The following is a 56397-nucleotide window of genomic DNA, read 5'->3' as shown; positions in this document are numbered from 1 at the left end:
GCGATCGCGTGACCGTTGACGGCCGCGACCACCGGACCGGGGAAGCCGAACACCGACAGGAACGCGTCCGACAGCGCCGGCAGGAAGTCCTCGATGTAGCCCGCGCCGCCGTCGTGCACGCGGCGCAGATCGACACCCGCCGAGAAGATGCCGCCGGCGCCGGTCAGCACGACACCGCGATAACCGCCGAGCTGGACGTCTTCGAGTCTGACGATCAGTTCCTGGCAGAACTCCGTGTCGAGGGTGTTCGCCTTGCCGTGCTGGAGGGTGACGACGGCGATCCCGCCTTCGTCGTCCACGCGGATCGAGGAGGTGGCCATGCGCCCGACCGTACCCGAGCCGGTGAAGATCTACAGTGGACGATTCAGTCCGGGAGGCGCACGGTGATCGTCGGGCTGTAGGACCGCTTGCGGTTCCAGCCGGACTCGGCGCCGATGCTCAGCTGGATGGCCTTGTCGGCGGGCGCCCAGTAGCCGGTGCGGACGAAGTACGCGTCCATCGCGCACAGCCTGCTGCACGACTTGCGGGTGCAGATGGTCTCCCAGCCCCACTGCCTGCCGCTCTCCTCGACGCCGTTGCGGCGGACGAACACGTGCGGGTTGCCGATGTCGCGGCAGTAGGCGCTGCCCTCGGAGATGTAGAGGACCCCGTCGATCTTGTAGAAGCGCTTGTTGTCGAGAAGCGTCACCTGACCCGAGGCGGCGAATCCCACCCTGCCGCCCTTGTCCGCGGTCATCGTCCAAGCAAGGGAGAACTCCTGGACCGGGATCTCCAGTGACTGGGTCATGGTCACGTCCCCGCTTTCTGCTCGTCTCGGCACCTTTCCCCTGAAGATAAGGATTTCTCAGGGAGTGCCGAAGACGAATGCGAACTTTTCACCCAATGAGTCGATGATCGGTAAAATCAATGGTCTCATGCGCATGAAACACCGATTACCGTCGCTAATGGGTGAAGGTCGCCACGGCCAGTGAAAACCGGGGCCCACCAGGGAAGAATATTTCGTCTTCCCGGTGGACCCCGGTGATTTTCCGGCGCGGAAACGCTCTCAGCTGGTGATGTCCTTCCGCGCGAACCGGCGGCCCGCCAAGAGGAAGAACACCGTGCCGTACAACGCGGCCGACAGCATCCCGTTGGCCATGTTCGTCCAGTCGATGTCGGTCGAGATGAGATCCATCCACGAGAACGCGAAATGCGTCGGGAGATAGTCCCGGAGCCCTTCCAGCGCGGTGATCTGGTCGAGGATCTGCGAAACGATCGCGACGATGACCGCCCCGCCGACGGCGCCCAGCGGGGCGTCGGTGGCGACCGAGAGCAGCATCGCCAGCCCGGCCACCCACGCCAGCTGCAGGATGATGTAGATCGTCGCCAGCCCCATGGCGACGAGGCTGTCGCTGAACGACACCGCGTCCCCGGTCGGGCTGATGGCGTCGCCCGCGCCGTACCAGATGACGCCCACCACCAGTGACACCAGCGGTAACAGGATCAGCGCGGCCGCGGACAGGATCCCGGAGACGATCGCCTTCTGCCGCAGCACCCGGTGCCGGGGGACCGGCATCGCGAGCAGGTACTTCAGGCTCGACCACGACGCCTCGCTCGCGATCGTGTCGCCGTAGAACAGCGCCACGATCATCGGGAGCAGGAAGGTCCCGGAGACGAACAGCGCGAGCACCACGAAGTTCGGCGCGCTCGCGGTGGCGAGGTCGACGAATCCGCCGCTGCGGCGGTTCGGGTTGGCCTGCCCGATCTCGAAAGCGATCACCAGGACGAACGGCAGCAGCGCGACGAACCCCAGCATGAGCTGGGTCCGCCGTCGTTTGAGCTGCCGCTTCAGCTCGACGCCGAGCCGCAGCGTCCGGTCGGCGCGGTAGCCCGCCACCGCCCCGTCCGGGCCGACCTCGGTCCGCTCGTGCGACGCGACCTCGGTCAGCTCCAGCAGCGCCGCCGGATCGGTGTGCACGCCGTGATCAGCCCGGGTGTCCGGGCCGGAGCCATTGGTCTTACTCACCCTTCGAGTCCTCTCCGACCAGCTGCAGGAACGCGTCTTCCAGACGGCGCCGCGGCCCGGCCTGCTCGACCGCGACCCCGGCCCGCACGAGGGCGGCGACCGCCTCGGCGCGCGCGAGACCGTCGAGATCCGCGTGGACCAGCTCCCCGTCGACATCGACGCCGGAGACGCCGCCGACCTTCCGTAGCGCTTCGGCCGCTTCGGCGGGCTTGTCGACCCGGAACGTCGCCTCGCCGCTGGAGGCGGCCAGTTCGCCGACCTCGCCCGAGGCGACCAGCATGCCGCGGTGCATCACGACCACGTGCGTACAGGTCTGCTCGACCTCGGCCAGCAGGTGGCTCGACACCACCACGGTGCGTCCGGTCGCCGCGTAGCGCTGGAGCACCTCGCGCATCTGGTGGATCTGTGGCGGGTCGAGTCCGTTGGTCGGTTCGTCGAGCACCATCAGCTCCGGCAGGCCGAGCATCGCCTGCGCGATCGCGAGCCGCTGCCGCATACCCTGGCTGTAGGTGCGGACCCGCCGGTTCACCGCGTCGCCGAGCCCGGCGATCTCCAGCGCCTCGGCGAAATGCGCCTTGTCCGTGGGGCGGCCCGTGCTCGCCCAGTACAGTTCCAGGTTTTCCTTGCCGGACAGGTGCGGCAGGAAACCCGAACCCTCCACAAAGGACCCGATGCGGGACAGCACCGGCGCGCCGGGCGCGATCAGGTGGCCGAACACACGGATGGTGCCCGCCGTCGGCGTGATGAGCCCCATCAGCATGCGCAGGGTCGTCGTCTTGCCGGCGCCGTTCGGCCCGAGCAGGCCGAGCACCTGACCGGGTTCGACCCGGAACGACAGGTCCTTCACCGCGACGAACCCGCCCGCGTAGGCCTTGCGCAGTCCTTCGATCACCAACGGCGTCTTCGCCAGGTTCTCGTCGACGTCGTGCGCGCGGCGACGGCGGAACGCGGCGATCACCGTGATCGCGATACCCGCGAGGAGCGCCCCGCCGATCCCGAGCAGCTGCGCGACGGGCGCGCCCGCGCCGACCGAGGTGCCGTGGACGACCGGGACGCCGAGCTGTCCGCCGTCCGCCAGTTCGATGCGGAACACAGCGGGTTCGACCGGCGTCGCGAACGCCTGGTCCGTCGTGCCGACGACCAGCCGGAGCGTGTGCCCGGCGTCCAGCGGCCGCACGATGCCCGGCAGGGTCACCGTCACCTCGACCGGGCTGCCGTCGGCGGGCAGCCCGGAGACACGGAAGGGCGCGACGGCGTTGGACGGCAGCGTGCGGACACCTTCGGAGTTGACGTCGTAGAGCTTCGCGAACAGGACGGCTTCCTTCTGCGGAGCGGCGGCGGCCGGATCCGCGGAGATCCGCAGGCGGACCGTGGACGAACCGGTCACGACCGTCTGCGCGTCGAGCGGTCGCGTCGCGAACTGCGCGGCCTGGCCGGGCGGGTCCACACTGAACAGTCCGGACAGCCGGGACGAGCCCGCCACCGCCCCGTTCAGACCGGGGATCCCGCTCACCGCGGCGGGGTTGCCGCCCGCGGGCCGGACGACCGGCTGGGCCGGACCCTCCAGCGTGAACTGCTTCCGTTCGGTGGCGTCCCCGGTGGCTCCCGGGTACGCCGGCGCCGTGACGGTCCGGACCGACGGGGCGCCGTTGGCCCGCAAGGTGCCCTGGATGTCGTAGCTGAAGCCGGTGCCGGGATCGGTGCCCTGGCCGGTGAGGGAGAACTTGAGGAAGTCGGCGATCTGCGCCCGTAGCTTCTGCCCGGGTTTCCCGCCGTCGTGGCCGCCGGTGTACCAGACCGTGCGGACCTTGCCGCCCGCCGCGGCGATCTGCCGGGCGGTCGCGTCGGACTGGTCCAGCCCGAACAGGGTGTCGCTTTCCCCCTGCACCAGCATGGTCGGCACGGTGATCTTGTCCGTCACGGACGCGGGCGAGACGCGGCGGAGCAGGTCGACGGTCTTCTGGCTCGCCTTTCCGGTGGTGGCGAGTTCGGTGTAGGCCTGGCAGACGTCGGCGGTGAACCGTCCACAAGGGTCGGCCGGACCGGACGGCGGCCGCTGCCCGTTGGGACCGCCGGTGGGCAGGGACTGCGCTGCCGCGCCCGCCGCGCCCGCGCCCTGCGACGCACCGGATTCACTCGTCTGGTCACCGGCTTCGGGCGCGTCGTTCGCGGGTGAGCCGCCTTGCGCCGCGCCGGAACCGGCGGAGAAGAAGATGCCCGCCCACGACCTCTTGAAGACACCGTCCGCGGTGTACGCGCCGGCGGCGGGCGTGGTCGCCGTCGAGGGCGCGGCCGAAGCGGCGTTCGGGACGAGGCCCTGCGCGAGGTCGTTGTAGGTGATGACCGGCGCGATCGCGTCGACCCGTTTGTCGGTCCCGGCGAGCAGCAGGGAAAGCGCGCCGCCGTACGAAGCGCCGGACACGGCGACCTTCGGGTCACCGTTCTCGCTGAGGACTTCGGGCCGTGCGGCCAGGTTGTCGATCAGCTTGCGGGCGTCGGCGACTTCGCGGTCGGGGTCGTTCAGCGCGATCTTCCCGGTGCTGCGGCCGAAGCCGCGTGCGGACCAGGCGAGCACGACGAAGCCCTTCTCGGCGAGCTCGCGGGCCTCGGTGGCGACGCTGTTCTTGTCGCCGCCGAAACCGTGGGCGAGCAGCACGGCGGGAGCGGGGGTCCGCTCGGGGAGGTACGTGGTCGTGTCGATCTTGACGACCTGGGACGAGCCCGGGGATTCGGGCAGGTCGAGGGTCGCTTCCTGGGTTTTGACCGCGGACGGGGCGGGTTCGCTGTTCGTCCACACGACGGCCGCGGCGGCCAGGACCACCACGACCGCGGCGAGCGCGGTGAGCTTCGCGCCTCGCGTGCGAGGGAGCGGGATTCGGGGCACGGAATGACCGTATTTCACCGAACCTGAGAGTCGCTCGTCCAGCTCACGTGGACCACACAAGGGTGGGTTGCCACGCCATCAGAACGGGTACTCAGGGAGGGAAAAGAGGTCAGTGTGACGGGAGTTACGCGACCATCTTGGTGACAAGGGCAACCTTAACTGGCGTCATGCGTACAGACAGGTCAAACTGGACCAGCTGTGAGGGGAGTATTCCTTCGCGGCGGTGTCGTCAGCACGGTGGCCTTCACGGGCCCCCGGCACCGTCGGCCGGTTCACACCGGCGGAAGAGACCTCCGGTTAGTTGCTGCTGCGCACTATCCGGAGGTTTGGTTACATGTCTGTTCCCCTGTGGCTATGGATCGCCACGGTCGGTGGTCTGCTCGCGCTGATCGCTCTCGACCTGGTCATCGTCGATCGCAAGCCGCACGAGGTCACCACCGGTGAAGCCGCCCGGTGGGTCGTCTTCTACGTCGCCGTGGCCATCGCGTTCGGCATCGGCGTCTGGGTCTTCGGGGGACACGATCCCGGCGTCGAGTTCTTCACCGGGTACATCACCGAGTACTCGCTGAGCGTCGACAACCTGTTCATCTTCATGATCATCATGACGTCGTTCAAGGTGCCCGCGATCCACCAGCACCGCGTGCTGCTGATCGGCATCCTGCTCGCGCTCGCCATGCGCAGCGTGTTCATCGCCGTGGGCGCCGCGCTGATCGCGCAGTTCGTCTGGGTCTTCTTCCTCTTCGGCGCCGTCCTCATCTGGACCGCGATCAGCATGATCCGCAACAAGGACGAAGAAGAGGAGTACGAGGAGAACGCGCTCACCCGCTGGGTGCGCAAACTCTTCCCGGTCACCAACGAGTGGCACGGGCACAAGTCCTTCGTGAAGAAGGACGGCAAGCGCTGGATCACCCCGATGTTCCTGGTGATCGTCGCGATCGGCAGCGCGGACCTGCTGTTCGCCGTCGACTCGATCCCGGCGATCTTCGGTATCACCCAGGAGGCCTTCCTGGTCTTCACCGCCAACGCGTTCGCGCTGATGGGCCTGCGTCAGCTGTACTTCCTGCTCGGTGGCCTGGTCACCAAGCTGGTGTACCTGTCCTACGGCCTCGCGGTGATCCTCGCCTTCATCGGCGCCAAGCTGTTCCTGCACGCGCTGCACGAGTACCACGTCGTGCCGGACTGGCTGGACATCAACAACTGGGTCTCCCTGGGTGTCATCGTCGTGGTCCTGACCGTGACGACGCTGGCCAGCCTCGCGAAGGCGAAGAAGGACGAGGCCGCTGAGCAGGAGTCTTCGATCAGTAGTTAGAACTGCTAAGGATCGGGTACCGTCGGGGCCGTGCGTCCCGTTGACATCGAAACCCTGACGGTCCCCGGCATCCTCGCGTTGCGCGGCGACCTGCTGCTCACGGCGGTGAGCAGGCCCGATCTGAAGACGAACAGCTACCGCGGCGGCCTGCGCCGGGTCGACCTCGGCGGTGGCGGGGAAGGGCCGTGGACCCACGGGACCAAGGACTCCGCCCCCGTCATCTCCCCGGACGGCCGGTGGGTGGCCTTCCTCCGGGCGGGCGAGGGTGCCGGGCGCCAGGCCAAGCCGCAGGTGCACGTGATCGCCGCGGCCGGGGGTGACGCGAAGCGGATCACCGACCTGCCGCTCGGCGCGGGGGTCCCGGTCTGGGCGCCGGACTCCCGCCGGATCGCCTTCGTCGCGCGCGTGCCCGAGCCGGGCCGCTACGGCACGGAGAACGCGGACGGCGAAACCCCGGAACCGGACGAAGAAGCCCCGCGGCACATCACGAACTTCTTCTACCGTGTCGACGACACGGGCTTCCTCAACGACCGTCCACAACGTCTGTTCGTAGTGGACGCCGTCGCCGCGCTGGACGAGGCGGCGCCCGCCGAGCTCGGGCCCCTGACCGATGACCGGGTCGACGTCGAGCACCCGTCGTGGACGGCCGACGGCGAGTCCGTCCTGATCGTCGCGCCCCGCGACTGGGCCGTCGAGGACACCGTCCGCTCGGACGTCTACGCCGTGCCCGCCGTCGGCGGCGAGCCCCGGCTGCTGGTCCGGACCGAGGGCACCGCGGCCAAACCGGTCACCGCCCCGGACGGCTCGATCCTGTTCTACGGCACCGAATTCCCCGACCTGGAGGAGATCGCCCGCAACACCGGGCTCTGGCACGCGCCGTGGCCGTCCGGTGACGAGCCCTCGGCCGCTCGCCGGCTGACCGACGTCGAAACGGTCGACTGCGACAACGCGGCCGGACCGCCGGTCGTCCTCGGCGACGAGGCGCTCGTCGTGGTCCGCACCCGCGGCGCCGCCGAGTTGCGCGCCGTGCCGCTCGACGGCGACCTGTCCGAGCTGAAGGCGTTGCGGTACCTGGCCGGCGAGCTCGCCGTGGTGAAGTCGTTCGCCGTCGACGGCGCGCGGATCGCCGCGGTGATCGGGACGCCCGAGAGTTCGGGCGACGTCGTCCTGCTCTCGGACGAGGAGCCCCGCGTGCTCACCGATTACTCGAAGGCGTTGCGGGACATCGGGATCCGCCCGCCGGAGGAACTGGACGCGACCGCGCCCGACGGTTACCCGGCGCACGGCTGGATCGTGCGGCCCGAGGGCGAGGGGCCGCATCCCGTGGTCCTGATGATCCACGGCGGACCGTTCGCGTCGTACGAATGGAAAGTCTTCGACGAGGCGCAGGTGCTCGCCGACGCGGGCTACGCCGTGATCCTGGGGAATCCGCGCGGTTCCGCCGGCTACGGCGAGAGCCACGGCCGCAGCATCGTCCACGGCTTCGGCACCGTCGACGCGGACGATCTGCTGGCGCTGCTGGACGAAGCGCTGAAACAGTCCGATTTGGACAGTGACCGTGTCGGCGTGATGGGCGGTTCGTACGGCGGCTTCATGACCAGCTGGCTCGCCGCGCACCACGGCGGCCGGTTCCGCGCGGCGTGGAGCGAGCGCGCGGTCAACGCCTGGGACTCGTTCACCGGCAGTTCCGACATCGGCTGGTTCTTCGCCGGGGGTTACGTCGGCGAGGACTTCGACGAGCAGCGCAAGCGCAGCCCGCTGACCTACGCGGAGAAGATCGACATCCCGTTCATGGTCGCGCATTCCGAGCAGGACTGGCGATGCCCGCTGGAGCAGGGCCAGCGGATGTACGTCGCGCTGAAGCAGAACGGTGTCGCGGCGGAGTTCCTGGTGTTCCCCGGCGAGGGGCACGAACTCACGCGTTCGGGGCAGCCGCGGCACCGGGTGCAGCGGTTCGACGCCGTGCTGGAGTGGTGGGGCCGGCACTTCTGACCCCTCGTGAGTGGTGAGGCTGGTTTAGGTCGGACCGGTGGCAGAGGACGTGACGGAGGAGGATTCCGGACGTTCAACGGCCGGAATCCTCCCCGCACGCCCCAGTGGGTAGGCAAATACGAGTCGCGTCAGAACCGTCTTCACCGCTCACGACCACCCGGACCGAGTCGGTACCGGCGTTCGGCCGCCTTCATGTACTTGGGTGGTGACTGCTGGTGTTCCTGGGGCGATCACGAAGGTAGTGAAGGACTCCTTCACGGACCGAACCCCCGGCCCCCTGGTGAGTGGTGAGGACGGTTTCAACGAGGGGGAAGGCGAAGGCGGCGTCGTGTCTGAACCTGCGGTGCGTGAAGGCGTGACTCGCGTGATCAGGAACGGAACTCGCGTGATCGCCCATCTCGCCCGAACACGGCACCTTGTGACCCGCTCCCTCAAGAGAGCCGGCCTCACCACTCACGACAGAAGTGTGTAGTTCAGTTCCTCGCACACCCGGCCCAGCGGGACGTCGAGCCCCGGGTGGTCCAGGGGGAGAAGGACGTCCGGCGCGACCGGCAGCGAGTTCCCGGCGGGCGGATCCCACAACGCGAGCGCGGGGCCGCCGGAGTCCATGGAAGATCGGTACCAGACGCCGTCGAGGTCACCGAAGGCGGCGCGGATGGCGCGAGCCCAGGCCTGGGTGATCTTCTTCGGGCCGCTGGAGATTTCCTGTGAGGCGCCGACGCGGGTCGGCCACAGGCCGGCGAGGTCGAGCAGCCGCAGCGTGCGGGTCGGCCGGACGACGACCAGGCGCGGGCCGCGGGATTTGCGGTCGACCGTCGACGTGGTCTGGAAGACCTCCGCGATGCTGGTGCGCACGGTGAGGCCGAAGTACAGGACGCCGTTCCCGGGGTCGGTGACCGGACGTCCGCCGCGACCCGGTGTCTGCGGGTCGAAACGGCCGTGCGGGAGCGGGCCGCTGTAGCGGAACGTATTCCACTGCTGGGGGTGGTTGCCGTGCGCGGTGAAGATCCTGACCAGCCTGGTGCCGGGGTGCACCGTCACCACGTCGTTGGTGCGGTGCAGCTCCTTGACCAGGACAGAGCGCGCGGGCGGCAGGGGGAGCCGGGCCATACCTCGGGAGTCGTCCGTCCTTGTCGGGTGATCTTGCTCGATGGGGTCAGCCTACGGCCTACCCCCGACTGAAATTTTCCGTCGTCGGGCAGAACACCTTAGAACGGGAGGCCGAGCGTGGCCACCAGTCTTGCAACATGTTCGGGGTCGCCGCCGGAGAGCAGCCATTGGCGGGGCGTGGCGGGGTGGTCGTTGATCACCAGATCGGACTGCGGGGTGCTCATGAACGCGGCGACGACCAGCGCGGGCTGGTCTTCGGGGACGGCCCGCAGCACGATCTCCAGGCCGGGCAGCACTCCGGAGCCGGTGAACTGCCAGGCGGGCAGCCGCCAGCCCTGGTCCTTCCAGCCGGTGAGCCTGCCTTCTTTCAGGCGATGGCGGATGCGGCTGTCGTCCACGCCGAGGGTCTTCGCCGCTTCCAGCACGCTCAGCGCCGAATCGGCGAGTACGGCGTGCGCGGCGACCGTGCGGGCACGGAAGTCCGGTTCGTCCTCGCTGCGGGGGGAGAGATCCAGGCCGACGTCGGTGAGGGCGGCCCGCTGGTCCGCCGAGAAGTAGTGCGACGGATCGGGGTTCGGCGGGGAAAGCCTCCGCGCCGCGTCCTCGACGAGAGTCAGGAACTCGTCGGCGTCGACCTTCAGGCCCGCCTTGGCGAGGACGTTCTCGAGCGCAATCGACATAGCGCCTAGGGTAACTCGTCTGTGCGGGTTCGTGCGGTCTCATCTCGATTTCGTGGGGGAATTCACCAAAGGTGAACACAGAGTGCACGGAATCAAACACGCGCAGTAGGCAATGTCGCAATAGTGTGCCCGGATCGGGCGAGCTTGTCCAGAGCCTCGGCTTGACAGGTCATAGGCGGGAACTTACCGTCCGAAAGGTAATCGATTTCTTCCCACCGCTTCGGAGAACCCGGCTGGTGTGGGGCCGGCTTGGGGGAACAAGGGGGTGGGGCGTTCCTGGGCGGCCGGTGCGAACCGGTCGCCCAGGCACGTCGTGCGCCTGGGATCTCCGGGGTCAGTCGCGCCGCGAGCTGCGGCGCACGATCAGCTTCGCCTGCAACGTGGTCGTGGTGGCCTTGCGGGTGCTGTCGCCGATCCGGGCCAGCAGGAGTTCGGCGGCGACCCGGCCCACCTCGTGCGCGGGCTGGGCGACCACCGTCAGCGGCGGATCGATCAGCGTCGTCCACGGCGCGTCGTCGAACGACACGATCCCCACGTCCTGTCCCGAGCGCAGGCCGCGCGAGGCCAGCGCCTCCAGGACACCGATCGCCATCGTGCTGTTGCCGACCAGCAGCGCGTCCGGCGGCTCGGGCTCGTCGAGCAGGCTGAGCGCGGCGAGCCTGCCGCCCTCGGCGCGGAACTCGGCGCGCCGCGTGAGCGCGTTCCCGGCGCCGACGGCGTCGGTGTAGCCGGCCAGCCGGTCTTCGGCCGTACGCACCCCGGGCGGTCCGCTGACGCAGGCGACCCGCCGGTATCCGCCGTCGAGCAGGTGCCGTGTCGCCTCGTGGGCGGCGAGCCGGGTGTCGACAAGCACCTGGTCGCCGGTGTTCTCCAGCAACGGCCGGTCGACGGCGACCACGGGCGTGCCGCGTTCGGTCAGCCGGTCGACGTTGGTGGCCCGGCCGGTGGGGGAGAGCACCACGCCGGCGACCCGTTCCTGGAGGGCGACGTCGATGTAGCGCCGCTCCTTCTCTTCGTTGTCGTCGGCGTTGCACAGCACCACCGAATAGCCCGCCGTCTGCGCGATGTCTTCCACGCCGCGGGCGATCGCGGTGAAGAACGGATTCTCCACGTCGGAGATGACGAGCGCGAGAACCGCGGTTTCCTGACGGCGCAGATTTCGCGCCAGCCCGTTCGGGTGGTATCCCAATTCCGCGGCGGCGGCCTGTACCCGCGCCGCGAGCACCGGGTCCACTGTGGACTTGCCGTTGAGCGTCCTCGACACGGTCGCCGTCGAAACCCCGGCCTTCGCCGCCACGTCGTTGATGGTGGCCACCGTGACCTCCCCTTCTGCAGGTGTCTTGACACCTTCGCACGGGAAGAATAGCTTGACCGACAATCGTTACCATCCGCTGATCGCGCTACTCGTATGGGAAAGTTCGGGGGTGTCGTGGGCGAACCGGGCCTGGTGCTCGGCATCGACATCGGCACCTCGAGTTCCAAAGGCGTCCTCGTCGATTCCCGGGGCGCCGTGGTGGCGCGAGCATCCCGGCGACACGATACCTCACGGCCCCGTCCGGGCTGGTTCGAGCACGACGCCGAAACCGTTTGGTGGCAGGACTTCCTCGTACTGGCAAAGGAACTCTCGGCGGGCACCGGGGATCATCCCATCATCGGAGTGTCGGTCAGCGGTATCGGCCCGGTTCTCCTGCCCGCGGACTCTTCCGGGAAACCCTTGCGCCCGGCGATCCTTTACGGCGTCGACACCCGCGCGTATGACGAAATCCGGGAACTCGACCGGGAATTCGGCGAAGAATCCATTGTGGAGCGTGGCGGGAGCGCGCTCGGCTCGCAGGCCGTCGGGCCGAAATGGCGATGGCTGGCCAAGAACGAGCCGGACGTGTTCGAGCGCGCGAAGCTGTTCTTGATGGCGAGTTCGTTCCTGGTACTGAGGCTGACCGGCGAATACGTTCTCGACCATCATTCCGCGAGTCAATGCGATCCGATGTACGACCTGCGCGAGGCCCGGTGGGCGCCGGACCGGGTCGCCGCGATCGCCCCGGGCATCGAGCTGCCGAGGCTCGCGTGGCCGACCGAGGTGGTCGGCTCGATCACCGCCGCCGCGGCCGCGGAAACCGGCCTGCCGCAAGGGATCCCGGTGACGGCGGGCACGGTGGACGCCTGGGCGGAGGCGACGAGCGCCGGGGTCGCCGCGCCCGGGGACACGATGCTCATGTACGGCACCACGATGTTCCTGATCCAGGTGCTCTCGGACCCTCGCCCCGCGCCGGGATTGTGGACGACCCGCGGCGTGTTCCCCGGTACCTATTCACTCGCGGCGGGGATGGCCACCTCCGGCGCGATCACCGACTGGCTGCGGGAACTCGTCGGCGGCGAGTTCGGGGAACTGGCCGCGGCGGCGGGCGAGGTCCCGGCGGGCAGCCGCGGCTTGCTGATGCTGCCGTACTTCGCCGGGGAACGGACACCGGTACCGGATCCGGACGCGCGCGGCGTCATCGCCGGGCTGACCACGTCCCACGGCAGCGCCGAGCTGTACCGTGCGGCGCTGGAAGGCACCGCGTACGGGGTGCGGCACAACCTCGAAGCGATGCGCGAAGCCGGCGGTGGCACGCGCCGGTTCGTCGCGGTCGGAGGCGGGACGCGGGGCGGCGTGTGGACGCGGATCGTCAGCGACGTCGCGCGGATCGAGCAGGAGATCCCCGCGGAAACCGTCGGCGCGGCGTTCGGTGACGCCGTCCTCGCGGCCCACGCCCTCGGCTGGGAACCGGATGCCGAAGCCTGGAATCCGGTCGCCGAGGTCGTCCGTCCCGGCGCGGACGCCGCCGTCTACGACGAGTTCTATCCGCACTACCGTGCGTTGTACCGGTCCACAATGGACATAGCTCACTTCTTGGCGCGGAAGAACTCCCTCGCCTGAATCCCGGCGAACTCCCGGCAATCCCGGCTCAGGTGGGCTTGATCGGCGTAGCCCGCCGAGAACGCCAGCGAGGCGAGATCCGGCGCTGTCGGCGCGAGGCCGATGGCGCGCTGGAACCGGGTGACCCGCAGGTAGGTCGCCGGGCCGTAGCCGACCGCGAGGGTGAACCGCCGCCGCAGCTGTCGTTCCCCGGTCGTGAACCGGTCCAGCGCCGCGGAGACCCGGGGGACGCCGCCGTCGAGCCTGGCGATCAGCTCGGAGACCTCCTGGTCGGCGCCGTCCGCTCGGCGTCGCGCGACGACGTCGGCGAGCGAAGCGTTGCCGGAGAGCACCCGCTCGGCCAGCCGTTCGCCTTCTGCGCCCCAGAGGTCGCCGAGGGGGACGCGCTGGTCGCGCAGTTCATCGGCGCCCAGCCCCAGGACGTCGCGCGCCCTGCCGGGGGCGAACCGCACGCCGTGGGCCGCGACACCGGGCGGCGTCTCCCAGGTCCACGCCGCGGTGTCCGGTCCGGCGACGAAGACCTCGTCGCCGCATCGCACCAGGTCGACGCAGCCGTCGGGCACGATCCGCTTCGGCGCCTGGCCCGCGTCCTCCCACAGGCAGCGCACCACGTCCCGCAGTCCGCCGGGCGCCGTCGTCTCCCGATACACGGTTGCCATGATGCCCCCGCCCTACGACAGAATCGGATCGTGCCCGACGCCGAGATCGATTCACTGGCCTGGATCCACGTCCGCGACCGCCGTCTGCTGTCGGTGCGGACCGAGGGGAAGGCCAAGTTCTACCTGCCCGGAGGCAAACGCGAGCCGGGGGAGGGCGACGTCGGAGGGCTGTGCCGGGAGATCAGGGAGGAACTCGGCGTCGAGCTCGACCCGCGGAGCTTCCGGTTCTTCGCGGTGCTGAACGAGCAGGCCGACGGTTACGCGGACGGCCGCCGCGTCCGCATGACCTGTTACACCGCCGACCACCGAGGGGAGCCCGCGCCCGGCCGTGAGATCGCCGAGTCCGCCTGGCTGTCTTCGGCGGACGCCCACCTCTGCCCGCCGGCGGGGCGGCGGATGCTCGGGCTGCTCGCCGACGCGGGGCTCGTCGACTGAGACCTTGTCACTCAAAGTGAGCTATTCGGCTCACTGTGTTTACGCCAATCGCCCGATGACCTGGTAGTCCTCGGTCATCGGGACACCCAAAAGGGTGAATATCGGGTTTCTTCCCGATAACGGCTAACGCGGAGTCACCTTCCGGCGAGAAGTAGTCGACGCACTCGACGGAAGTGCGCTCGGACGAGAGAAGACCTCTCCATGGGTGTTCCCACCGCGACCCCTCCGGCATCGGCGCCGGGACAGGGAGCCCCGGGCAGGCTGAAGCCGCTCGGGACCATCGTGGTCGTGCTGGGTGTGATGGCCGTCGCCGTCACCCTGACCAGCTACGTGCTGCCGAAGGCCTCGCGGCCGGTGCAAAGCCCGCCCGCGCCGCCGGTGGAACAGGTCGAGCAGGCCGCGGCCGCCGTGCACGCGGTGACGCACCTGGTCGTCTACGAACTTTCCGGCGCGAAGGGCGCTCAGAACGTCACGTATGTCGCGCAGGGTTCGGAACTCATGCAGAAGACCGACGTGGCGGCACCGTGGAGCACCACGTTCGAGCGTGCGAGCCAGGAAGGCCGCGACGAGTTCTACAGTCTTTCCGCGCAGGGTTCGGGCAGCGGCGCGCTGAGGTGCCGGATCCTCGTGGACGGCGAGGTCGTCAGCGACCGCACCGCCCCCGCCGCGGGCGCACCGGTGACCTGCACCTCCTGACTCCTGCGGCAGGATCATCCGGGTGACGGATGGTGCGATCGAGTTCGGCCCGGTACTCGCCGTGGTCCTGGCCGTGCTGGCGATCTTCGGCGCGGCCGTGGTGCAGTTCGGACGACTGGGGCAGGGCAAGGCGGTGCTGTTCGCGGCCGCGCGCGCCGTCGTACAGCTCGCCGCCGTATCGCTGGTGATCGTCGGGATCCTGAAATCGGGCTGGCTGACCGGCGGATTCGTGCTGCTGATGTTCGCGATCGCGGCCATCACCTCCGCACGCCGGATCGGTGTCACGAAAGACCTCGTGTGGGTCGCGCTCGCCATCGCGTCCGGCGTGGTGCCGGTGCTGACGCTCGTGCTCGCGACCGGGGTGGTCCCGTGGCGGCCCATCGCGATCGTGCCGATCGCCGGGATCGTCATCGGCGGCGCGATGTCCGCGACCTCCCAGGCCGCGAGGCGCGCCCTGGACGAACTCGTGTCCCGGCACGGCGAGTACGAAGCCGCGCTCGCGCTGGGATTCCTCCGCCGCCCGGCCGCGCTGGAGATCTGCCGCCCCTCGGCGGGGCAAGCGCTGATCCCCGCGCTCGACCAGACACGCACGGTCGGCCTGGTGACCCTGCCCGGCGCCTACGTCGGTGTCCTCCTCGGTGGCGCCGGGCCCTTGCAGGCCGGCGTGACCCAGGTACTCGTGCTCATCGGACTGCTGGCCGCGGAAGCCGTCGCGGTCCTGGTCGTCGTGCACCTGGTCGCGGCCGGCCGGATCAGCCGAAAGGCGACTGAAGATGCGACGTGTCGTTGAACCGCCGCACCATCCAGTCGTCGCCCGACACCACCAGATGCGAGATCGAGCCGTTGTCCGCCCCGAGGAACGCGAACCGGTTCCCGGCGGCGCTGGCCTGGGCGAAGACCTCGCCGATGACACCGCCGTGGGTGAACACGGCGATCCGGCGGTCCGGGTTGGCCGCCGCGAGCCTGCCGAGGGCCGTCTTGATCCGGCCGCCGAACGACTCCATCGACTCCGCGCCCGGGATGACGTCCCAGCGCTGTTCCCGCCACAGTTGTTCGACGATCGGGTGGCCTTCGTGGGTGTAGCGCCGGAAGAGCCCGTTCTCCCAGTCGCCGAGGTGGATCTCCCGGAGGTCGGCTTCGACCTCCGGAGTGAGCCCGAGCTTCGCCGCCAGCGGTGCCGCTGTCTGGGACGTCCGGCGCAACGTCGTCACGTACAGCGCGGCGATCCGCTCGTCCGCCAGCCGGCGCCCGACCCGTTCGGCGTGGTCGCGGCCGTCCGGCGCGAGGTCCGGATCGGCCTGGCCGTCGACGAGGTCGAAGGGATCGCTGCCCTTCGCCGGGGCCGATTCACCATGGCGGACAAGGAAGATCTCGGTCGCGCCGGACGGGGGAGAGAACCGGTGCTGGCGGTATTCGACTTCCTGCTCAGGCGTGCTCATGCCTCGGACGATACCGAGTCAGCCGAGTTGTTTGTCCACGAAACACCAGCGCCAGGTCTCGCCCGGTTCGTGGCTGCGCATCACCGGGTGCAGGGTCTCGTGGAAGTGCTCGGTCGCGTGCTTGCCCGGTGAGGAGTCGCAGCAGGCGACGTTCCCGCATTTGACGCATTCGCGCAGGTGCACCCAGGTCATCCCGTTTTCGACGCAGACAGAACACACGTCAGGCGAACCGATCTCGACGGCGGGCCAGTCCTTGGTCAGATGCTTGCAGGATCCCGCCGTCGCGGCGGGGGTGCGCAGTTCCCGATCGGAGTCCGGCACGGTCTCCTCCTCTCTGTCCAGCATGGATTCCTCGATGTCGAGGCGTTCGAGGATCCGGCGCAGGACATCATCATCGGCCATCCCGGAGTCCCGCGCCTCCAGGAACTTCTCGCGTTCGACTTCGAGCAGCCTCATCCGCAGCCGCCGGTAGGCGTCGCTCGGCGTTTCGGTCAGGGTGCTCTGCCTGCCGAGCTCCTCCCAGGCCGAGTCCGACCGGTGCTGGAGCCGGCTGCGCAGGCGTTCGACGATGTCGTCCGGGTCGTCGACGGTCCGGATCTTCTCCAGTTCGTCGAGCGCGGCCCTGGTCATGGTGTTGATGACGGCCGCCTCCTGCAGCGCGTCCTCGGCCGGGTCGGGCGGCGGCAGCTTCAGGCGGCGGACCAGCACCGGCAGCGTGGTTCCGTGCAGCACCAGCGTTCCCGCCACCACGACGAACGCGACCAGCACCAGCACGGCCCGCTGCGGGGTGTCGGCGGGCAGCACGAACGCGGCCGCGAGCGTGACGACGCCGCGCATCCCCGCCCAGGCGATCACCGCCGAGTACCGCCACGGCCAGGCGTGCCGTCGGAACGTCCGCCGCGCCAGGCCGATGCCGATCATCCAGAGGATCCGGGCGACGATGGTCGCGGCGAGGGTGGCGGCGCAGATCAGGATCAGGTCCAGCACGCTCAGCCCGCTGTCGCCGACCTCGGTCATGATCCGGCGGACCTGCAGGCCGATCAGCAGGAAGACGATGTTCTCCAGCAGGAACTGGATGGTCTGCCAGTTCAGCCTGCTGGCCAGCCGGGAGCGGCCCGAGAGCATGCTCGGCGCCTTGTGCCCGAGGATCAGCCCCGCGACGACCACGGCGATCACGCCGGAACCGTGGATCGCCTCGGCGGCCAGATAGGCGACGAACGGGACCACCAGCGAAAGCGCGGTGTCGGTGACCGGATCTTCGAGACGGGTGCGGATCAAAGCGGCGAGCGCGCCGACGGCGAAACCGATCACCAGCCCGCCCCCCGCGGCCAGCAGGAAGTCCCCGCCCGCCTGCCACAGGCTGACCGAGCCCGCGATGGCCGCGATGGCGGTCCGCAACGCGACCAGCGCGGCCGCGTCGTTGAACAGGCTTTCGCCCTCCAGCAGCCGGGTCAGCTTGCGCGGCATCCCGACCTTGCGGGCGACGGCGGTGGCGGCGACCGCGTCGGGCGGGGCGACCACCGCGCCGATCGCGAGCCCGGCGGCGAGCGGCAGACCGGGGATCACCAGCCACGCCACGACCCCGACCGCGGCCGTGGTGAAGATGACGAGCCCCACCGACAGCAGCAGGATCGGCCCGCGATTGCGGCGGAAGTCGATCAGCGACGTGCGGATCGCGGTCGCGTAGAGGAGCGGGGGCAGCAGCCCCAGCAGGACGACCTCCGGATCCAGTTCGTACTCCGGGATGCCCGGGACGTACGAGGCGACGACGCCCACCGCGATCAGGCACAGGGGCGCCGACCAGTCGAGTTTCCGTGCCGCGGCGGTGACCAGGAGGACGGCCACCACCAGCGCCACGAGTTCTACCGCGATCTCCACGCGCTCATCATCACCCGGATGCCCCGGTACGCGCGCACCGAGCCCCGGCTAGCGCTGCGCTATACGCACCAGGTTGCCCGCCGGGTCGCGGAACGCGCAGTCGAAGGCGCCGTACGGCTGGTTCATCGGCTCTTGGACGACGTCCGCGCCCGTGGCCTGGATCCGGTCGAAGGTGCCGATCAGGTCCGAAGTGGACAGCACGATGGCCCCGTACGTGCCCTTGGCCATCAACTCGGCGATCGTGGCCCGCTCCTCGTCGGTGATCTCCGGGCCGGCGGCCGGGGAATGGAGCACGATCGACGTCCGAGGCTGCCCCGGCGGGCCGACGGCGACCCGGTGCGCGCCGCCGTCCCGCACCTCGAAGCCCAGGACGTCGCGATAGAAGGAAAGGGAAGCCTCGAGATCGTCGGCGGGGAGGAAGGACGCGTGAATCGAGAGGATCATGCGACTCAAGGTAGGTCGGGACGACGGGAAGCCGCTTCTCTATTCCTGATCGGTCGCATGACCTGTTTGACGACGCAGCCGGGCATGCCGCGGCCCTCTTCCGCCGCCTGCTTGCGGTAGGCGCTGGGCGAGATGCCGACGAGTTCGGAGAACCGCGTGCTGAAGGTGCCCAGCGACGAGAAACCGACGTCGAAGCAGACCTCGGTGACCGACATGTCCCCGCGCCGCAGCAGCATCATGGCCCGCTCGATCCGGCGGGTCATCAGATAGCTGTAGGGCGATTCGCCGTACGCGGCGCGGAATTCCCGGCTCAGGTGCCCGGCCGAGACGTGCACGCCGCGCGCCAGTGCCTCGACGTCGAGCGGCTGCGCGTAGTCGCGATCGATCCGGTCGCGGACACGTCGCAGCATCGCGAGGTCCCGCAGGCGCGGATCGGGTTTTCCGGTCACCCGGAAAGCCTAACCCACCTGATGACGGGAGAGGCCCCCTTCGCCGGGTGGCGAAGGGGGCCTCGGGCGACTCCCGGGTCAGAGGGTGATCTTGTCGACGTTGGGGCCGCCGTTCGCCGTGGTGGCGACCGCCTTGATCTTGTTCCGCCCCGCCGCCAAGGTCATCTTGACGGTTCTCGTCGTCCAGTTCGGCCAGGCGCCGGTGGCGCCGAAGCCGACGCCCGACGCGCTGATCGAGCCGTTGACGGAGAAGTCCAGCGGCCGGTCCGCCGTCGTCCCGTTGGCGTACCGGACGACGACGTCGTAGGTACCGGCCGCGGGGACGTCGACCGTCCACTCGACCGAGCTGCCCGCGACGTTGTCGTAGTTGACGAACCCGCTGCCGGTGAACCCGGCGTGGTTGGACTCCACCGCGCCCTGGACGATCGTGGCGTCCTCGGCCTGGTAGTCGACCGGGTTGTTCGGGCCGGGGCCCGAACCGTCGGCCGGAACGGTCTGCGTGCCGGTGTTCCAGCCCGAGACCCGCACCGAAGGCTTGGAGCCCTTGAGGTCGGCCGTGCGGTACTTCGCGGTCAGCGTGGTCGTTTCACCCGGCCACAGACTCACCGCGTTGTCGTTCCACTCCACCGGGAGCACCGGCTTGCCCGCGGCGTCCACGACCTTCGAGTCGACGTAGAACGCCGGGAGCTTGCCGCCCGAGGTGTTCTTCAGCGTCACCGTCGTCGTGGTGGTGCCGTCGGAACCGGCGACCGACTTCGCCGTCGCGCTGACGGCCGACTGGCCGAGGTTCTTCAGCCCGGACAGATCCGCGTAGGCCGACTGCGGCGTGTAGTACCAGTCGCTGCCGCCCCAGTTCAGCGTGTCCGCCTTGGTGGAGAGCCAGTACACGTTCCGGCTGACTTCCTTGCCAGCCGAGTCGGTGAGCACCAGCTTCGCCAGGTAGGTCGTGGAAAGCCCGCTCACAGCCGGGACGGTGACCGCGGTGGACTTGGCGCCCAGCGCGCCGACCGAAAGCCCGGTCTTGGTGTTGCTGTACTTCTCGGTTCCGTCGAGGTTGTACAGCTTCGTGGTCGCCGTCAGCCCGCTCACCGCGTTCGACGTCTGGTTGATCACCACGACCGACCGGTTGTCGTGCGAGTACTGGATGTGCACCGGCTCGTTGGCCTTCTTCGCGCCGTAGTACGCGCCGTTCTGATCCATGTAGGCGTCGAACAGCTGCCAGTGCAGCGAAGTCCACGGGCTGTTGAGCATCCAGTAGATCAACCCGGTCGACGGGTTGGTCGAGTCCGTGTAGTTGCGGGAGTGCGACTCGAATTCCGCCCGGACGTTCTCGTACTGCGCGAGCTGGGACTTCCGCACGAAATCGTTCAGATCCGCCGGAGCGCCGTAGCGCTTGGTGAGGGCGTTGCCGAACAGCTTCAGGTTCCCGAAGGTCGCCGAGGACGAGCGGTGGTACTGCGCGGCCGACGGGTTCTTCCACATCGTTTCGAGCTCACTGGCCGACATCATCCGCTTCAGGGTGTCCATCGTCGGGATGTCGACGCCGGCGCTGGTCTCGGAGTTGAAGCTCCACGCGCCGCCGCGATCCTTCTGCGACTTGTCGTACCAGTACACCGGCGGCACGTAGTCGTACGGGCCGTTCATCTTCATGCCGGACGCGCCGGTGATGGGGGACGGCCTCGCGGACGCCGCCGGGATCACCGGAGGAGCGAAGTCGGCCGCCTTCATCGCGTCGAGGTAGCCCTGCTCGATCCGCTTGTCCGGCGCGAAGTCGCTGCCGATGTGGAAGGAGATGACGCTCGGGTGGTCACGCAGGCGCTCGGCCTCGGAGAACATCGACGCCTTGGCGATCGGGTAGTCCGACTCGACCCATGGCTCGCCCTTCTCCTCGCCGTTGACCTGGCCTTCCCACTTGTCGCAGCATTCCCAGCCGGGCATGGTCAGCACACCGAGGTCGTCGGCGATGTCGAAGAACTCGTCCGGCTCGATGTGGCCTTCCAGCCGGACCGTGTTGAGCCCGAGGTTCAGCACGTACTTGAGCTTGTCGGCCGCCGCGGTCTCGTTCCAGCGCAGGAACAGGTCCGGCGTGTAGCCACCGCCGCGGATCAGCAGCGGCTTGCCGTTGACGCTGTACTGCCGTCCGCCGCTGGAGTTCAGCGTCGCCTTGACGTCGCGGACGCCGAACTTCGACTTCGAGGCGTCGGACGCCGTGCCGCCGACACTCGCGGTCAGATCCAGGTCGTACCGGTTCTGGCCGCCCATCCCGGCGGGCCACCACACGTTCGGGTTGTCCAGGCCGACCACGCCGAAGGTGACGGTCTTGCGTTCCTTCGCGGCCAGCGAAACCGTCTGGCTGACCGGCTTCCCGGCGACCGTGCCGGCGACCGTGGTCTGCACCGCGTTCGCCGAGTCGTTGCGGACGTCGGCCTTGACCGTGAGGTCGACGTGGCTCAGCGACGGGTTCAGCTTCTGGACCACGTGGGCGCTGCGCAGCGCCACCGGGCCGCCGCGCCGGACGAGGACGTCACGCACGATGCCCATGTTCTGGTCCGGCGGGGTCTGCGCCCAGTCGATCCAGCCCATCGAGAGGTCGTTGTTGGGATCGTTGGGGTAGACCTTGAACGCGATGCTGTTGGCGCCCTGGCGGACGTTCGCGGTGATGTCGAGGTCGTGGCGCGTGTAGGCGCCGTTGACCTGGTCCTTCGTCGCGATCTTGGTGCCGTTGACCCAGACGTCGGCCTTCGAGAGGACGCCGCTGAAGTCGAGGTACGTGCGCTGCGAGGTGTCCTCGACGTTCAGGTCGGTGCGGTACCACCACGGCACGGTGAACTGCGCCGTCGGCACGTTCTTCATGTTCGTCGAGTAGAACGGGTCGGCGTACTTGCCGTTCTGCAGCAGTCCCGCGTAGACGGTCGAGCGCGACGACACCGGGTACCAGCCGGTGGTGGGGAAGCCCGGCTTCGACACCGCCGAATCATCGCTGACCTGCGCCGAAGACTGGATCACGTAGCCGGGGATCGGGGTGGCGTCGCCCGCGACGGCGCCGACGGACAGCGGGACGGCCGCTTCCGCGCCGGTGGCGGCGGGAGCGGTGGTCACCCCGCAGACCGCCGCGGCCAGCGCGGTGACGGTCATGGCCAGTAACGGGATCCGGGTTCTCTTCTGCCGAAAACTCACGAGCGCGCCTCCTTGGGCACACGGCGGCGGACCTGGTCGGAAATCGTTAAGAAAGTTCCCTAACAATGTTAGGGGGAGATGGTAGCCGTCACATCACGGCTAGGCCAGACCCTTGCACCGGGTTCGTCAGTGGTGGAGAGTCCGCCGGAGAGCGGCGGCGCGCAGGCACAGCAGCAAAGGCAGTGACGCGTCGTCACGCACCCTCGACGGCAAGGACGGCGCGTCGGCGATGTCCACGCCGCCGGAGAGCTCTTCACCGAGCGCGGCGAGGTCGACGTCGAGCACGTTCGCGCCCTCGCTGAACAGCCTTTCGGCGCCACGGGTACGACGGGCCCGCAGAGTGTCGCTGTCCACGGAAAGCGCGGTGATCCCGAAGAACTCCGGTTTGGCGCCGCGTTCCATCCAGCGCGCGAACCCGGTCAGCCGGGTCGAAACGATCTCGCCGGGCAGGACGCCGGTCTCCTCGCGGAGTTCCCGTTCCATCCCGGCGATCACCGCCGTGTGCAGCATCCGGCGGCGTCCGCCGTCGGGCGTGTCGAGGTCCTGGGGTTCGAGGGAGCCGCTGCCCGACGGCGCGAGCAGCATCGCGCTCGCCGAGTTCCGCCTGGACTGGAGCACCACGACCAGCTTGCCGTCGGCGGTGAACGCGATGGTCGAGACGCCGACCAGGTCGGCCAGCTCGCTGCTCGCGAGCGTGCGCAGGCTGCCCGAGGAGTCGGCGAGTTCCTCGCGGCGGAGGTCGTACTCCTCGCCGGTGTCCGTCCTGGTGATCCGCAGCGTCGCCAGTTCGTTGGAGCACACGGCGTCGAAGAACCGCGCGCGATGCAGCCGGATCGGGGCCGGGGTGCTGCCTGCCGCGGGAAGCGGTTCGCCGCGCATGCCGACGATGGGGCCGTTGAACAGCACGCGCCCCTTCGCCCGCAGGGGCAGGACGTGCGGCGCGGTCGCCTTGAGCTTGGGCGGCAGGCGGTACGGCTCCTCGGTGACGACGATGCGGAAGTCGCCCGCTGAAAGCGCCTCGTCGATCGCGTCGCTGACGAGTGCCGTTCCCCGTGCGGGAACGGCGAGATACTTCGCCCCCGGGTACGCGGGCGGAGGTGGCAGCTCGGCGGTGGGGAAGGGGGCGGCGATCGCGCTGAACTCGAAACCGGCCCAGCGTGCCCGCAGCAGCCGGAGGTCCCTGGCGAAGGTGACCGTCCCCAAAACCAGTGCCAGCACCGAAAGCACGAGGCCGATCGCGCTGGGGAGGATCGTCGCCGCACCCAGCACGACGCCGACCCCGGACGCCGCGACCGGCCACTCACGAGCGGCCGAGTAGGCGTAGTAGTCGGCCTTCGCCCTCGCCCGGCGGGTCAGTTTTCCCATCGCCGCCTTGTCTATCACGCGAGGGGAGCCCGATTGGGCGAGTCGGCGGAACTCAGGTGACGGGCGCGACGTAGATCCACTGCCCGCCGACGCGGACGAAGCGGCTGTTCTCGTGCATGCTGCCGGGCCGGCGATCCTGCCGGTAGTGGGCCCGGAACTCGACGGTGCCCTCGTTCTCCAGCAGGCCGCCGCCGGTCTTGCCGAGGATCTCCAGGAACGTCCAGCGTTGTCCCGGGGCGAGTTCGAGGTCCACGGGCCTGGTCTTCGGATCCCAGGTCGCGTCGAGGTACGCGGTGTCGCCGACGGCGAACGCGCTGAACCGCGACCGCATCAGGAGTTCGGCGGTCGGCGCTGTCGCCGCGCCGCGGTGGAAACGGCCGCAGCAAGCGCCGTAGGGCTCGCCGAGGCCGCACGGGCAACGGGATTCGTCGGTGATCACGGGCACGCCGCCGATTGTGTCACCGTGCTCCGGCGGGGGCTTCGAGGTCTCGTGCCTGCTTGAGCCAGCCGGTGAACAGGTCGGCGTCGATGTCGTCGACCGAGCGCAGCTTGACGTGCGCCATCTCCCGGGCACTCGCCTCCAGCCTGCCGGACTCGTCGTCGACGAGCTGCCCCTTCCAGAGGGCGAAGGTGACGTACGACGAGTACGCCTTCACCAGGCAGACGAGGTTCTTGCCCACGGCTTCGCCCGCGCTCCAGGTCGGGGAACCGTGGTACATCGCCTCGATGGAGCCCGGAAGGGCGGCGTTGACGATCGGGCGCAGCGCGGTGGCGACCTCGCGCAGGCCCTCGGGCAGGGCGGCGAGGTAGTCGTCGACGTTCGCGAACTTGGCCATGACTTGTTCCCTTCGATCGGTGTGCGCTCAGCTAACCGTCCGAAGAGTGAAGTTGTCAAGACAAAAAAATTATTCGGCGGCAGGTTCGTCGAGCACGCCCCACCAGAGGAAGTCGCGGGCCCGGGTCGCCGCGACCAGGTGCTGCCTGCCGCGCAGCTCGCGGCGCTCCTCCTCGGCCTGCGTCCCGGTCCCGTTTTCGTGGGTGTTCTCCAGGACGAGCACGGCCTGGAAGTCGAGCCCCTTCGCGCGGTGCACGGTGCCGACCTTGAGCTTGCCGTCGGCCTCGCCGGTGTACTTCTCCAGCGCCAGCGTCGGGATCCCCGCCGCGCGCAGGATCTCGACGCAGCGGCTCAGATCCCTGTGCTGGAAGACGATCAGCGCCGAGTGATCCCGGCGGACCGGCAGCCCGCGGACGGCGTCGACCAGGACGTCGGGAAGAGCGCGCGAGGTGCCGCGCCAGGTGGCGGTGGTTCCGCCGGCGTTAGCGGATTCGGCCGCGCGCAAGGCGACTCCGTCGGCGCCGTCGAGGTCGTCCACCCGGTTCGTCGCGTCGAACCGCCGTGCGAAGGAGAGCACCTCGGCGCGGTTGCGGTAGTTGACCTTCAGGATCTCGCCGCGGCCCTGGATCGGGATGCCGGCGTCGGACAGCCGCCAGCCGCCGGGGTAGACCTGCTGCTGCCCGTCGCCGACCAGCAGGAGCTTGTTCGGGCGGTCGCCCGCCAGTTCGCGCAGCAGCCGCAGGCCGCACAGCGGGATGTCCTGGACCTCGTCGACGACGACCGCCGCGTACGGCGTTTCGAGCGGCTGTCGCACGAGTTCGGCACGGCCCAGTTCGATCAGGTCGTTGTGGTCGTGCGCTCCGTTGTCCGTGAGGCGCCGCTGGTACTGCTCGTACAGGCCCCAGACGAGTTCTTTCTGGCTCGCGTTGAGCGGCAGGATCCGGCCTCGCCGGGTGATCGCTAGATAGCCGTCGAGCGTCGTGATCCCGCGCCCTTTGATCACCCGATCCAGCTCGGTGCGCCAGTAGTCGACATTCGGTTCGATGGCCTGGAGCCGATCGCGGAAGGCGATCCACGCGAAACTGAACGCGTTCTCGATCTGAGTGCGGTCGACGTTCACGCGGACGTCCCGCTCGGTGAGGAACCGGCGGACCCAGGCGTGCAGGTTCGTGAACTCGGCGCGTCCGTCCAGCTCCGGGGCCAGCCGGTCGAAGGACGTTTTGATCACCGGCGGCAGCGAGCGGACGTAGGTGGTGTACAGCAGCGGACCGGTGCTGAGCCGGGCCAGATGCCTGAGCCGGTGCAACGCGACGACCGTCTTGCCGGTGCCCGCGGGGCCACTGATCCGCGCCGGACCCGAGTAGTCGCGTTTGACGATCGCGTTCTGCTGCGGATGCAGAAAGGTGAGCCAGGAGTCGAACGGCCGCCGCTGAGCCGCGCCGAGCTGGTCTTCGATCAGTTCACCGGCGTCCAGCAGTCCCGCGGCGTCCGGGGCGCGCTCCGGCTGCTGAACGGCCAGCGGACGGTAGCCGCGCAGCCGTCGTTCCGCCTGCTCGGCGATGACGGTGACCAGCCGCCGGTCGAGGTGGAGCGCGTCACGCCGGAAGACGCGGTCGAGACTCGATTCGGTGAGCGACCAGTAGACGCCGTCCTGCCGGGTGCTGCCCGCGCCCGAGCCGATCACCACGAGGTGGATCGCGCTCTCGGCCAGGGAACGGCCCTGGGGGCCGGGGATGCCGGCGAAGCGCTCTTTCGCGTGGCGCAGGACTTGATTCGCGGTTTCGCTGTCCGGGCCCTTGTCGGTGATCAGGAGGGCGAGGACGCCGGTGCGGCCGATCAGGAACGCGTCCGCGCTCCGGTCGTCGTCCGACGGCAGCACCGTCTTGACCAGCAGCCGCCAGCCCACGCCGGTCCGGCTGAGTAGGGCGGTGAGAACGTTGCGCTGCAACGAGTCCAGGTCGGCGAAGGTGCTCTCGATCACCTGCCTAGCTTGGGTTTCGAGTCGCCTTCTGGCGTGTTCGCTCCGGCTCACGTGCGTTCCGTTCCGTCGGTGGCGGGATCAGGGTGCGGGGAATTCGACCGCGACTTCGACGGCGGTCTCCAATGTCGCTTCGCTCGGCCTTCCGGCGACAGGAGCGGACTCGGCGATCACGACCAGCTTCTTGGCCAGGCGGGAGTCGTAGTTCTCGCCGGTGAAGCGGCTGCCGTGCCGCACCTCGCCGTAAAGCGCGACATTGCCGGTGCCGTCCTTGTCGAGGAGCCGTTTCAGCTCGCTCGCTTCGCTCGCCTTCGGCATCTTCACCCACGCGACGGACACGGCGATGGTGTTCCCGGCTCCGTCGCCGACGGTGACGATCATGCGGTCGAGGTCGACGCACGGGTGGCGCAGGAAGAAGCGCTGGACCTCACCGAAGGAATGCGGTCCGCATTTCAGTTCGCGCTTCGCGGTTTTCTTGAGTTGACGCCAGCCCAGACGCTGCCATGCTTCGGAATGGCGGCCCTTCTGCGCGGATTTCTTGCTGGAGCTCTTGCCTTTGAGAGCTTGGCTCGCGGCGGAGTCCAACGAGGCGGCGCCGCCTCCGCCTATCCCGTTGGTGGCGGCCACGACCACGCCCGCCGTGGCCAGCGCGCCCGCACCGTATTTGTATTTGATCCAGCGACCATCCGGTCCACGTGGCTGATTCACCATGCTGTGTTCCGTCCCCTCCCAAGTCCGGAACGGAAGATCTTGCTCCGGGTGGGAAGAAAGGAACGAGGGATAGCCCGCGAATACGCCCGAATGGCGCAGCCGATCCCGGGGTTCCCGCCGGTGCCGAACAGTTTCGGGCACGACGAGGGGCCCGTCGCCGGTGTGGCTGGCGGGCTCCTCGGATCATGCGTGGGTGTTGCGTCGGGTTCTTCGGAGCGGGTCCAAGTATTGGGGTGGGATGAACTCCGGTAGCCCGTCTGGCGCCATGTGGACTTGCCAGTCGCCGTGGTGGATGAGGCGGTGGTGGAAGCCGCAGAGCAGGACCAGGTTCCGGAGGTCGGTGGGGCCGTCGTCTGCCCAGTGCTCGATGTGGTGGGCGTGGCAGTTCTTGGGCTGCCGATGACATCCCGGGAAGGCGCAGCCGCGGTCGCGGATGTTGAGCGCTCGTCTCTGGCCGGGTGTGACGAAGCGTCGTAGCCGTCCCACGTCGAGGGGTTCCCCGGCGGCGTTCATCACCACCGGCAGCATCAAGCAGTCGCAGGCGGCCATGCGGGCCTCGCGGGCGGTCATGGTGCCGACGAAGTCCAGGCACGCCTTCCCGATCCCGGTCTTGAGTTCCTCCAGCCCGATGGTGACATGCACCAAGGTCCGGTACCCGCTGGTGCCCGGCTGATCCGGGCAGGCGATCGCCAGGTCGAGGAGTTCGGCCCAGGCGTCACCTTGGCGTTCGCATTTCATGCGCAGGTCGGCTTGCCCGAACTCGTCCACCGGACGCGGCTTCGCATACGCCTCCAACGCGGCCGCCGTCCGCGCACCCAGCTCGTCATCCAGCAAACCGGTCAGCTTCCAGAACCCGTCTTTGCGGCGCTCCAGCGTGACTTCCCGGCGCGGCTGCTTCGGTTCGGGCTCTTTCGGTTCGTTCCCGTCGGGGTCGAGCCAGGCCACGATGTTCTGCTCGGCCTCCACCAACTGCCGAGGACCCGCGTTACGGGCGAGATCGGCGAGGATCTTCTCCGCGCTCTCCCGATCCTCCACAGCGGTGTCGGCCGGGATCTTCTTCATGATCTCCAAGATCTGATCGATCCGATGCTCACCGATCACCCCCTCCGCAGCCACCACCGCCGTCGCAGGCGCCACAGCCGGAACCTCGGTGCCGTCCAACGCACGAGCCGGGTTCACCGCGATCGCCCGACTCACCATCGGGCCCGCCTCACCCCGCGACAATCCCGCCACATCGGCAAACCACGCCGCCGTCGACCCATACCCGAACAACTCCTTCGCACCCCGAGACTCCACCTCCGCCAAGTACTGCCCCAACCCCGCAGAAGCCACCCGCATCACCCGCAAGAACTGCTGCACACCATGCGCAAGCTCCACCTTGCCGGCACGCCACAACTCCTGCGGCAACTCAGGAAGGAAAGTCTCGGACACCCTCAAGAATACACTCATAAACCGAACATGTGTTCGTAATTTTATGTAATCGGCGAATCTGCACATTTGCCACTGAAGGGTGATCCGGCGAAACGGTGCACCCTCATCGCAATTAGTCCTCCGATTGCGATGATTCGAGCGCGCACTACCGTAACCGGTCGCCTACCGGCGAGGCCGGGCGCTTGGCATCGCCACCATGACGACAGTCGAACCGGCCCGCTTCAAGGTTCCCGCCGATCGGGTGTCGACGAGTGGGCGGATTTCTTCATCGCACCTGGCGACGGGGCGGCGGCCGCGGTCAAAGGCATGAGCCCTCCGGGGACGTTCGACCGTGTCACCGTAGGCGAGTACGGCCCGGAGGTGTCGGCGGTCGAGTGGGAGAGTCTCTTCACTGGGCTTGGTGTTCAGGAGCTATCGCGGGCCGGCGAGCCACACTACGTGACCCGGATTGAGAATGACGGTCACTATGTCTTCGTGGTCTCGGAGCGGCTCCAAGCGCTGCTCGCGACGGCGGATGAGCGGCAGCGTGACGATGTGGCTCGTCGTTGGTCACGTCTGCGGGAGGCCGACGGCGAGTTCATCGAGGAAGACGAAGCGGTCAGGCATCTCGCGGAGCTGGCTTCACTGGCTCGCGCCGCGAGCGGTAATGGGGAGCGGCTTTACTGCTCCGTGCGGTGACAGGCCAAGGCGTGGCCAGGCGCGCCCAGCCCACATGCCGGGACACGAAATATCGCCGCCGGCACACCGTTGACCAGGGAGTACGAGCAAGGTCACGGAAGGGATCGGCGATGAGCACAAGCCTGGACACGTTCACGCAGGACTGGCAGCGCTGGAAGACCCAGCGCGAGCGCGACCTCGCCGACCCGCTCGGCTGGCTCGCCTTGGTCTCGCTCGATTGGCTCGAGGACAAGCCGCGCGCCTACGAGGGCCTGCCCGGTCTGTGGTGGCAGGACGCCGACGCGGCCTACCTCGACCCGCAGGGCGCGGACCTCTCGCACGACGGCGAACCGGTCACCGGCGTCCGGCGCTTCGAACTGGTCAACAGCGGCGCGACCACCCGGGTCGTCGCCGGGGACATCGAGATCGAGGTCGCGCGCCGCGGCGGATACCTGATCCGCACACACGACCCGAAAGCCCCGGTGCTGAACGCCTTCCGCGGTGTCCCGGCGTACGAACCCGACGCGGCCTGGGTGCTGACCGGGACTTTCGAGCCCTTCGACGAGCCTAAGCCGACGACGGTCGGCGCGGTCGTCGAAGGCCTCAGCCACGTTTACGTCTCCCCGGGCGTCGTGCGCTTCGAGCACGACGGCGTCGAGCACACACTCACCGCGTTCAACGGCAAGAAGGACGGCCTGCTCATCCTGTTCACCGATGCCACAAGCGGCGTCACGACCTACGCGGCGAACCGGTCACTCGCGGTGCCGCCGCCCGCCGAGGACGGGTCCGTCGTCCTGGACTTCACCCGCGCCACGAATCTTCCGTGCGCGTTCACCGACTTCGCCACGTGTCCGTTGCCGCCGGCGGGCAACGATCTGCCGTTCGCGGTCGCAGCGGGGGAGAAGCTGCCTTACGAACGCGCACGCTGAACCGTCGCGAGCGCCGTCATCGCCTCCTGTTCGCGCTGCGCCAGCTCGGACAGGACGGCGGACGCGTCGGTCAACCACCTCTCGTCGCCGGTTTCGCCTGCCTTCGTGAACAATCGCGCGACCTCCGTCCACAGTGGAGTGATTTCGCGGTACTTCTCATACGCGGTCCGGAGACCGGCGTCGTTGACGAGCGTCGTGCACTCTTCGAGGAAGTCGCGGTAGATCCGGCGGAAGAGCGCGCCGCCGGTTCCCGCCCGTTCCATCAGGACGGCGGCCTGGGGAAGATCGCGGGCCGGATCACTGCTGCGGTCCAGCCATTTCCGCACCTGGACAGCGGCCTTGCCGATCCCGCGATACCCGAGGTTCGCGATGGGCGGGGCGAGGAACTCCGCGGCGTTGGCCCGGACGGCCGTCCGGATGGCGTCGGCGAGCGGAACAGGGGGCGCGTCCGCGCTGATGGTGAACGAGCGGTTCTTCGCCGTCATAGGTCCCTTTTCGCCACGAGCGCGTTCCAGGCTCTCCAGCGACGTCGACATGGAACCACCTTGCTGCGCCGTATCGACGAGGAAGGCGTTCTGGTCGTCGTAGCCGTACAAGGCCGCGAAGTGCCCTCCGAAGTGGACTTTCGAGGTGAAGTACTCGAGGTGGTACGAGTCGAGCTGCAGGCCGACGGGGACACCGGCGTCGAGCGGCTCCGCGACGTTGCGCCACGCCGTTCGCGCCGACGTCGTTTCCTTGACCCACAAGGTGAGCCCGAGGCGGTCAGCCAGCTTCCGGGTGATCTCGGCGGGCTTCGCGCGCCCGCCGAGGAACGGGAACGGCAGGTTCTTGCCGTCCCAGTAGATGAAGCCCAGACCCTCGCCGAGCCCGAACAGCATCGGCTCGGACAGCTCGACCCCGGCGTACCGCAGGAGGACGTCGAGAGTGCTGGTCTCGCAGTGCTCGCCGCCCTCGGTCTTGATGCCGTCGAGGATCACGCGGTCACCGGCCAGGCGATTTCGGTGCGGTAGGCCTCGGGCGCGACCGACGGACCGGGCGCCACCAGGTACAACTCTTCGGCGGGCCCGGTCGGGACGCGGTCGCGTTCGGCGATCCATCGGCCCAGCGATCGGTAGGCGGTCTCGACGCCTTCGTAGCCACCTTCGTGGATCGTCGCCGCGAGCAGGCCACCAGGAAGCTCGGCGGCACCGATCTCGCCGTCGTCCCGCACCGGCCTGTCCACCGGGACGAACAGTTCGACGGAGAGCTCGTCGGGATCATCGGTGCGGTAACGGGTCCCGGGCGGCCCGGCAGGCGCGACTCCTTGAGCATCTAGCGCCGCGAACAACCGGGCGTACGCGGGGCCGATCCGCTCGGCCAGGCCGCTCAGCGGGGTCTGGATCGTCAAGCGGGCGATCGGCTGCGGCGTGCGCACGCGCTCGTAGACGTGCAGCCACCGCGTCGGCTCGGCGAGCACGGAGTCGAGCCCGCCGCTGATCGCCGCGAGTTCGGCGGCCCGCGCCGCCACCCGGTCGTGATGCCGTTTGATCGCGGCCTTGACCTCGTCCGGGGACCCCGCGTCGAGGATCTCGCCGATCTCCGCCAGCGGCACCTCCAGCTCCCGCAGCCGCCGGATCAGGCCCGCGCGGGCGAACTGCTCCAGCGAGTACCGGCGATACCCGGTGCCAGGGTCGATCCGCGCCGGCACCAGCAGCCCGAGCCGGTCGTAGTTCCGCAGCGCGCGGACCGACAGCCTGGTGGCGTGCGCGAACACGCCGATCGGCATCAAGGTCGTCATGGGACCAGCCTGAACCCTCTCCCGGGGAGAGGGTCAAGCCGGTACCTCACCCCAGTGACAGCCGATCGAGATCCGGGGCGGACGCGTGGTCGTTGAACAGCTTGATCGTGTTCGCCCCCGCCTTCAGATCGACCGGCACCGACGTCGTGAGCCGAGTGTTGTTGCCGGCACCGTCGACCTTCACCTCGATCGGCGTGCCGCCGTTGACCGCGACGAAGTACGAGCGCGGCCCGTTGACGGTGAAGTCGAGGTAGAGGGTGTAGCGCCTCGTCTCGGGCACGGTCACGTCGTCGAACCGCACGAACGCGTCCGGATCGCCGCCGATGTTGCGGACCTTCTGCCCGCCCGAGCACACCCCGCAGCTCGTGACGCCCGCGCCGCCGACGTCGTTGGCCGAATCTTCGGCCTCCCGCATGAAGACCCGGTCCGCCGGTCGCGGGCTCACCCGGACCGGTTTGCTCACCGACTTCGCCCGGCCGAGGAGGTCGAACGACGCGGTGACCGGGATGTCGGCCGCGGTGACGCCTTCGGGGGAGAGCAGCGTCCAGGAAGCTTCGAGCTCGTTACCGACGCGCATGGACGTCGCCGTCGCCGGAGCCCCCTGCAAGGCCCAGCCCTCCGGGACGACCGGCGCCATCGTGACCTTGCCGATCGTGTCATCGGCGTCGAGCCGCAGCTTCGCGGTCACCTTCAAGGACTGCTGTCCGGGCGAAAGCCATTGGACGCCAACGGGTTCGACGGTCAGGGTCGTCTTCGGCGTGTAGGACGACGGCGGCACGGGAGCGACCGCGATCCGGTCGAGCCCCGGTCCAGAGGGGGCGTTGCTGAACACCTTGACGCTGTTGGCGCCGGCGTTCAGCGAAACGGGGATCGCTGTCGAGGTCACGGTTCCCGGTGTGCCGGCCTCGATCGAGGTCTCGACGGGAGCACCGCCGTCGACGCTCACCGCGACCGACGTCGCGGGCCCGCCGACGGTGTCGAGTTGGAGCCGGTACGTGCCGGCTTCCGTGACCGTCACCGCCGGATACGTGACCGAGTGGCGCGGGCCGCCGCCGAGCCCGGTGACCTGGAACGATCCGGAACAGGAGGAGCACCAGTCGAGGCGGGCGCGGCCGCCGTGATCGTTGCGGAAGGACTCGGCCTCCAGCGGAACCTGGGCGCCCAGGATCGAGGCGGGATAGCCGGACGCCACCTTGATCTCGTCGATCGCCAGCTGCCGGTAGAAGGGTTTCGCCTGCGGGCCGGACCAGGTGTTCAGCACTTCGAGCTTGATGAAGCGGGTCTGCCGCTCGCCGAAGTCGATGAACCGCACGCCGCGGGCGCTCGGCATCGCGCCGGTGCGCACCGGCTTCCCCCAGTTCCGGCCGTCGTCGCTGACATAGACGCGATAGTCCTGGATCCGGGACGAGTCCTCCGGTTTGCCGAACGATTCGCGCGCGTGCGTCGGCGACATCTCGCGCTGGTTCACCGCGAGGTAGGTCGCCGTCCGCCGCCTGCCGAGGTCCAAGGTCAGCGAGACCGGTTCCTGGCCGTCGGCGTCCCAGTAGTTCTCGAAGTCCCCGTCGACGAGATTCGCCGCCGGATGCCCCGCGCGCGAAGCCGAAGCGGTCGCCTTGATCGTGCGGGAGTCGAGGAAATGCCGCTGCCCGGCGGTCTCCACTTTGAACACCGTGTCGTAAGTGTCCCAAGCCTTGATATCCACAATGGTCAGGTATCCGGCGGACTGGCTGAAGCGCAAGGGTTTTCCCGTGCGCACATCGGAAACCTTGGTCACCTTGTAGCCGTTGTCGCGCAGACGGAGCAGGTCGGTGCTCGGACGGGTGACCACGTGGAGGTACTGCGTTCCGGCGCCGGGTTCGACGGTGACGACGCCGTGCGCGCCGTCGTTCCAGAATCCGGGTTGCATCCCGCCGTACAGGTACCCGCCGCCCTCTTTGCCCTGCAAAGAGGACTTGATCGGCGGCACCCAGCTCGCCATGAAGTTGTTGTACGCCTCCTGCTGCGGCGGGAACTTCCCGTTCACCATCGGGGTTTCGGCCATCAGCGACTTCATCGACGAGCCCGCGTTGGTGATGTAGCGACCGGTCGACAGCCGGAAGTCGACGGCCTGATCGGTGCCGTCGTACCACCAGCCGCCGTTGGTCGGCAGCTTGTAATCGGCCTCGGTCAGCCGCGGCATCGGGGTGAACGCGGCCTGCGGGTAGTCGTACGGCGGGGTGATGCCGGTCTTCTGCTCGTTGCTGACGGTGTCCATGATCGGGGTGTCCTCGTTGTTGTTGCTCAGCAACCAGGACGGGCGCTTCTCACGGACCTGTTCGTAGAGCTTGTTCTTCTCCCAGTACTCGTTGTCGTTGTCGATCCAGAAACCGGCGAGGTCGGAGTACCGGTCCATGACCTCGTGGAAGAGGTCGTAGCTGTACTCGCCGAAGCCGGGGCGGGTGGTCAGGTCGACCTGCTTGCCCTTGTAGGCGGAGTACGCGGCGGAATCGAGTGACTCGACACCGGTTTCCTTGTGCCACTGGGGATCGTCGGTCATGTAGAGGATCGTCCGGACGCCCTTGGCGTTGCCCGCCTTGACGAGCTCGCCGAGGAGGTCGCGGCGCGTGGAGCAGCTGCCCGGGATCGCCGACGGCCACGGCCGCGCGTAGCCCAGCCTGCTGTGGAAGGTGGCGAGCACGATGTAGGAGGCGCCGAGTTTGCGGGCCTCGTCCACCCAGTAGCCGGCGCTCCAGCCGCCGTCGGTGACCGCGCGTTCCCAGGCGGCGCAATCGGTCTGCCGTGGTGCGGTGAACATGCCCCAGTGGAGGAAGAGTCCCGCGGTGGCCTCGCGCAGCCACTGCTGGCGGGGATGGTGCAGCTCCGCGCTCGCCGGTGGCGTGGTGAGCAGGCCTGCCAGCAGGGCGAGGACCAGGGCGAGCCAGGCGGTGCGGTGCGCTCGAACTCTCATGACCATCCGCTCTCATCCAGGGCGTGGTTACCGAGAGATCCGATGATTGCGGCAGATATCTCAGTGGTCAAGCCCCGTTGAGTGGGACATGGCTCTAGTCATCGGAGGTATCGCGCGACGAAACCCTCTCGCCTACAGTGCGAGAGGGCTTGCCGGTCGTGAGTCAGATGGTGAAGCCGGGGTGGGTCGCGAAGGCGTTGTCGATCACGACGTTCCCGCGCTGGCGGGCACGTTCACGCAACGCGGACGTCGTGCGGGCGCCCTGGGCGTAGAACCACCACAGGTAGAGCGCGCCGTACATCCAGGCGCCCTGGTAGTCCCACGTGGAATCGGCTCCGCTCTTGCCGGCGCCGTAGATCGAACCCGCCGGGAAGTTCGCGTTGTGCGGCTTCCCGCCCTGGTGCCGTGATTCGTGGACCAGCGTCTCGGCGCGGCTGGGAACGTCGCTGGAGTACCAGAAACCCAGGTACAACTCGATCCGGTCGTCGGTGAACGGGCCTTTGAACGACGTCGCGATGGCGGTGCCGTCACCGCAGAGCGAGCGGAGGTCGTCGCAGTTGTCGCGGACGTAACGGCGTGCCCAGTTCAGCATCGGCCCGGAGTAGGCGTCGTTCTGGTAGTCCTGCGCCGAGTAGGTCAGCAGGTAACACGCGTTGAACGTCCGGGCCAGCGGCTTGTCGGTGTTGCACGCGTCTTCCCAGCCGAAACCGTCGTCCCAGTAGTCCTTGTTGCCCGCGAAGCCGTAGGTGTTCCAGAAATAGTCGATGTAGGTCTGATTGCAGATCGAGGCGCCGTAGAAATTGTCCCCGGTCACGTTCTTGTCAGGCACGGTGTAGCTGCAAGTGGCCATCGGAGATCACCTGTCTGTAGAAGGAATTAGGTCGGTTCAGGAGCGCGGAGGTTCGGGCGGCGGCACGTCGTCGGCCCGCTTTTCCTTCAGGTACCGGCCACCGACAGCCTGCGGGACTCCGCGGACGTCGACCCGCCTGATGTTCAGCAGGCGCTCGTCCTCCGTAGCGCTGAGCTCCTCGCGCACTCGGGCGGTGAGGTCGGTGTCGCCGGTCTCGGCGATGGCCTGGACCGCGGCGCGCCGCACCGAGAACACCTCGTGCCGGATCTGTCGCAGCAACAGCTCCTTGGCCGCGCTGTCGCCGGCGGATGCCAGGCGTGCCAACGCTTCCACGGCGGTGGTGCGGATGATCACCTCTTCGCCGACGGTGCTGATCCCGTGTGCCGGGTCTTCGGAGCGCTCCGGCGGGATCGGCCTGCGCAGCACGTCTTCGAGTACCGATACGGCGGCCGTGTGCCGCAGGTCGGTGAGTAGCTGGACCAGGCCCCAACGCTCCAGGTACTGCTCCTCGGACAGGGCGTCGTACTGCTCCCCGAGCGCCGGGACGACGTCGTCCGCGCGCTCGCGAAGCCGGTCGAGGCTCCGCTGGTAATTGCGCTCGGCGTCCTCGCCGGACGTGGCCATCGTTTCGGCGGCCTGGGTCACCAGTTCGCCGATTTCGCTGTTCGAGAAGCTTCCCAGGCCCGAGCTGCCCGGGCCCGCTTCGAGGTTGTCGCCACCCGGGCCCAAGGACGGGGTGTCGGGATTGCGTGGGGTCGGCATGCGGTTCTCCTTCGCGGCGGAGGTGATGCTGATGGAAGGAAGGAACGCGATACCGCTGGGCAGATACCTGGATTTCCGAAAAGCCGCCCCTTCGGGCAGATCGGGATTTTCAGCGCGGGAATCCGAAAAGGATTTCGCTCACCGAACCCCGCGCGGCGGGCGAAAAGCCTTCACGGATTCCCGCCCGCGATCAATGGGCGACGTCGATGACGACGCGGTTCGGCGAAGTCAGCGTGAACACGTTGACCGGCGTCCTGGACCGGACGCCGAGACCGACGGACAAGGTGCCTTCGTAGTCGCCGGTGACCGCGACCGCCATGACATTGCGCAGATTCCGGGTCCGGAACTTCTGCGGTCCGGGATAGGTCGGATTCCCGGCGTCGTCGTGCGCGGCCGCCGGAGTCGCGGTGACCGCGACGAAGAATTCCCCGGTCAGCCAGACGATGTCGCCCGAGCCGTCGGCGATCAACTCGTCGACGAGCTGGTACCGGACGGCGGGAGCGGGCCCCGCTGTCAGGTCGAGCACGACCCGGTCGAAGCCGGGGTTCTGGCCGGTGCGGATCCCCGTCATCGCGGGGATCGCCTGGGCGGCGACGGAAGCCGGCGCGACCGCGGCGATGGCGCCGGTGAGCATGAGGGCTGTGACGGCGAGTGCGCCAAGGGTGCGTCGGAAGGTGGGGACCATGGCGATGACCTCCTGCCGGAGAGTTGATTCCGGAATGACGCTTTCGGCGTTGAGGGGGTTGTTTTCTTCGCTTTATCGTTACTGATCGCCGAACGGCCGTCGGGTGATCTCGAAGTTGGCGGGAAAATGGTTTCTCGCTCGCCGCGGCGAAGTCGACCATTGCCGAATCGCTCGCAGAGGTGTACTAGTACACCTGGGGCGCGACGACAGGCGCCGCGATTGTCGATCATCGCTACGTAACGTGGAGGGTGTCGTGACAATCCAGGTGGAGTGGGAACGTGTTTCCTGTTCGGTGACCGCGGTCGAAGCCGCCCTGCGCTGGCTCGCGGGCCGCCAGGACGGCGGGCCGCTCCGGTTCCTGCGTTACGCGATCGAAGACCCGGCGAGCGAATCGGCCGCCGCCCTCGGAGCGCTGGTCCGGCCGACGGAGTCGATGACCGCGGCGACTCCGGAGACCCGGGCCCTCGCGGTCTGGGGACTGGTCCTCGACGAGATCAGCCGGCTGGGGCCGACCGAATCGACGGGCTCCGACATCCTGAATGCCGCGTTCCGGCTCGGCGGGGTGGAATGGGAGCCGACCCTCGACGAGCGTTTCGGCCAGCTGAGGGACCTGCCCGGTGTGTTCGAAGTTCCGCCGCCGACCACGACGACACCGATGCACACCGCTTGGCGGCGCGCGGTGAGCGACAAGCTTTCCCCATGCCTGGCAGGGAAGCTGGAGATGCTCGCGCGCGACGGTGAAGCCTGGCGAACCTATGTGGAGATCGCGCGGAACTCTTGTCCGGAGCCCCAGGCGTCCGGTCGTCGACCGTCCCCGGGCGGAGTGCAGCCCGTCTTCCTGGAACGACAGCTGGTGGCTGTGGAAATGCGGTGCCGGACCGCGTATCGCCGGCTGACGGTGAGGAATGCCGTCGCCCGCGAGAACGGTGTCGACGGTTACAGGGCGCGGGCTCTGACCGGGTGGACCGGTGATCTGGCCGCCATTCCCGTCAAAGGGGTCTTCGGTTGCCGTGCCGAGACCCGGCCGGGCGCGCAACCGGGAGATCCGCTGACCGTGGACCTGCGCTTCCCGAAACCGCTGAGCGAAGGCGAGCGTCACGAGTTCGTTTCCGTCGCCTGCGATGACGACCTCGACGAAGAACGGCATTGGGTCAACGTCGACATCGACCATCACGGAATCGCGCCGCGCGTGGTCGACGGCGAAGGCCGGGTGACCGGAGGCCTGAGCGTCAGCATCACTTTCGACGACTGTGTCCCCGAAGCTTGCTGGTGGTACGCGGAACAGACCGATCACGAGCGCGTCATCCGGCCGCCGGCCGGTGATCGGCGACTGCTCGAGATCCGGCGAGGCGTGGTCGAACACACCTTCCAGGGCCCCTGTCGTCCGCGGGAGGAGTACGGGATCGCTTTTCATTGGCCGCAGAGTTCCTGACGAGCCACATTCCAGAGAGTGAACATGTCCGACGAAGAGGATCTGGAGTACCTGCTCGCCTATGCGAGAGAAGATTGGGTCGGCCTCTCGGTCATAGCCGCCGTGGCTGGGGCGAAGGCAGGCGAAGGCGCGACCTTCGCCGAGACGACTTCTGTGCTGTTGTCCGTGGTCGATGCGCTGATCGACCACGGCGCGGTGCCCGGAGACCTCCTGGGTGAAGATCGCGATTTCGTGGCATGGCAGGGGTCGAAGAGTCAGGTTCTCGCACGGCTGGCTTGCGAGATCAAGGCGTTGGGGGAGATGCCGTCGACCGGCGAGGTTTGCTGGATCCACCGCCCCGTCCACCGGAAGTGACACCCATCGCGATGGGTCGACCGACTTGCGAGTTCCCGGTGTAGCTCGGCGAGCTACATGTGGCTACACTGATCCCGTGAAGGTGATCACTCAGCGAGAGTTTCGCAACAACTCTGCTGCCGTCATGGACGCTGTCGAGGCCGGCGAGATCTACCACGTCACCCGCAACGGTGTAGAAGTGGCCGAGCTGCGGCCGATACCGCGTAGGCGCCGTCTCACCGCCGAGGAACTGGTCCAACGGCATCGGGGATTGCCCGCGGTCGAGGCAGCCCAGATGCGGCAGGAAGCCGATGAGTTCTTCGGCGCCGAGGACCGTGTGGACTCCGACGGCATGGGGGAGCGGGGACGTGGCTGAGCGTCACGAGGCAGGTGTGCTCGACACTTGCACCTACATCGACCTCGGTCTGCTCGACCCCGCGGTGCTGCCCAAGATTCCGGAACTCACCGCTGTCACCATGGCTGAGCTCCATCAAGGGGTGGCGATGGCGAAGGACGGCGCGGTCCGCGCGGCGCGCACCGAGAAGCTCGGTGCCGCGATCGTCGACTTCACCCCGCTGCCGTTCGACGGCGATGCCGCTGCCCGGTACGGAACGTTGGTCGCTCTTGTTCTCGCGGCGAACCGCGATCCGAAGCCCCGGCGAATGGATTTGATGATCGCCGCTATCGCGTCTTCGCGAGCTTTGCCGCTGTACACCCGGAACGCGGATGACTTCAAAGGATTGGGCGGCATGGTCGAGGTCGTCGGTGTATGAAGCCGCTATCGCCGTTTCGGCGCAAACGGAACGGGGTCACCCAACTGTGTAGGTGGCCCCGCTCGCTCGCTTGGTCAGCTCACCAGCCGCGTTCGCGCCACTCCGCGAGCTTCGGCCGCTCGGCGCCCAGCGTCGAGTCATCGCCATGGCCGGGGTAGAACCAAGTCTCGTCCGGCAGTTCGTCGAAGATGCGGGAAGAGACGTCGTCCAGCAGCGACGTGAAGTCCGAAGGCGAACCGGTCTTGCCCACGCCACCCGGGAACAGCGAGTCGCCGGTGAACAGGTGCGGGTGCCCGGCCGGGTCGCGGTACAGCAGCGCGATCGAGCCGGGGGTGTGGCCGCGCAGGTGGATCACCTCGAGGACGATCTGCCCGACCTTGAGGGTGTCGCCGTGCTCGACGAGGAAGTCCGGCGGGATCGGCAGCGGCTCGGAGTCCAGCGGGTGGGCGGCGGTGTTCGAGCCGTTCGCGCCGGCGACGGCGCCGAGGGCCTGCCAGTGGTCCTGGTGCTGATGGGTGGTCACGACGGTCCTGAGCGCGGGACGGTCGGGGCCGTGGCCGATGAGGTCGGAGATCCGTTCCGGATCGTTCGCGGCGTCGATCAGCAGCGCCTCGTTCTCGGCGCGGCAGACGAGCAGATACGCGTTGTTGTCCATCGGGCCGACCGACAGCTTCGTGATGGTGAGCGCGTCCAGGGTGCGACGGGTGGCGTCGCCGCCGGGGTCGACGTGCCCGGTGTAGGTCTCGACGATGTTCACAGCGCACACGGTAGTCGTTAGCCTGCAAACGGTTCCACCCGCACAGGCGCCGCACAGGGTCAGGCCGTAGGCTCGCGTCGCCCTGCCAGACGAACCACCAGGACACCCGTGCCCGACGCCTCGCCTCGTGCCCCGCGCAAGATCAGCTGGGACGTCCTTCGCGTCGTCGCCGTCTTCGCGGTCATGCTGGGGCACATCACCCATCAGGGTGCCCTCCTTCACCCGGAACTGGTGGGGTACCCCTTCCGGGTCACCGCCCAATTCGGTGCGGCCATCCTCTTGGTGATCTCCGCCTTCTTCGTGTGCGCGAGCCTTCGAAAGGGTGAACCTGGGCGGTGGTTGTGGAACCGGGTCGCGCGGCTGGTGCCCGCGTACCTGGTGGCGGTCACCGTCACCTACGTCGTCGCCCGGTACGCGACGATCCGGTTCAGCGGACTGCCGTTCCCGCCCGGACTGTCCGGATTCCTGTTCGGGATCCCCCAGGGGCCGCCGTCCGACCCGTCGCCCTGGTACATCCCCACCGGCGCGGATCTGCTCGCCAACCTGGGCATGGTCCAGGAATGGGGCTGGCGGTACGAGCTCTTCTACTACCTCGACGGCGCCTATTGGACGCTGCCGGTGCAGCTCGTCGCGTTCACCGCCGCCGCCCTTCTCTGGCCACGCCGCTGGCGCACCCACCGGCTGACCGTCGGGCTGCTCTGGGCACTGATCCTGGTCCCGCTGTTCCTCCGGTTCGTCGTGTTCGACCCGGTTTCGACGCCGAAGCTCGTCGAGACCTTCTACTACGGCCTCGGCCTGCATCGCGTGCACGTGTTCGCCATCGGGATCGCGATCTGGCTGTGGGCGAAACGACGGCTGGCGCACTGGCACCTCGCGCTTTTCGTTCTCGCCGCCTGCGCCGCGCAGGACCTGCAGGTCTTCCCGCTCCACCGGGCCATGCCCAACGATCCCGAGCGCTGGCCTTCGCTCATCGGGTTCGCGATCATGCTGCTGCTGGTGTGCCTGGCCGCGCGCGGGCCGGACTGGCGGTTCCCCGGCCTGTCCCGGATCGCCCCGGCTGTCACCTGGCTCGCGGGCATCTCGTATGGTCTTTATCTGGTGCACCAGGAACTCGGATACATCCTGGCCCGTGCCCTGCTGAACGTCGGCGTCCCCGGCTGGCTGCGCCTCCCACTCGTGCTGGCCGCCGCCGTACTCGGGGGCTGGGCGATCACCGCGGGCGTGGAGCGGCCGGTCCACCGATGGCTGACCGCTCGCCGGGATCGACGCGAGAAGCCTGGAAAACCGCAGGTCAAAGACTCGGAACCAGTTTCTGTCGGTGGTCCCTCGTAGCATGGAGACGGCCGCCCGTGCAGCTATCGACCGGGCCGGCGACCGCAGCTGAGAATGAAACCTGAAGGGACCCTGGCGTGGCTGATCGCCTCGTTGTTCGCGGCGCCCGCGAGCACAACCTCCGCGGCGTGGATCTCGACCTGCCCCGCGACAGCCTGATCGTGTTCACCGGTCTGTCCGGGTCCGGAAAGTCGAGCCTCGCCTTCGACACCATCTTCGCCGAAGGGCAGCGCCGCTACGTCGAGTCGCTGTCGGCGTACGCGCGCCAGTTCCTCGGCCAGATGGACAAGCCGGACGTCGACTTCATCGAGGGCCTGTCGCCCGCGGTGTCGATCGACCAGAAGTCCACCTCGCGCAACCCGCGTTCGACCGTGGGCACCATCACCGAGGTCTACGACTATCTGCGCCTGCTCTACGCCCGCGCCGGCAAGCCGCACTGCCCGCAGTGCGGCGAGGCGATCAGCAAGCAGACCCCGCAGCAGATCGTCGACCAGGTGCTCGCCATGGAGGAGGGCACCCGCTTCCAGGTGCTCGCGCCGGTCGTGCGCGGGCGCAAGGGGGAGTACCTCGACCTCTTCGAGAACCTGCAGCAGCAGGGTTACGCGCGTGTCGTGGTCGACGGGACGATCCACCCGCTCACCGACCCGCCGAAGCTGAAGAAGCAGGAAAAGCACCAGATCGCCGTCATCATCGACAGGCTTTCGGTGAAGACGAGCTCGCGGCAGCGGCTCACCGACTCGGTCGAGACGGCCTTGCGGCTGGCCGACGGCCTGATCGAGCTGGAGTTCGTCGACCTGCCGGAGAACGACCCGCACCGCGTGCGCGGCTTCTCCGAGAACCTCGCCTGCCCCAACGGCCACCCGCTGGCGATCGAGGACCTCGAGCCGCGCTCGTTCTCCTTCAACGCGCCTTACGGTGCCTGCCCCCAGTGCACCGGTATCGGCGTCCGCAAGGAGGTCGACCCGGAGCTCGTGGTCCCGGACGACGAGATGTCCCTCGGCGAGGGCGCCATCGCGCCGTGGGCGGGCGGCCAGAGCGCGGACTACTTCATCCGGCTCCTCGAATCGCTCTCGGAGACCATCGGCTTCCGGATGGACACCCCGTGGCGCAAGCTGCCGGCGAAGGTCCAGAAGGCCGTCCTGCACGGTGTCGACGAGCAGGTCCACGTCCGCTACAAGAACCGCTACGGCCGCCAGCGGTCGTACTACGCGAGCTTCGAGGGCGTCATCCCGTTCCTCGAGCGGCGCCAGGAGCAGACCGAGTCCGAGTACATGCGCGAGCGGTACGAGGGCTACATGCGCGAGGTGCCGTGCCCGGCCTGTCAGGGCACGCGGCTCAAGCCGGAGATCCTCGCGGTCACCCTGGAGCACAAGACGCAGGGCGACCGGTCGATCGCCGAGGTCTGCGCCCTCTCGATCGCGGAGGCGTCGCAGTTCCTCGACGAGCTGGAGCTCGGCAAGCGCGAGCAGGTCATCGCGGGCGCGGTGCTCAAGGAGATCCAGGCGCGCCTGCGCTTCCTCCTCGACGTCGGCCTGAACTACCTCTCGCTCGACCGCGCCTCCGGGACGCTGTCCGGCGGCGAGGCGCAGCGCATCCGGCTCGCCACGCAGATCGGTTCCGGTCTGGTCGGCGTGCTGTACGTGCTGGACGAGCCGTCGATCGGCCTGCACCAGCGGGACAACCACCGGCTGATCGAGACGCTGGTCCGGCTGCGCGACCTCGGCAACACGCTGATCGTCGTCGAGCACGACGAGGACACCATCCGCTCCAGCGACTGGGTGGTCGACATCGGCCCCGGCGCCGGTGAGCACGGTGGCCACATCGTCCACAGTGGACCGTACAAGAAGATCCTGCGGAACAAGGATTCGATCACCGGCGCGTACCTGTCGGGCCGCAGCAAGATCGAGGTCCCGGCGATCCGGCGCCCGATCGACAAGAAGCGTCAGCTGACCGTCGTCGGCGCGCGCGAGCACAACCTGCGCGGTCTCGACGTGTCGTTCCCGCTCGGCTGCCTGGTGTCGGTCACCGGTGTGTCGGGTTCCGGGAAGTCCACGCTGGTCAACGACATCCTCGCGACCGTGCTGGCGAACAAGCTCAACGGCGCTCGCCAGGTCCCGGGCCGTCACACCCGCGTGAACGGGCTGGCAGGCGTCGACAAGCTGGTCCGCGTCGACCAGTCGCCGATCGGCCGCACCCCGCGGTCCAACCCGGCGACGTACACCGGCGTCTGGGACCACGTGCGCAAGCTGTTCGCCGCGACCACCGAGGCGAAGGTGCGCGGCTACCAGCAGGGCCGGTTCTCCTTCAACGTCAAGGGCGGCCGGTGCGAAGCCTGCGCCGGTGACGGCACGATCAAGATCGAGATGAACTTCCTGCCGGACGTCTACGTCCCGTGCGAGGTCTGCAAGGGCGACCGGTACAACCGCGAGACCCTCGAAGTGCACTACAAGGGCAAGACCGTCTCCGACGTGCTGAACATGCCGATCGAGGAGGCTGCCGAGTTCTTCGAGCCGATCAAGGCGATCCACCGGCATCTGGCCACCCTGGTCGACGTCGGCCTCGGCTACGTCCGGCTCGGTCAGCCCGCGCCGACTCTGTCGGGCGGTGAGGCGCAGCGCGTCAAGCTCGCCAGCGAACTGCAGAAGCGGTCCACCGGCAAGACGGTCTACATCCTCGACGAGCCGACCACCGGTCTGCACTTCGAGGACATCAGCAAGCTGATCGGCGTGATCAACGGCCTGGTGGACAAGGGCAACACGGTGATCGTCATCGAGCACAACCTCGACGTCATCAAGACCTCGGACTGGATCATCGACATGGGTCCCGAGGGCGGTTCCGGTGGCGGCACCGTGATCGCGGAAGGCACGCCGGAGTACGTCGCTTCGGTGGAGGAGAGCTACACCGGTGAGTTCCTGAAGACCGTTCTCGTGTGAGTCTCGGTCAAGGGTGCCAAGTCCGTGAAGGCCTCCTTGAGGGACCCAGAGTCCCTCAAGGAGGCCTTCACGGACCGGCGCCCGTGGTCCGGTCCAACACCGGCGAAGCGGGCCCGTAGTAGAAGGCCCGCAGCCGGTAAGAGGCACCGTCCTCGCCCGGCATCGAGGCCAGCCCGGCCGACGTCGTCCCCGGATCCGCGACCTCGATCGGCACGAACCCGTCCGCGCCGGGTTTCTTGATCTCCACAAGGAAACCGTCCTCGTCGCTGGAGCGGTCCGCCCAGCTGAACCGCACCATCGACTCCGGCGCGGGCTCGGCCCGGAACGCCGCCGGAGCGGCCGAACGATCGCCCGTCCGCAAGGAGACGGCAGGTCCGGACGCGGCCGGGGTGGCGGCTCCGGAAGTCGTGACAGGGTTCGACGCGACGCCGTAAAAGGGCCGGATCCGGTAGTAGAACCGCGTTTCCGGCATGAGATCGGGATGGCGGTAGGTCGTCTGCCGCGGCGGCACGAAGTGCAGGATCGTGTACTCGCCGTGCGGATCGGTGGTGTATTCGACGATCCTGCCCGCGACGTTCGGGTCGTCGTCGGGCCAGCTCAGGTCGACGTTCACCGGATCCGTCAGCGTCGCGGTGAAACCGGGCTCCTCGCCGCATCCCGACACGAAAGCGACCGCCAGCAGAACGGCCGCGAGTTTCCTTGGCACGCCTCGTCCCTCCCGGGAATCAGGCGGCGGCGGAGTCCGGAGGCGTCAGCATACGAGCGCGTCCGGTGATCGACAAGACCCGGTTGAACCGCTTCCCCGTGCCGTCCGTGTGGGAGGCAAGAGGAGGCGGCCATGGAGAACCGAGGAGAGGCCGGTGCCGATGCACAGTTCGATCGCGGCGGGCGCCGAACGATCCACTCTGCCCCTGCGGGTTGCAGTACTGTCCTCGCCGACCCAGAAGACCGTCGGGAGGACGCGAGTGGCGATCGGAGGCTGGCGGCCCAAAAAGGCCAAAGGCGAGGACTTGGTCCGGCACTTGTACGCCGAACACGGGCGAAGCCTGCTGGCGTACGCGACAAGGCTGACCGGGGACCGCGCGGCCGCGGAGGACGTCGTGCAGGAAACCTTGGTCCGGGCGTGGAAACACGCCGAAAACCTGGAGAACGACGCGAAGGGATCGGTGCGGGGCTGGCTGCTCACGGTCGCCCGGAACATCATCACCGACCGCGCGCGGGCCAGGGCGGCGCGGCCGCCGGAGGTGCCGGAGCCCGAAGAGGGCGCGCCGACCCCGGCGGTGGAACGGGATCACGCGCAGAGCGTGGTGGACTCCATGGCCGTGCTCGGCGCGATGGACGGTCTCTCCCCGGAACATCGTGACGTCCTGGTGGAGATCTACTACCGGGGCCGGACGGTGGCCGAAGCGGCGCAGTCCCTGGGCGTGGCCCCGGGTACCGTTAAGTCGAGATCTTATTACGCGTTACGGGCGCTCAGAGCCGTGATGTCGGGAACCGGGAAGGAGGTGGCGCGATGAGCGCGGTGGGACACGACCAGGGCCAGCTCGCCGCCTACGTCCTCGGCGGGCTCACCCCGGCGGAAGCGGCCACGTTCGAGACGCATCTGGCGAGCTGCCCCGCGTGCCGTCGTGAGGTGCGCGAGCTCTCGGAACTGCACTATCACCTCGACGAGGTTCCGCCGGAGGCGTTCCTCGAAGGACCTCCCGACGGAGGCGACCTGCTCCTGCAGCGCACGCTGCGCCAGGTTCGCGAAGACGAAGGCACCCAGGTGCGCAAGCCGCGGCGAGCCCTGGCACTGGCCGGTGCTGCCGTGCTGGTCGTCGTGGCGCTGGGCGCGGGTGTGCTGGTCGGACGGCAGACGTCGCCCGAACCGTCGACGGTGGCCTTGCCGGTGCCGACGGCGACTGCCCCGGTCCCCGGCACCCGCGATCTCGCGGCGACCGACCGGGAGACGGGGGCACAGCTGGCGGTCCGGGTGATCCCGGCGATGGGCTGGGTCCGGCTTCACGCGAAGGCGGAAGGCGTCCGCGCGGGCGAGAAGTGTCAGCTCGTCGTGGTGACCAAGGGCGGCGAGCGGGTCAACGCGGGAAGCTGGCTGGTTTCCGCGAAGGGCGAACGCGAGGGCACCGGGATCGACGGTTCGGCGCTGGTCGCCCCCGACGACGTGGCCTCGGTCGACGTCGTGACCATGGACGGCCGGAACCTGGTGTCGGCGCAAGTATGACGGGCTCGCTCACGGGTCGCGGAGGCGGTTGGTACCGCTTCCGCGACACGTGGGTGCTTCCCGCCTCACCCCAGGCGGTCTTCGACGCCGTCGTCGACCTCGCCGCGTATCCGCTGTGGTGGCGCGACGTCCGTTCCGTCAGTCAGGTCGACGAGGACACCGCCGAACTCGTCTGCCGGTCCAGGTTGCCGTACGCGCTGACCGTGCGGATGCATCGCGACCGGCAGGACGAACGCGAGGGCCGGGTGCGGGTCCTGCTCAGCGGCGACCTCGAAGGGATGCTGGCGGGCGCGCTGACCCCGGTGGACGGCGGCACCCTGCTGGAGATCACCCAGGAGGTCGAAGCCCGGAAGTCGTTGCTGCGCAAGCTCGATCGCATCGCGAGGCCGGTCTTCCGGATCAATCACGCGCTCATGATGCGACGGGGGCAACACGGATTACGGGGGTATCTGGGGGCTTCGGCGGGCTAGGCTCCTGTTCATGCGTGTCGCTGTCATGCAGCCGTTCACCGTTCCCGCGGACCTCGCCGCGAACATCACGGAACACGCGAGGCTGCTGCGGAGCGCGGACGCCGACCTCTGCGTCTTTCCGGAGCTTTCCCTGACCGGCTTGGAGTTCGAGGCGCTCGCCGCCGATCCGGGCCTCTGGCTGACTGCGGACGACCCGCGCCTGGAACCGCTCCGGGAGGCTTGCCGGGCCTGTGGTGCGCACGCCGTCATCGGGCTTCCGCTGCTGGAGGACGGCCGGCGGCATATCGGCACGCTCGTACTCGGTCCCGGCGGCGAAACCGTTGCCACCTATGCGAAACGCAATCTCCACGACAGCGAAGAAGAGCTGTTCGAACCGGGCGCCCGGCAGGTGATCGTCGAGGTCGGCGGCAGGCGGCTCGGCCTCGCGATCTGCCTCGACGCCGCGAACCCGGGCCACGCCAGGGAACTGGCCGAGGCGGGCGCCGAGGTCTACGTCCTCAGCGCGCTGTTCGGTGAGGGGCAGGAACGACGGTTGCTCGACCAGGTCGGGGTCGCCGCCGGGCACGGGATGTGGGTCGTGCTCTCGCAGTACTCCGGCAAGACCGGCGGAATGGCCGCGTTCGGCGGCAGCGGGGTCTGGAAACCCGGAGGCGCCGTCGAGGTGCGCCTCGACGGCGAAGTCTCCGAGTGGGCCTACGCGACGATCACCTCCTGAGCTTTCCTCTCGCGCAGGGCGACAGCCGCGGCGAAGACAGCGAGAGCGAGCAGCCCGGTGCTCAACGCGTACGCGATCCGGTAGCCGCCGGTGAGTGCTTCGGGCATCGCGGTTCCATCGGCCAGGAGCGAACCGGTACGGGACGCGGCCGCCGTCGCGAGCACGGCGGTACCGATCGCCGCACCGATCTGCTGCGTGGTGTTGATCAGTCCCGAAGCGACTCCGGCGTCGGCAGGGGAGACGCCGGACATCGCCTGTCCCATCAGGGCGGGCATCGCGGCGCCGAATCCGGCGCCCATCAGGACGAGCGCGGGCAGGACGTCGGTCGCGTAGTTCCCGTCGGCCTCGACCGTGGCGAGCAGACCGAGCGCCAGCGCGACCAGCGACAGCCCGGTGACGAGCACCTTTCGTGCCCCGAAGCGGTGGTTCAGCCGCTCGGCGAAGACCAGCGACATCACCGCGATCGAGACCGGCGCCGGCAGGAAGGCGAATCCGGTGCCCAGCACGTCGAGCCGGAGCACCCGCTGCAGGTAGAGCGCGGTGATGAACTGGAAGCCGAACAGCCCGGCGACCATCAGGATCATCACCGTGTTCGCCCCGAGCACCGTCCGGACGCAGAAGATCCTCAACGGCACCAACGGTTCGCCCCGGCGCAGTCCCGTTCCGCGATCGGCTTCGAGCAGCCGGACGGCCAGCGCCAGCGCGACCACGCCGATCGGCAGGTTGACGAAGAACGTCCAGTGCCAGTCGAGCAGTTGCGTGAGGGTGCCGCCCGCGATGAGCCCGATCGACGAGCCCGCGGCCTGCGTGAAGCTGTAGACGCCGATCGCCTTCGCCCGCGCCCGGGGTTCCGGATAGAGCGTGGTGATCATGCCGAGCACGACGGCCGAAGCGAGCGCGCCGCCCGCGCCCTGCAGGAAACGGAACACGACGAGCTGCGTCTGGTCCCGGGCGACTCCGCAGAGCAGCGAAGCGAGGGTGAACACGCCGAGTCCGGTCATGAAGACCCGTTTCCGGCCGATCAGGTCGCCCAGTCTGCCGGACACGAGGAGCAGCCCGCCGAACGCGATCAAATAGGCGTTGACGACCCAGGCCAGGCTCGACGCAGTGAAGCCGAGGTCGTTCTGGATCGACGGCAGCGCGACGGCGACGATCGAGCCGTCGAGGACGACCATCAGCGAGACGGCGCAGAGCACGGCCAGAGCCAGGGCACGATGAGACATGGAGAGACCTTTCCCCAGGTGATGCCTTGGTGCATCACTTGTAACAGCGCCCATCTTGTGTGACTCTGTTCCGTGCCGGAAGGAGGCACTTTCATGTCCCAGGGGAACAGCGATGTGACCGCGCAGGCCCGCGTGGTGGACCCGGAGAAACTCGAGGTGTGCACCGTTCTCGAAGTGATCAACCGGATCAGCGGCAAGTGGGCGATCGGCATCCTGCTGGAGGCGACGCGCGGTCCGGTGCGGTTCACCGAACTGGAGCGGTCGGTCGAGGGGATCAGCAGGCGGATGCTCACGCTGACGTTGCGGAACCTCGAACGCGACGGCCTGCTCGTCCGTACCGTGTATCCGACAGTGCCGCCGAAGGTGGAGTACGAGGCCACGGAGATGGCGAAGGAGCTGTACGCGTCGCTGAGCGGGTTGCTGAGCTGGGCCGAGCGTCACCGCGAGTCGATCGCCGCGTCCCGTGTCGTCTACGACGAGAAGGTCAGTGCCTGACGTCGGCCGCGTGCACGGCCCGCTGGACGTGTGAGCACAGCAGGTCGAAGTACATCTTGTGGAACGGCAGGTCCGTGCTGTTCTTCGCGGACCAGCTCTCCCAGAGGCCGCCGGGACGCAGATAGCGTGAGGTGTAGGCCGTCCTGAGGTCGGCGTCGATGTGGTGCAGGGCCGCGAGCGCCCACTGCTGGTCGTAGCGCAGGTCCGGCCGCGCGAGGTACTGGTCCAGATAGGACACCAGGATCTCGGCGTCGGCGATCGTGCCGAACCGGGCGAGCGCGAAGCAGTAACCCTGTCCGGCGAAGACCATGCCGCTTTCCAGGAACAGGTCCCGGACGCGCTCGCGCCAGGCGGTGCGACGGTCGACGCCGATCAGCCAGGCCGCCGTGATCCGCGGCCGCCAGCCGTCGTCGAGCAGGGTTTCGAGATCCTCGTCGGTGATCCGGCGCGCGTCCTCGACGAGGCCGGTCAGGAAGGTCTCGCGTTCGGGGTCGCTCATCATCCCGGCGAAGTTGCCGTGCAGCAGTTTCGAGTACCGCGCGAGCACATAGCGGTCGATGGCGTCCGGCATACCCGGAGTTTCCCAGAAACGAAGAAACCGCGGTGCGAGGACGGGGGACCCTCGCACCGCGGTTTCACTCTTGCCGGGCGTTACGCGTTCGCCACGGCCTTCTCCCGTTCGCCGTCACGGTCCTCGTGGGGATCCGAGGCGTGATCGTCGATCAGGGTGGCTTCGTCGAACGGGGCCTGACCGCTGAAGACCCGGTTCGCCTGATCGCGGTCGAACTCCTTGGTCCACGTGCCGACCAGGACGGTCGCGACGGCGTTGCCCGCGAAGTTCGTCAGCGCGCGGGCCTCGGACATGAACCGGTCGATGCCGAGGATGAAGCCGACGCCGTCGACCAGTTCCGGCCGGTGCGACTGGAGGCCGCCGGCGAGGGTGGCGATGCCGGCGCCGCTCACGCCCGCCGCGCCCTTCGACGCGATGATCATGAACAGCAGTAAGGAGATCTGCTCGCCGACGCCCAGCGGCTGGTCCTGCGCGCTGGCGATGAACAGCGTCGCCATCGTGAGGTAGATGGCCGTGCCGTCGAGGTTGAACGAGTACCCGGTGGGCACGGTGATGCCGACGACGGGCTTGGAGACCCCGAGGTGCTCCATCTTCGCGATCAGGCGCGGCAGGGCCGATTCGGACGACGACGTCGAAAGGATCAGCAGGAATTCGCGGCCGAGATAACGGAGCAGCGTGAAGATGTTGACCCGCGCGCCGAGCCACAGGACCGAGCCGAGCACACCGAACACGAACACCAGGCAGGTCAGGTAGAAGCCGATCATGATGACGGCGAGGCTGCGCAGCGCGCCCCAGCCGGTTTCGCCGACCACGGCGGCGATCGCGCCGAACGCGCCCACCGGCGCGGCCCACATGATCATGGCGAGGATCCGGAACACCAGACGCTGGATGTGCTCGATGCCGCGGCGGATCGGCTCGCCCTTGGTGCCCAGCTTCTGCACGGCGAAGCCGGCGAGCAGCGCGACCAGCAGCGTCTGCAGCACCTGGCCTTCGGTGAACGCGGAGCCGAAGCTGGTCGGGATGATGCCGAGCAGGAAGTCGACGGTGCCCTCGGCGCCCTCGGCCTGCGTGTGCGCCTTCGCGGCGGCGGCCGGGTCGAGGTGCAGGCCCTGACCCGGGTGCAGCAGGTTGCCCACGACGAGGCCGATCGCGAGCGCGAAGGTCGACATCATCAGGAAGTAGCCGAGCGACAGCAACCCGACCTTGCCGACCTTCGCGGCCTTCGCCACCGACCCGATGCCGAGCACGATGGTGCAGAAGATGATGGGGGAGATCATCATCTTGATCAGGTTGACGAAGCCCGTGCCGAGCGGCTTGAGCTCCTTGGCCAGATCCGGCGCGGCGAACCCGACGATGACGCCGAGGAGGACCGCCGCGATCACGGCCAGGTACAGGTAATGCATCTTGTCGCGGCGTCGGGGCGCCGCTTCCGGCGTTGTAGGCACCTTTGCCTCCAGCTCAGGGGGTGTCCGTGGGATCGCCGGTCACTATCACCCGGGCAGGTGAGCTGGGTCACGGTTGTGTTCATTGAGTTCGCGCGGGTGGTTTCCGGGGAATTCCGGCCGGGCGCGCTGAGCGGCGCCGGCACCGGTGTGCTGGTATGAGCGGGTGCCCTCGACGACGCGGATCCGGACCAGGCGGGGCAGTCTCGCCCGTCAACTGCTGATTCTGCAGCTCGTCGTGCTTTTCGTGCTCGTCGCCGCGGGAGTGACCTTCGCCTATCTCGATTCGGTCCGGGCCACCGAAGACCGAGCGCGGGACAAGGTGACCGCGGTCGCCGAAGCGGTGGCGGACGCGCCCGGCGTGATCGCCGCACTGTCCACATCGGAGCCCACCCGGACTCTCCAGCCGTTCGCGCAGAGTGTCCGCGCGGACACGGAAGTGGATTTCGTGACCATCATGGACACGAACGGGATCCGCTACACCCACCCGAATCCGGAGCTGATCGGGCAGCTGTTCATCGGCAACATCGGCGAGGCGCAGCGCGGCGGCAAGGTCGTCGAGACCTACGCCGGTTCGCTCGGACCTTCCGAACGGGTGGTGGTCCCGGTGCACGGCGCCGCGGGACAGGTCGTCGCGCTGGTGTCGGTCGGCATCACCGTCGAAGCGATCGACGCCGAACTGCGCGAACGCCTGTGGCCGTTGATCGGGGTCGCGGTGGCGGTGCTGGTGGTCGGTGGGATCGGCAGTTATCTGGTCAGCGCCCGGCTCCGGCGGCAGACCAGGGGGATCGCGCCCGAGGAACTGAGCAACCTGTTCGAGTACCACGAAGCCGTCCTGCACTCCATGCGGGAAGGGCTGCTGCTCGTCGGCGGCGATGGGCGCGTGGTGCTGTGCAACGACGGCGCCCGCGCGCTGCTGGGCGTCGACGGCGATCCGGTCGGCCGGGAACTGTCCGCATTGGACATTCCCGAAGACCTCGTCGAAGCGTTCACGTCGGGGGAGGAGCGCACCGACGAACTCCACCTCACCGAAGCCAGGGTGCTCGTCGTCAGCACGGCACCGGTGCGCTCGCGCGGGGAGGCGATGGGCACCGTCGTGATCCTGCGCGACCACACGGAACTCCAGGCGCTGACCGGCGAACTGACCACGGTGCGCGGACTGGCCGAGGCACTGCGGTCGCAGGCGCACGAGGCGGCGAACCGGCTCCACACCGTCGTTTCGCTGGTCGAGATAGGCCGTCCCGAGCAGGCCATCGAGTTCGCGACCGAAGAACTCGCGCTGGCGCAGGAACTCACCGATCGCGTGGTCGGCGCGGTCGCCGAACCGGTGCTCGCGGCGTTGCTGCTGGGCAAGGCGGCCGAGGCGAGCGAGCGCGGCGTCGAGTTCACGATCACGCCCGACACCGTCATGGAGGACTCGGACACCGGCGTCCCGCCACGGGACCTGGTGACCATCCTCGGAAACCTGATCGACAACGGGATCGACGCGGCGGCGGGCAACGCCGGTGACGGCGGACGTCCCGGGGTCGAGGTCACCGTCCGGTCCGACGCCGAGGAACTGCTGCTGCGGGTCGCGGACACCGGGCCCGGTGTGGACGACGTCGAGGACGTCTTCCGGCGCGGCTGGTCCACCAAACCGGGGGACGGGCACGGGCTCGGCCTGGCGCTGGTGGGTCAGGCGGTGCGGCGGCACAGTGGGACGATCGACGTCGGCCGCGACGAGGGCGCGGTGTTCACCGTGCGTCTCCCGCTGAAGACGCAGTCGCCGAAGGAGCCGACACGATGATCAAGGTGCTGGTCGTCGAGGACGAACCGGTGGCAGCCGACGCGCATCGGGTGTACGTCGAGCGGATGCCGGGCTTTAGCGTGTCCGGGGTCGTCCATTCCGGCGCCGAGGCGTTGCGGTTCTGCGAACGCGAGCCGGTCGACCTGGTGCTGCTGGACTTCTACCTGCCGGACACGCACGGCCTCGCGGTCTGCCGGTCGCTGCGCGCGGCCGGCCTCCCGATCGACGTCATCGCGGTGACCTCGGCGCGTGATCTGGCGCTGGTCAAGGCGGCGGTGTCGGTCGGTGTGGTGCAGTACCTGCTGAAACCGTTCACTTTCGCTTCCCTGCGGGAGAAGTTGGAGCGCTACGCCGAGTTCCACGGCGCTTCGGGCGAGGTCTCCGGGCAGGCCGAGATCGACCGCGCGCTCGGCACGCTGCGCACGACCGAGCGGCAGGCGCTGCCGAAGGGGATGAGCGGGCAGACCCTGGAGGCGATCACCGAGGTCCTCGCCTCGGCCGCGGACGGCCTTTCCGCCGGGGCGGCCGCGACCGCGATCGGCGCCTCCCGCGTCACCGCGCGCCGCTATCTCGAGTACCTCGCCGACAACGGTCTCGCCCAGCGCGAGCCCCGCTACGGCCAGGTCGGCCGCCCCGAGGTCTGGTACAGACCGAAGACCGTATAACGACCTATACCGCGTCGCGATGACTACCGTGGACGGGGTGAAGATCGGCGAACTCGCGCGGAAGACCGGGGTCAGCGTCCGTGCGCTGCGCTACTACGAGGAAGAGGGCTTGATCAGCCCGGGCCGGGAAGGCAACGGCTACCGCGACTTCTGCGACGGCTCGGTCGAGGCCGTCCTCCAGATCCGAGGGATGCTCGACGCGGGACTGCCGACCAGGCTGATCCGCGAAGTCCTCCCGTATCTCGACGGACCCGGTGACGTCCGGCCGAAAGTGCCGTGCGAGTACATGATCGACGAGGTCGCGCGGCAGCGGGAGGTGCTCGATCGCCGGATCGCGCTCATGACCCGCAATCGCGACGCCCTCGACGCGTACCTCCGCGACTTGACCCTGACACAAACGTGAGGGTTTTAGCGTGCGGGCATGACTTCGATGCGCGCTCTGCGACAGGATTCCGCGAACGGTCCTGAAGATCTCCGCCTGATCACCGATGCCCCCGTTCCGGCTCCGGGACCAGGCGAAATCCTGATCGAGGTCGCCGCCGCCGGCGTCAACTTCGCCGACGTCATGCAGACGCGGGGCACGTACGAGGGCGGTCCGGAAGCGCCGTACATCGCCGGATTCGAGGCGGCCGGTGAGGTCGTGGCCGTGGGGGACGGCGTGACCGTGCCGGGGATCGGCGACCACGTCGTCGGGACCGGTGGCGGGGCCTTCGCCGAGTACGTGGTCATGCCCGCGGCCGGCGCGGTCCCGGTGCCCGATGGCTGGTCGGCCGAGCAGGCGATCGGGCTGGTCCTGAACTGGGTCACCGCGCTCGCCGCGCTCAAACCGCTGGGGCGGGTGGCCGCCGGTGAGACCGTGCTGGTGCAGGCGGCGGCCGGTGGGGTCGGCCAGGCCGCGGTCCGGCTGGCGAAGCACTACGGGGCCACCGTCATCGGAACCGCCTCGCCGGGCAAGCGCGACTTGGTGCGGGAGCTGGGCGCGGACCGCGTCCTCGGCTACGGCGTGGAGCCGGGAGCGGTGGACCTCGTGCTCGAATCGGTCGGCGGGGCGACGTTCGCCGCGAGTCTCGCCGCCGCGAAACGGGTCACCGGACGCGTCGTGGTCTACGGCGTCGCCGGGGGAGAGGTCGCGATCACCAACCGGGACTTGAACTTCCGGCACCAGATCCACCTGATCGGCCTGCATCTCGGCGTCCTGATCGAGCAAGCGCCGGCGGTCTTCGGGGAGCTGCTCGACGAACTGCGCGAGCTGATCGCCGCCGGTGTCTGCGCTCCGGGAACCCCTACGGTGTACGACCTCGCGGACGGGCCGAAGGCGCTCGCGGAACTGGAGGCGCGGGCGACCTCGGGCAAGCTCGTGCTGCGACCTTGAGCGCGACATCGTTGTATGCGGACATGCGCATGTCAATAGGTCGAAAGTGTTGGTAAATCACCAGCTGGCTGACGCGACGAAAGTCGGTGCCGAGTCGCGGCCGAGGCTCCTAAATTCACGAACCATTCCGTTGTCCTCACAAGGAGTGGGTCCATGGCAAGGAAGTTCTTCGTCTCCGCGTCCGTGAGCTTGGCGCTGCTCGCCGTCCCGGTGACCGCGGGCCAGGCCGCCGCGGTCGAGCCTGCTCAGTCGGCCGCGGCGGTGACCACGGTCTACTACGACGCCTCGGGAGCGCCCAGCTTCCGTGCCGCCATCCAGGCGGGCGCGGCGAACTGGAACAGCTCGGTGTCCAACGTGAAGCTCCAGGAGAGCTCGTCGGGGGCCACCCTGCGTTACACCGAAGGCAACGACCCCCGGGGTTCGTACGCCCAGACCGACGGCCACGGCAGTGGCACGATCTTCATCGACTACACGCAGGCTCAGCAGTACAACCAGACGCGGATCGCCGCGCACGAGACCGGCCACGCGCTCGGCCTGCCGGACAACTACCAGGGTCCGTGCTCCGAACTGATGTCCGGTGGCGGCCCCGGCCCGTCCTGCACCAACGCGAAGCCGAACGCCCAGGAAGTCTCGCGGGTGAACTCGCTGTGGGCCAACGGTTTGCTGTCGACCGGCACCATGCAGCGCATCTACAACTACTGACGCGCTCCGCTCCGTGAAGGCCTCCTTCCCTGCCCTCAAGGTAGGGAAGGAGGCCTTCACGGCGTTCTGGCCAGGGTAAGGCAAATGTGGCGTGTCGCCTCGCTCGTTACGTGCCGACCTTGGGTGTCGCGAAAGCCACTTTCGGGACGTCTGATGTCCTGAAAGTGGCTT

The 56397-nt window shown here is 68.6% G+C and carries 54 protein-coding genes (1 of these 54 cut by a window edge); 24 read left to right on the top strand and 30 right to left on the bottom strand.

Features of this window, described 5'->3' with window-relative positions; translation table 11 throughout:
- The 4 genes from AB0N89_RS10295 to AB0N89_RS10280 all read right to left on the bottom strand — a co-directional run.
- Positions 1 to 320: the start of an enoyl-CoA hydratase/isomerase family protein gene (locus AB0N89_RS10295; RefSeq protein WP_364202652.1), read on the bottom strand. It extends 451 nt beyond the left edge of the window; 320 of the gene's 771 nt are visible here — the first part of the coding sequence; it begins with the start codon at positions 318 to 320; its stop codon lies off the left edge, out of view.
- A 44-nt stretch (positions 321 to 364) separates the two neighbouring features.
- Positions 365 to 787, bottom strand: a complete 423-nt coding sequence (locus AB0N89_RS10290; protein WP_364202649.1) for a hypothetical protein — start codon at positions 785 to 787, stop codon at positions 365 to 367.
- 258 nt (positions 788 to 1045) lie between these two features.
- Positions 1046 to 2005: an ABC transporter permease gene (locus tag AB0N89_RS10285; RefSeq protein WP_364202646.1), complete on the bottom strand. Its 960-nt coding sequence runs from the start codon at positions 2003 to 2005 to the stop codon at positions 1046 to 1048.
- The gene (locus tag AB0N89_RS10280) at positions 1998 to 4889 is read right to left on the bottom strand and encodes an alpha/beta fold hydrolase (protein ID WP_364202644.1); all 2892 of its coding nucleotides are present in this window, start codon (positions 4887 to 4889) and stop codon (positions 1998 to 2000) included. The genes AB0N89_RS10285 and AB0N89_RS10280 overlap by 8 nt, the downstream gene beginning before the upstream one ends.
- Positions 4890 to 5223: 334 nt before the next feature.
- On the opposite strand from AB0N89_RS10280, the gene AB0N89_RS10275 reads away from it, so the two are divergent.
- Both AB0N89_RS10275 and AB0N89_RS10270 read left to right on the top strand, forming a co-directional pair.
- Positions 5224 to 6198 (top strand): TerC family protein, encoded by a 975-nt coding sequence (locus AB0N89_RS10275; RefSeq protein WP_364202641.1) that lies wholly within the window; start codon positions 5224 to 5226, stop codon positions 6196 to 6198.
- 30 nt (positions 6199 to 6228) lie between these two features.
- A complete protein-coding gene (locus AB0N89_RS10270) occupies positions 6229 to 8190 on the top strand; it encodes a S9 family peptidase (protein WP_364202638.1) in 1962 nt (653 codons plus the stop codon).
- Between the two features lie 453 nt (positions 8191 to 8643).
- On the opposite strand, the gene AB0N89_RS10265 is transcribed toward AB0N89_RS10270, so the two are convergent.
- The 3 genes from AB0N89_RS10265 to AB0N89_RS10255 form a co-directional block, all read right to left on the bottom strand.
- Complete coding sequence (locus AB0N89_RS10265) at positions 8644 to 9300, bottom strand: RES family NAD+ phosphorylase (RefSeq protein WP_020629720.1); 657 nt, start codon at positions 9298 to 9300, stop codon at positions 8644 to 8646.
- Positions 9301 to 9398: 98 nt separating this feature from the next.
- A complete protein-coding gene (locus tag AB0N89_RS10260) occupies positions 9399 to 9980 on the bottom strand; it encodes a DNA-binding protein (protein ID WP_191259009.1) in 582 nt (193 codons plus the stop codon).
- A gap of 334 nt (positions 9981 to 10314) precedes the next feature.
- The gene (locus AB0N89_RS10255; protein WP_364202634.1) at positions 10315 to 11295 is read right to left on the bottom strand and encodes a LacI family DNA-binding transcriptional regulator; all 981 of its coding nucleotides are present in this window, start codon (positions 11293 to 11295) and stop codon (positions 10315 to 10317) included.
- Positions 11296 to 11388: 93 nt separating this feature from the next.
- Between AB0N89_RS10255 and AB0N89_RS10250 the strand changes: the two genes are divergently transcribed.
- A complete protein-coding gene (locus AB0N89_RS10250; protein WP_364202631.1) occupies positions 11389 to 12897 on the top strand; it encodes an FGGY-family carbohydrate kinase in 1509 nt (502 codons plus the stop codon).
- On the opposite strand, the gene AB0N89_RS10245 is transcribed toward AB0N89_RS10250, so the two are convergent.
- Entirely contained in the window at positions 12864 to 13556 is a 693-nt protein-coding gene (locus tag AB0N89_RS10245) for a helix-turn-helix domain-containing protein (protein ID WP_364202628.1), read from the bottom strand. The two genes, AB0N89_RS10250 and AB0N89_RS10245, sit on opposite strands and share 34 nt — an antisense overlap.
- Before the next feature lie 30 nt (positions 13557 to 13586).
- Between AB0N89_RS10245 and AB0N89_RS10240 the strand changes: the two genes are divergently transcribed.
- The 3 genes from AB0N89_RS10240 to AB0N89_RS10230 all read left to right on the top strand — a co-directional run bounded on the left by AB0N89_RS10240 (position 13587) and on the right by AB0N89_RS10230 (position 15477).
- Positions 13587 to 13991: an NUDIX domain-containing protein gene (locus AB0N89_RS10240; RefSeq protein ID WP_364202625.1), complete on the top strand. Its 405-nt coding sequence runs from the start codon at positions 13587 to 13589 to the stop codon at positions 13989 to 13991.
- Positions 13992 to 14192: 201 nt separating this feature from the next.
- Complete coding sequence (locus tag AB0N89_RS10235; RefSeq protein WP_364202623.1) at positions 14193 to 14687, top strand: MmpS family transport accessory protein; 495 nt, start codon at positions 14193 to 14195, stop codon at positions 14685 to 14687.
- Positions 14688 to 14709: 22 nt separating this feature from the next.
- The gene (locus AB0N89_RS10230; protein ID WP_364202621.1) at positions 14710 to 15477 is read left to right on the top strand and encodes an ABC transporter permease; all 768 of its coding nucleotides are present in this window, start codon (positions 14710 to 14712) and stop codon (positions 15475 to 15477) included.
- On the opposite strand, the gene AB0N89_RS10225 is transcribed toward AB0N89_RS10230, so the two are convergent.
- The 11 genes from AB0N89_RS10225 to AB0N89_RS10175 all read right to left on the bottom strand — a co-directional run bounded on the left by AB0N89_RS10225 (position 15440) and on the right by AB0N89_RS10175 (position 28394).
- On the bottom strand, positions 15440 to 16126 hold the full coding sequence (locus AB0N89_RS10225; protein ID WP_364202618.1) for a histidine phosphatase family protein: 687 nt from the start codon (positions 16124 to 16126) through the stop codon (positions 15440 to 15442). The two genes, AB0N89_RS10230 and AB0N89_RS10225, sit on opposite strands and share 38 nt — an antisense overlap.
- An 18-nt stretch (positions 16127 to 16144) precedes the next feature.
- Positions 16145 to 18004 (bottom strand): Na+/H+ antiporter, encoded by a 1860-nt coding sequence (locus AB0N89_RS10220; protein ID WP_364202615.1) that lies wholly within the window; start codon positions 18002 to 18004, stop codon positions 16145 to 16147.
- 48 nt (positions 18005 to 18052) lie between these two features.
- Entirely contained in the window at positions 18053 to 18448 is a 396-nt protein-coding gene (locus AB0N89_RS10215; protein WP_364202612.1) for a VOC family protein, read from the bottom strand.
- A gap of 5 nt (positions 18449 to 18453) precedes the next feature.
- Positions 18454 to 18858 (bottom strand): helix-turn-helix transcriptional regulator, encoded by a 405-nt coding sequence (locus tag AB0N89_RS10210; RefSeq protein ID WP_143254585.1) that lies wholly within the window; start codon positions 18856 to 18858, stop codon positions 18454 to 18456.
- A gap of 117 nt (positions 18859 to 18975) precedes the next feature.
- Positions 18976 to 22074, bottom strand: a complete 3099-nt coding sequence (locus AB0N89_RS10205; RefSeq protein ID WP_364202609.1) for a CBM35 domain-containing protein — start codon at positions 22072 to 22074, stop codon at positions 18976 to 18978.
- A gap of 126 nt (positions 22075 to 22200) precedes the next feature.
- On the bottom strand, positions 22201 to 23439 hold the full coding sequence (locus AB0N89_RS10200; protein WP_364202606.1) for a hypothetical protein: 1239 nt from the start codon (positions 23437 to 23439) through the stop codon (positions 22201 to 22203).
- Between the two features lie 52 nt (positions 23440 to 23491).
- Positions 23492 to 23878, bottom strand: a complete 387-nt coding sequence (locus AB0N89_RS10195; RefSeq protein ID WP_364202825.1) for a YchJ family metal-binding protein — start codon at positions 23876 to 23878, stop codon at positions 23492 to 23494.
- Positions 23879 to 23897: 19 nt separating this feature from the next.
- Positions 23898 to 24275 carry a DUF1801 domain-containing protein gene (locus AB0N89_RS10190; protein WP_364202603.1) on the bottom strand — a complete coding sequence of 126 codons (378 nt, stop codon included), beginning with the start codon at positions 24273 to 24275 and terminating at the stop codon, positions 23898 to 23900.
- A gap of 69 nt (positions 24276 to 24344) precedes the next feature.
- Complete coding sequence (locus tag AB0N89_RS10185; RefSeq protein WP_364202600.1) at positions 24345 to 26255, bottom strand: UvrD-helicase domain-containing protein; 1911 nt, start codon at positions 26253 to 26255, stop codon at positions 24345 to 24347.
- Between the two features lie 78 nt (positions 26256 to 26333).
- Entirely contained in the window at positions 26334 to 26963 is a 630-nt protein-coding gene (locus tag AB0N89_RS10180) for a hypothetical protein (protein WP_364202597.1), read from the bottom strand.
- 183 nt (positions 26964 to 27146) lie between these two features.
- Positions 27147 to 28394 carry a DUF222 domain-containing protein gene (locus AB0N89_RS10175; RefSeq protein ID WP_364202594.1) on the bottom strand — a complete coding sequence of 416 codons (1248 nt, stop codon included), beginning with the start codon at positions 28392 to 28394 and terminating at the stop codon, positions 27147 to 27149.
- A gap of 306 nt (positions 28395 to 28700) precedes the next feature.
- Here AB0N89_RS10175 and AB0N89_RS10170 point away from each other — a divergent pair, with 306 nt between their 5' ends.
- Together AB0N89_RS10170 and AB0N89_RS10165 are read left to right on the top strand one after the other, a co-directional pair.
- Positions 28701 to 29072 (top strand): hypothetical protein, encoded by a 372-nt coding sequence (locus AB0N89_RS10170; protein ID WP_364202591.1) that lies wholly within the window; start codon positions 28701 to 28703, stop codon positions 29070 to 29072.
- Between the two features lie 110 nt (positions 29073 to 29182).
- Positions 29183 to 29980 carry a DUF1684 domain-containing protein gene (locus AB0N89_RS10165; protein WP_364202588.1) on the top strand — a complete coding sequence of 266 codons (798 nt, stop codon included), beginning with the start codon at positions 29183 to 29185 and terminating at the stop codon, positions 29978 to 29980.
- On the opposite strand, the gene AB0N89_RS10160 is transcribed toward AB0N89_RS10165, so the two are convergent.
- From AB0N89_RS10160 to AB0N89_RS10135, 6 genes are all read right to left on the bottom strand, one after another.
- Positions 29962 to 30957: a BtrH N-terminal domain-containing protein gene (locus tag AB0N89_RS10160; protein ID WP_364202586.1), complete on the bottom strand. Its 996-nt coding sequence runs from the start codon at positions 30955 to 30957 to the stop codon at positions 29962 to 29964. The two genes, AB0N89_RS10165 and AB0N89_RS10160, sit on opposite strands and share 19 nt — an antisense overlap.
- Entirely contained in the window at positions 30954 to 31757 is an 804-nt protein-coding gene (locus tag AB0N89_RS10155; RefSeq protein WP_364202584.1) for a MerR family transcriptional regulator, read from the bottom strand. Before AB0N89_RS10155 ends, AB0N89_RS10160 begins: the two co-directional genes overlap by 4 nt.
- Positions 31758 to 31803: 46 nt before the next feature.
- Entirely contained in the window at positions 31804 to 34710 is a 2907-nt protein-coding gene (locus AB0N89_RS10150; protein WP_364202581.1) for an alpha-L-fucosidase, read from the bottom strand.
- 157 nt (positions 34711 to 34867) lie between these two features.
- Positions 34868 to 35554: a hypothetical protein gene (locus AB0N89_RS10145; protein ID WP_364202578.1), complete on the bottom strand. Its 687-nt coding sequence runs from the start codon at positions 35552 to 35554 to the stop codon at positions 34868 to 34870.
- A 36-nt stretch (positions 35555 to 35590) separates the two neighbouring features.
- Positions 35591 to 36316: a HEAT repeat domain-containing protein gene (locus AB0N89_RS10140; RefSeq protein WP_364202575.1), complete on the bottom strand. Its 726-nt coding sequence runs from the start codon at positions 36314 to 36316 to the stop codon at positions 35591 to 35593.
- Positions 36317 to 36506: 190 nt separating this feature from the next.
- Positions 36507 to 37001 carry a hypothetical protein gene (locus AB0N89_RS10135; RefSeq protein ID WP_364202572.1) on the bottom strand — a complete coding sequence of 165 codons (495 nt, stop codon included), beginning with the start codon at positions 36999 to 37001 and terminating at the stop codon, positions 36507 to 36509.
- A gap of 253 nt (positions 37002 to 37254) precedes the next feature.
- On the opposite strand from AB0N89_RS10135, the gene AB0N89_RS10130 reads away from it, so the two are divergent.
- From AB0N89_RS10130 to AB0N89_RS10115, 4 genes are all read left to right on the top strand, one after another.
- Positions 37255 to 38433 (top strand): hypothetical protein, encoded by a 1179-nt coding sequence (locus AB0N89_RS10130; protein ID WP_364202569.1) that lies wholly within the window; start codon positions 37255 to 37257, stop codon positions 38431 to 38433.
- A 24-nt stretch (positions 38434 to 38457) separates the two neighbouring features.
- The gene (locus AB0N89_RS10125; RefSeq protein ID WP_364202567.1) at positions 38458 to 38787 is read left to right on the top strand and encodes a hypothetical protein; all 330 of its coding nucleotides are present in this window, start codon (positions 38458 to 38460) and stop codon (positions 38785 to 38787) included.
- A gap of 76 nt (positions 38788 to 38863) precedes the next feature.
- Positions 38864 to 39142 carry a type II toxin-antitoxin system prevent-host-death family antitoxin gene (locus AB0N89_RS10120; RefSeq protein WP_364202565.1) on the top strand — a complete coding sequence of 93 codons (279 nt, stop codon included), beginning with the start codon at positions 38864 to 38866 and terminating at the stop codon, positions 39140 to 39142.
- Positions 39135 to 39539, top strand: coding sequence for a type II toxin-antitoxin system VapC family toxin (locus AB0N89_RS10115; protein ID WP_364202563.1), 405 nt, complete (start codon positions 39135 to 39137; stop codon positions 39537 to 39539). The genes AB0N89_RS10120 and AB0N89_RS10115 overlap by 8 nt, the downstream gene beginning before the upstream one ends.
- Before the next feature lie 79 nt (positions 39540 to 39618).
- Here the strand turns inward: AB0N89_RS10115 and AB0N89_RS10110 are convergent, their stop codons facing one another.
- Positions 39619 to 40296 carry an MBL fold metallo-hydrolase gene (locus AB0N89_RS10110; protein ID WP_364202561.1) on the bottom strand — a complete coding sequence of 226 codons (678 nt, stop codon included), beginning with the start codon at positions 40294 to 40296 and terminating at the stop codon, positions 39619 to 39621.
- 108 nt (positions 40297 to 40404) lie between these two features.
- Here AB0N89_RS10110 and AB0N89_RS10105 point away from each other — a divergent pair, with 108 nt between their 5' ends.
- Together AB0N89_RS10105 and uvrA are read left to right on the top strand one after the other, a co-directional pair.
- Positions 40405 to 41628 (top strand): acyltransferase, encoded by a 1224-nt coding sequence (locus AB0N89_RS10105; protein ID WP_364202558.1) that lies wholly within the window; start codon positions 40405 to 40407, stop codon positions 41626 to 41628.
- Between the two features lie 77 nt (positions 41629 to 41705).
- Entirely contained in the window at positions 41706 to 44561 is a 2856-nt protein-coding gene (gene uvrA, locus AB0N89_RS10100; RefSeq protein ID WP_364202555.1) for an excinuclease ABC subunit UvrA, read from the top strand.
- A 67-nt stretch (positions 44562 to 44628) separates the two neighbouring features.
- Here uvrA and AB0N89_RS10095 read toward each other — a convergent pair whose 3' ends face one another.
- The gene (locus AB0N89_RS10095; protein WP_364202552.1) at positions 44629 to 45267 is read right to left on the bottom strand and encodes a fibronectin type III domain-containing protein; all 639 of its coding nucleotides are present in this window, start codon (positions 45265 to 45267) and stop codon (positions 44629 to 44631) included.
- 259 nt (positions 45268 to 45526) lie between these two features.
- Between AB0N89_RS10095 and AB0N89_RS10090 the strand changes: the two genes are divergently transcribed.
- Genes AB0N89_RS10090 through AB0N89_RS10075 form a run of 4 tightly spaced genes read left to right on the top strand, consistent with a single transcriptional unit; the run spans position 45527 to position 47970 of the window.
- On the top strand, positions 45527 to 46078 hold the full coding sequence (locus AB0N89_RS10090) for a sigma-70 family RNA polymerase sigma factor (protein WP_364202822.1): 552 nt from the start codon (positions 45527 to 45529) through the stop codon (positions 46076 to 46078).
- Positions 46075 to 46785: a zf-HC2 domain-containing protein gene (locus tag AB0N89_RS10085; RefSeq protein ID WP_364202550.1), complete on the top strand. Its 711-nt coding sequence runs from the start codon at positions 46075 to 46077 to the stop codon at positions 46783 to 46785. Before AB0N89_RS10090 ends, AB0N89_RS10085 begins: the two co-directional genes overlap by 4 nt.
- Positions 46782 to 47255 carry an SRPBCC family protein gene (locus tag AB0N89_RS10080; RefSeq protein ID WP_364202547.1) on the top strand — a complete coding sequence of 158 codons (474 nt, stop codon included), beginning with the start codon at positions 46782 to 46784 and terminating at the stop codon, positions 47253 to 47255. The genes AB0N89_RS10085 and AB0N89_RS10080 overlap by 4 nt, the downstream gene beginning before the upstream one ends.
- Before the next feature lie 10 nt (positions 47256 to 47265).
- The gene (locus AB0N89_RS10075; RefSeq protein ID WP_364202544.1) at positions 47266 to 47970 is read left to right on the top strand and encodes a carbon-nitrogen hydrolase family protein; all 705 of its coding nucleotides are present in this window, start codon (positions 47266 to 47268) and stop codon (positions 47968 to 47970) included.
- Here the strand turns inward: AB0N89_RS10075 and AB0N89_RS10070 are convergent.
- Complete coding sequence (locus AB0N89_RS10070) at positions 47949 to 49193, bottom strand: MFS transporter (protein WP_364202541.1); 1245 nt, start codon at positions 49191 to 49193, stop codon at positions 47949 to 47951. The two genes, AB0N89_RS10075 and AB0N89_RS10070, sit on opposite strands and share 22 nt — an antisense overlap.
- Positions 49194 to 49286: 93 nt before the next feature.
- Between AB0N89_RS10070 and AB0N89_RS10065 the strand changes: the two genes are divergently transcribed.
- Positions 49287 to 49688: a helix-turn-helix domain-containing protein gene (locus AB0N89_RS10065; RefSeq protein WP_364202538.1), complete on the top strand. Its 402-nt coding sequence runs from the start codon at positions 49287 to 49289 to the stop codon at positions 49686 to 49688.
- Here the strand turns inward: AB0N89_RS10065 and AB0N89_RS10060 are convergent.
- Positions 49678 to 50259, bottom strand: coding sequence for a DUF6000 family protein (locus tag AB0N89_RS10060; protein ID WP_364202535.1), 582 nt, complete (start codon positions 50257 to 50259; stop codon positions 49678 to 49680). The genes AB0N89_RS10065 and AB0N89_RS10060 overlap by 11 nt on opposite strands.
- Before the next feature lie 80 nt (positions 50260 to 50339).
- The gene (locus tag AB0N89_RS10055; protein WP_364202819.1) at positions 50340 to 51662 is read right to left on the bottom strand and encodes a cation:dicarboxylase symporter family transporter; all 1323 of its coding nucleotides are present in this window, start codon (positions 51660 to 51662) and stop codon (positions 50340 to 50342) included.
- A 205-nt stretch (positions 51663 to 51867) separates the two neighbouring features.
- Here AB0N89_RS10055 and AB0N89_RS10050 point away from each other — a divergent pair, with 205 nt between their 5' ends.
- The 5 genes from AB0N89_RS10050 to AB0N89_RS10030 all read left to right on the top strand — a co-directional run bounded on the left by AB0N89_RS10050 (position 51868) and on the right by AB0N89_RS10030 (position 56226).
- Positions 51868 to 53487 (top strand): sensor histidine kinase, encoded by a 1620-nt coding sequence (locus AB0N89_RS10050; RefSeq protein ID WP_364202532.1) that lies wholly within the window; start codon positions 51868 to 51870, stop codon positions 53485 to 53487.
- On the top strand, positions 53484 to 54152 hold the full coding sequence (locus AB0N89_RS10045; RefSeq protein ID WP_364202529.1) for a response regulator: 669 nt from the start codon (positions 53484 to 53486) through the stop codon (positions 54150 to 54152). Before AB0N89_RS10050 ends, AB0N89_RS10045 begins: the two co-directional genes overlap by 4 nt.
- A gap of 19 nt (positions 54153 to 54171) precedes the next feature.
- Entirely contained in the window at positions 54172 to 54555 is a 384-nt protein-coding gene (locus AB0N89_RS10040) for a MerR family transcriptional regulator (protein WP_364202526.1), read from the top strand.
- A gap of 18 nt (positions 54556 to 54573) precedes the next feature.
- Complete coding sequence (locus AB0N89_RS10035; RefSeq protein ID WP_364202523.1) at positions 54574 to 55524, top strand: zinc-binding dehydrogenase; 951 nt, start codon at positions 54574 to 54576, stop codon at positions 55522 to 55524.
- 153 nt (positions 55525 to 55677) lie between these two features.
- Entirely contained in the window at positions 55678 to 56226 is a 549-nt protein-coding gene (locus AB0N89_RS10030) for a snapalysin family zinc-dependent metalloprotease (protein WP_364202520.1), read from the top strand.
- Positions 56227 to 56397 lie beyond the last annotated feature (171 nt).

Source organism: Amycolatopsis sp. NPDC089917 (assembly GCF_040684635.1).
GTDB lineage: Bacteria > Actinomycetota > Actinomycetes > Mycobacteriales > Pseudonocardiaceae > Amycolatopsis.
The sequence above is the reverse complement of the archived record's forward strand: the minus strand, read 5'-3'. Positions and strand labels throughout refer to the sequence as shown.

Bases quoted from the DNA above. Each gene is read 5' to 3' on its own strand.
- AB0N89_RS10060 (WP_364202535.1), bottom strand. From the start codon at position 50,259: ATGCCGGACGCCATCGACCGCTATGTGCTCGCGCGGTACTCGAAACTG.
- AB0N89_RS10080 (WP_364202547.1), top strand. From the start codon at position 46,782: ATGACGGGCTCGCTCACGGGTCGCGGAGGCGGTTGGTACCGCTTCCGC.
- AB0N89_RS10150 (WP_364202581.1), bottom strand. From the start codon at position 34,710: ATGGTCATGAGAGTTCGAGCGCACCGCACCGCCTGGCTCGCCCTGGTC.
- AB0N89_RS10045 (WP_364202529.1), top strand. From the start codon at position 53,484: ATGATCAAGGTGCTGGTCGTCGAGGACGAACCGGTGGCAGCCGACGCG.
- AB0N89_RS10070 (WP_364202541.1), bottom strand. From the start codon at position 49,193: ATGTCTCATCGTGCCCTGGCTCTGGCCGTGCTCTGCGCCGTCTCGCTG.
- AB0N89_RS10085 (WP_364202550.1), top strand. From the start codon at position 46,075: ATGAGCGCGGTGGGACACGACCAGGGCCAGCTCGCCGCCTACGTCCTC.
- AB0N89_RS10035 (WP_364202523.1), top strand. From the start codon at position 54,574: ATGACTTCGATGCGCGCTCTGCGACAGGATTCCGCGAACGGTCCTGAA.
- AB0N89_RS10245 (WP_364202628.1), bottom strand. From the start codon at position 13,556: ATGGCAACCGTGTATCGGGAGACGACGGCGCCCGGCGGACTGCGGGAC.
- AB0N89_RS10265 (WP_020629720.1), bottom strand. From the start codon at position 9,300: ATGGCCCGGCTCCCCCTGCCGCCCGCGCGCTCTGTCCTGGTCAAGGAG.
- AB0N89_RS10275 (WP_364202641.1), top strand. From the start codon at position 5,224: ATGTCTGTTCCCCTGTGGCTATGGATCGCCACGGTCGGTGGTCTGCTC.
- AB0N89_RS10145 (WP_364202578.1), bottom strand. From the start codon at position 35,554: ATGGCCACTTGCAGCTACACCGTGCCTGACAAGAACGTGACCGGGGAC.
- AB0N89_RS10075 (WP_364202544.1), top strand. From the start codon at position 47,266: ATGCGTGTCGCTGTCATGCAGCCGTTCACCGTTCCCGCGGACCTCGCC.
- AB0N89_RS10040 (WP_364202526.1), top strand. From the start codon at position 54,172: ATGACTACCGTGGACGGGGTGAAGATCGGCGAACTCGCGCGGAAGACC.
- AB0N89_RS10165 (WP_364202588.1), top strand. From the start codon at position 29,183: ATGAGCACAAGCCTGGACACGTTCACGCAGGACTGGCAGCGCTGGAAG.
- AB0N89_RS10235 (WP_364202623.1), top strand. From the start codon at position 14,193: ATGGGTGTTCCCACCGCGACCCCTCCGGCATCGGCGCCGGGACAGGGA.
- AB0N89_RS10055 (WP_364202819.1), bottom strand. From the start codon at position 51,662: ATGCATTACCTGTACCTGGCCGTGATCGCGGCGGTCCTCCTCGGCGTC.
- AB0N89_RS10065 (WP_364202538.1), top strand. From the start codon at position 49,287: ATGTCCCAGGGGAACAGCGATGTGACCGCGCAGGCCCGCGTGGTGGAC.
- AB0N89_RS10215 (WP_364202612.1), bottom strand. From the start codon at position 18,448: ATGATCCTCTCGATTCACGCGTCCTTCCTCCCCGCCGACGATCTCGAG.
- AB0N89_RS10030 (WP_364202520.1), top strand. From the start codon at position 55,678: ATGGCAAGGAAGTTCTTCGTCTCCGCGTCCGTGAGCTTGGCGCTGCTC.
- AB0N89_RS10135 (WP_364202572.1), bottom strand. From the start codon at position 37,001: ATGGTCCCCACCTTCCGACGCACCCTTGGCGCACTCGCCGTCACAGCC.
- AB0N89_RS10225 (WP_364202618.1), bottom strand. From the start codon at position 16,126: ATGAGCACGCCTGAGCAGGAAGTCGAATACCGCCAGCACCGGTTCTCT.
- AB0N89_RS10170 (WP_364202591.1), top strand. From the start codon at position 28,701: ATGAGCCCTCCGGGGACGTTCGACCGTGTCACCGTAGGCGAGTACGGC.
- AB0N89_RS10190 (WP_364202603.1), bottom strand. From the start codon at position 24,275: ATGGCCAAGTTCGCGAACGTCGACGACTACCTCGCCGCCCTGCCCGAG.
- AB0N89_RS10125 (WP_364202567.1), top strand. From the start codon at position 38,458: ATGTCCGACGAAGAGGATCTGGAGTACCTGCTCGCCTATGCGAGAGAA.
- AB0N89_RS10250 (WP_364202631.1), top strand. From the start codon at position 11,389: ATGGGAAAGTTCGGGGGTGTCGTGGGCGAACCGGGCCTGGTGCTCGGC.
- AB0N89_RS10200 (WP_364202606.1), bottom strand. From the start codon at position 23,439: ATGGGAAAACTGACCCGCCGGGCGAGGGCGAAGGCCGACTACTACGCC.
- AB0N89_RS10180 (WP_364202597.1), bottom strand. From the start codon at position 26,963: ATGGTGAATCAGCCACGTGGACCGGATGGTCGCTGGATCAAATACAAA.
- AB0N89_RS10260 (WP_191259009.1), bottom strand. From the start codon at position 9,980: ATGTCGATTGCGCTCGAGAACGTCCTCGCCAAGGCGGGCCTGAAGGTC.
- AB0N89_RS10290 (WP_364202649.1), bottom strand. From the start codon at position 787: ATGACCCAGTCACTGGAGATCCCGGTCCAGGAGTTCTCCCTTGCTTGG.
- AB0N89_RS10140 (WP_364202575.1), bottom strand. From the start codon at position 36,316: ATGCCGACCCCACGCAATCCCGACACCCCGTCCTTGGGCCCGGGTGGC.
- AB0N89_RS10210 (WP_143254585.1), bottom strand. From the start codon at position 18,858: ATGCTGCGACGTGTCCGCGACCGGATCGATCGCGACTACGCGCAGCCG.
- AB0N89_RS10155 (WP_364202584.1), bottom strand. From the start codon at position 31,757: ATGACGACCTTGATGCCGATCGGCGTGTTCGCGCACGCCACCAGGCTG.